Below are 57,671 nucleotides of genomic sequence, written 5' to 3'. Positions count from 1 at the left end.
GCGCGTGGATGATGCTCCAGCGGAACCTGCTGTACACGGCGGTCACGCGGGCGAAGAGACTCGTCGTCCTCGTCGGTTCCCGCAAGGCGATCGGGCAGGCGGTGCGCACGGTCTCGGCAGGGCGGCGCCGCACGGCCCTGGATCACCGGCTGAGGGCGTCCTGACGGTCACGCAAGGACCTTCCCTCTCGCATTCCCGGCCATTTCGCCCGCCCGGCGCAGGGGAGTGGAAAAATGATCGATCACATGAGTCGCAAAGGTCACAGGGCACTTCCGGAACCGGGCGGGCAGCGGGCAGGATGGACAAGTTGGCGGCACTCAGTGCCGCCAATAGGCCCGATGGTCGACCCCGAGTGCACTCTCCTGAGCCAAGTGGGGGATGGTAGAGACAGTCAGGGCACCTCGAAGATGAGGCACTAGGTCGGTGAGGGAAGACGTGAGCGACAACTCTGTAGTACTGCGGTACGGCGACGGCGAGTACACCTACCCGGTGATCAACAGCACCGTCGGCGACGAGGGCTTCGACATCGGGAAGCTCCGAGCCCAGACCGGTCTGGTGACACTGGACAGCGGCTACGGCAACACGGCCGCGTACAAATCCGCCATCACGTATCTGGACGGCGAGGCCGGCATCCTCCGGTACCGCGGTTACCCGATCGAGCAGCTGGCGGAGCGTTCCACCTTCCTGGAGGTGGCGTACCTGCTGATCAACGGCGAGCTGCCGACCGTCGACGAACTCACCTCGTTCAAGAACGAGATCACGCAGCACACCCTGCTGCACGAGGACGTCAAGAACTTCTACCGCGGCTTCCCCCGCGACGCGCACCCGATGGCCATGCTGTCGTCCGTGGTGTCCGCGCTGTCGACGTTCTACCAGGACAGCCACAACCCGTTCGACGAGCAGCAGCGCAACCTCTCCACCATCCGGCTGCTCGCCAAGCTCCCGACGATCGCGGCCTACGCGTACAAGAAGTCCGTCGGCCACCCGTTCGTCTACCCGCGCAACGACCTCGGCTACGTCGAGAACTTCCTGCGGATGACCTTCTCGGTCCCGGCGCAGGAGTTCGACCTGGACCCGGTCGTGGTGTCCGCCCTGGACAAGCTGCTGATCCTGCACGCGGACCACGAGCAGAACTGCTCGACCTCCACGGTCCGCCTGGTCGGCTCCTCGCAGGCGAACATGTTCGCCTCGATCTCCGCCGGCATCAATGCGCTCTGGGGCCCGCTGCACGGCGGCGCCAACCAGTCCGTGCTGGAGATGCTCGAGGGCATCCGCGACGCGGGCGGCGACGTCGACTCCTTCATCCGCAAGGTGAAGAACAAGGAGGACGGCGTCCGCCTGATGGGCTTCGGCCACCGGGTCTACAAGAACTTCGACCCGCGCGCCAAGATCATCAAGGCCGCCGCGCACGACGTGCTGTCCGCCCTCGGCAAGTCCGACGAGCTGCTGGACATCGCGCTGAAGCTGGAGGAGCACGCGCTCTCCGACGACTACTTCGTCTCGCGCAGCCTCTACCCGAACGTGGACTTCTACACCGGCCTGATCTACCGGGCCATGGGTTTCCCGACCGAGATGTTCACGGTCCTGTTCGCCCTCGGCCGGCTGCCGGGCTGGATCGCGCAGTGGCACGAGATGATCAAGGAGCCGGGTTCCCGCATCGGCCGCCCGCGCCAGATCTACACGGGCATCGTGGAGCGCGACTTCGTTCCCGTCGAGGAGCGCTGAGCCACCGCGTCGCGCGGCGCCACGGCGCCGCGCCTCTTCCACGCCTCCGGGCCCCGCATCCGTTCTCGGGTGCGGGGCCCGCCGCGTACAGGGGGCTTTGCCCGCATCCGGTCCGGCCGGCGCGGTGCGTCATGAGTGAGGAGCGCCGGGCGGAAGCCTGCCTGTCCGGCCGTACAGCGCAGAAGGCGCCCCGGCGGCGGTCCCCCCACGGGCCGACGTCCGGGGCGCCTTCCCATGTCCCGGTGCGGATTCCCCCCACGGGATCCGGCCGGGCGCTTGAAGACAGCGCCTGAATCGCTGTTGTACGCGGCGGGCGGACCCGACGTGCACGGGATGGTGCTGGTGGTGCGCTCTGCCGGGACAGCGCACGACCGGGTGGGCCGCTCAAAGCTTCCCGGTGTTCGTGCCCCGGCAACGCATCGTGCGGGGAAGGTCCCCCAAGACAATCCCCAGATGTCGGGAAGCGCCCCCCAAGACGCTCCCGACATCGACAACTTAGACTTTCGAACCCCTTCGATGGTTACCTTCGGATGACTGTGATCTGCGTCTCCCGCACATGGTCATCCAGGCGCGCAAAAGCCCCGAAAAGCGAGGCACATCCCAGCGTAAGGAAGATGCGTGAGCCTTGTGAAGAGGATATGTGAGTCTGGGGCCGGACTCCAAGGGCTCCGGGAACCTGTCCTCAGGAAAATCGCCTGAGGCGCAGGCTGTTCGTCACCACGAAGACCGACGAGAACGCCATCGCGGCCCCCGCGATCATCGGATTCAGCAGCCCGGCGGCGGCCAGGGGCAGCGCGGCCACGTTGTATCCGAAGGCCCACACGAGGTTCCCCTTGATGGTGGACAGCGTCCGCCGAGACAGCCGGATCGCGGCGGCGGCCACCCTCAGGTCTCCGCGCACCAGCGTCAGATCCCCCGCCTCGATCGCCGCGTCGGTCCCGGTGCCCATCGCGAGACCCAGGTCGGCGGCGGCGAGCGCGGCGGCGTCGTTGACCCCGTCACCCACCATCGCCACAGTCCGCCCCTCGGCCTGCAGCCGCCGTACGACGTCGACCTTGTCCTCGGGCAGCACCTCGGCGATCACCTCGTCGATGCCCACCGCACGGGCGACGGACTCGGCGACCGGACGGTTGTCCCCGGTCAGCAGCACCGGCGTGAGCCCGAGGGCGCGCAGCTCCCGCACCGCCTGCGCGCTGGTCTCCTTCACGGCGTCCGCGACGGCCAGCACGCCGTGCGCCGCGCCGTCCCAGCCGACGACGACCGCCGTACGGCCACCGCGCTCGGCCGCGGCACGCGCGCGTGCCAGCTCGTCGGGGAGTTTCCCGTCGGTGCGGGCCTCGCGGCGGGCCTGGGGGAGCCGCGCGGGGTCAGGGCCGTCGTCCGCCCCGTCGTGCGCTCCGTAGAGGCGGCCGACCGCCACGTCGTGGCCCTCCACGCGTGCGCGCACGCCCCTGCCGGGGACGTTCTCGAAGCGCTCGGCCGCGGGCAGCCGGCCGCCGAGCCGCTCGCGGGCGCCGGCGGCGACGGCGCGGGCGACGGGATGCTCGGAGGCGTCCTCGACGGCGCCCGCGAGCCGCAGAACCTGCTCCTCGTCGGCGCCGTCCACGACGTACACCTCCTGGAGGGTCATGCGGCCGGTGGTGACCGTGCCCGTCTTGTCCAGGACGACCGTGTCGACGCGGCGCGTGGACTCCAGGACCTCGGGGCCCTTGATCAGGATGCCGAGCTGCGCGCCGCGGCCGGTGCCGACCATCAGCGCGGTCGGTGTGGCCAGGCCCAGCGCGCACGGGCAGGCGATGATCAGGACAGCGACAGCCGCGGTGAACGCCGCGACGGTGTCGCCGGTGACGCCGAGCCACCCGCCGAAGGTGGCCGCGGCGAGCAGCAGCACCACGGGCACGAAGACGGCGGAGATCCGGTCGGCGAGCCGCTGCACCTGGGCCTTGCCGTTCTGCGCGTCCTCGACCAGCTTCGCCATCCGCGCGAGCTGCGTGTCGGCGCCGACACGGGTGGCCGCCACGATCAGCCGCCCGCCCGCGTTGACGGTGGCCCCGGCGACCGTGTCGCCCACGGTGACGTCCACCGGCACCGACTCGCCGGTCAGCATCGAGGCGTCCACGGCCGAGCTGCCCTCGACGACCGTGCCGTCGGTGGCGATCTTCTCGCCCGGCCGGACGACGAACCGGTCGCCCACGGCCAGCCGCCCGACCGGGACGCGGACCTCGGAGCCGTCCCGCAGCACGGCCACGTCCTTGGCGCCGAGCTCCATCAGCGCCCTGAGCGCCGCTCCCGCGCGCCGCTTGGAGCGGGCCTCCAGGTAGCGGCCGAGCAGGATGAACGTGGTGACCCCGGCGGCGACCTCCAGGTAGATCGCGGAGGTGCCGTGCGTGCGCGAGACGGTGAGGGAGAAGCCGTCGCGCATGCCGGCCATGCCCGCGTCGCCGAGGAACAGCGCCCACAGGGACCAGCCGAACGCGGCGGACGTGCCGACCGAGACCAGCGTGTCCATGGTGGCCGCGCCGTGCCGGAGGTTCGTCCAGGCGGCGCGGTGGAACGGCAGGCCGCCCCAGACGACCACGGGCGCGGCGAGTGTGAGCGTGAGCCACTGCCAGTCGTCGAACTGGAGGGCCGGAATCATCGACAGCGCGACGACGGGGACGGCGAGGGCGGCGCAGACGGTGAGGCGCGTGCGGAGCGCGGCTGTCCCGGGGTCCTCGCCGGAGGCCGGCGTGACCCGCGATTCGGCTTCCGGTTCCCGGTGCGGCGGGGGCGGTTCCTCGGCGGTGTAGCCGGTTTTGACGACCGTGGCGATCAGGTCGGCGACCTCGACGCCGGGCGCGTGGGCGACCTTGGCCTTCTCCGTCGCGTAGTTCACCGTGGCCGTCACGCCGTCCATGCGGTTGAGCTTCTTCTCGACGCGGGCCGCGCAGGAGGCGCAGGTCATCCCGCCGATGCGCAGCTCGACCTCGGAGTGTCCGGGGCTCTGGGATGCCTCGGAGGGGGGCGTGCCGAGGTTCGCGGGGGTGCTCGGGTCTCCTGCGATGGTGCTGGTCATGTCCGGACTCCAGACGACGGACCGGGCCGTGCGGGGCCGGTGCGAACTGCCCGGCGCGGCCCGGACCGGGAGGGTGGTGCCGCCTGCCTCGGCGGGAGGCGATGTCTGCTTGCGCAGCGGGCCGCTCAGGCCTTGCCGGCGAGCTCGAAGCCCGCCTCGTCCACGGCGGCGCGGACCGCCTCGTCGTCCAGCGGGGACTCGGAGACGACGGTGACCTCGCCGGTGGTGGCGACGGCCTTCACCGACCGGACCCCGGGGATCTCGCCGATCTCGGCCGAGACGGAGCCCTCGCAGTGTCCACAGCTCATCCCGGTCACCTTGTAGACGGCGGTGACGGAACCGGGGGTGTCGGTCTGGGCGGTCATGTCGTTACTCCTCGTGGAGACGTGTGGGACGCGTGGGGTCGACGGGGCCCGTGCGGGCCAGGTGTCCCCACGGGAACCCACTTTATACCCCTAGGGGGTATCGGGCAACGTCTGGCCCCGGCCGTCGACCATCGGCTGCAGGTAGCGCAGCAGAACCTTCTTCACCTCCCGTACGTACGCCTCCCGCTCCGGGCCCTCGTGGCCGAGGATCAGCTCCAGGCCGGCCTTGTAGATCCCCAGGCAGACGTGCGCGGTGCGCGCCACGTCGGCGGCGGGCGCGTCGGGCAGGAACGAGGAGAGCAGCGTCTCGACGCGGGACACCAGCGTCACGTGCAGGGCGTCGTGCTCCTCGGCGATGCGGCCCGGGATGTCGGGGCCGTGCATCAGCGCGAAGAACACCGGATGGCGGCAGTTGAACTCGATGAACCGGTCCACCGCGGCGCCGACGGCCTCCTCCAGGGGTGTCGCCGGGCCGACGGGGGCGAGCGCCTCGCCGTACGTCTCCCGCATCTGGTGCATGAGCCGCTCGCCCAGCTCGATCGCGATGGCTTCCTTGTTCGGGAAGAACTGGTAGAGCGTGCCCGGCGAGACGCCCGCCTCGCGGGCGATGGCGTTGGTGCTCGCGGCCGTGTAGCCGCTCGCGCAGAAGACGGACGCGGCGGCCTCGAGCAGCTGGGCGACACGGCGCTCGCCGCGGGCCTGGCGGCGGCGCGGCCTCGTGGCGGCCGGCTCCTCCGCGCCTGGCCTCTCGGTGGTTTCGGGGTTCTCGGGCACGCGTCATCCCCAGCCTCTTCGAACGCGATTGACAAACGCGAGTGCTCGCTCGCATTCTAGAGAAACGCGAGCGATCTCTCGTGTTTGCCAGTCTATGGCAATGGCAGATCCATGCCTCCATGCCGTCTGCCTGCGTAAAGACGTCGGGCGCGGCCCGGATTCACGATGGATCTCACGGTGAAGGGGACACCGCAGGATGACCGAAGTCAACAAGCCGCCGCGCGCAGGAGGCTGGACCCGGCTCGTGACCGCCCGCCCACGCCTGTCGCTGCTCGCGGCCCTCGTGCTCACGGTGCTCGCCGTGCTGGCCGGCAGCGGCGTCGCCGACCGCCTCGGCAGCGGCGGCTGGGAGGACCCGGCCGCCGAGTCCACATACGCGACGCGGGCGCTGGAGCGCGAGTTCCCCGCCTCCCAGCCCAACCTCCTGCTCCTCGTCGACGCGGGCGGCGCCCCGGTCGACGACCCGGCCGTCGCCGCCGAGGCGAAGCGGCTCGCCGCCCGCCTCGCCGACGAGAAGGGCGTCACGGGCGTCGGCTCCTACTGGCAGACCGGCACACCCACCCTGCGCGCCAAGGACGGACACGAGGCGCTGATAGCCGCCCGCATCACCGGCGACGAGAGCACGATGGGCGACACCGTCGACCGCATCGCACCCCACTACCGGGGCACGCACGGCACGATCGACGTGACCATCGGCGGCCCGGTCGCCGTACGGCACGAGATGCAGACGATCATCCAGCAGGACCTGACCCGCGCCGAGCTCATCGCCCTGCCGGTCACACTCGTCCTGCTGGTCATGGTCTTCGGCAGCGCCGTCGCCGCCCTGCTGCCGCTCGGCATCGGCATCGTCGCCATCCTCGGGACCAACGCCCTGCTGCGGGGCCTCACCGAACTCACCGAGGTGTCGGTCTTCGCCCTGAACCTGACGACGGCCCTCGGTCTGGGCCTCGCCATCGACTACGCCCTCTTCATCGTCCGACGCTTCCGCGAGGAACTGTCCGGCGGGGCCGAGCCGCTGACGGCCGTCGGCACCACGCTGCGCACGGCGGGGCGCACCGTCCTGTTCTCCTCCCTCACGGTCGCGGTGTCGCTGGCGGCCATGCTGCTCTTCCCGCAGTACTTCCTGCGCTCCTTCGCCTACGCCGGGATCGCCGTCGTGCTCCTGGCCGCCGCCGCTGCCCTGACCCTCCTGCCGGCCGCGCTGATCCTGCTCGGCCACCGCGTCAACTCCGCGGACCTGCGCCGCCTGTTCCGCCGAGGCCGGCCCCAGCCCTCCGACAGCGCCGAGGAGGGCCGGGCCTGGGCACGCACGGCGACGCTGGTCATGCGCCGCGCCCCGTTCTTCGCGCTGGGCACCATGGCCGTCCTCGTCCTGCTCGGGCTGCCCTTCCTGAGCGTGAAGTTCGGCACCGCGGACGACCGCCAACTCCCGTCGAGCGCCGAGTCCCGCGTCGTCCAGCAGCACATCCGCGACGACTTCCCGGGCAACCCCGGCGGCAGCCTCGACATCCTCGCCGAGGGCCGCGCCACCGAGGCGCAGTACACGGCCTACAAGGAGCGGACAGCCGCCCTGCCCGACGTCCTGAGCGTGGCGGGCCCGCTGGTGAAGGGCGACTCGGCGTACTTCACGGTGCTGCCGAAGGGCGAGGCCGTCGACGAACGCGCCCAGGACCTGGTGGGTGACCTGCGCGCCACACCGGCCCCCTTCGACACGAAGGTGACGGGGGCGGCGGCCGTACTGGTCGACTCCAAGGACGCGATAGGCGAACGCCTCCCGTGGGCGGCCCTCTTCATCACGGTCGTCACCCTGTTCCTGGTCTTCCTCCTCACCGGCAGCGTGCTCATACCCCTCCAGGCGGTGCTGCTCAACGCGCTCAGCCTCACGGCGATGTTCGGCGCGGTCGTCTGGGTCTTCCAGGACGGCCACCTCTCCGGTCTGCTCGGCTTCACCAGCCCCGGCTCCATAGAGACCACCCTGCCGGTCCTGATGTTCTGCGTGGCCTTCGGCCTCTCCATGGACTACGGCGTGTTCCTGCTGTCCCGCATCAAGGAGGAGTACGACCACAGCGGCGACCACGAGCAGGCCGTCCGGCACGGGGTGCAGCGCACCGGCGGACTGATCACCGCGGCGGCCGTCATCCTCGCGGTGGTGATGGTCGCGATAGGCACCTCCCGCGTGACCAACACCAAGATGCTCGGCCTGGGCATCGCGCTGGCGGTGCTCATGGACGCGATGATCGTGCGCAGCCTTCTCGTCCCGGCGGGGATGCGCCTGACCGGGCGGGCCACCTGGTGGGCCCCCGCCCCGCTGCGCCGCTTCCACCGGCGCTTCGGCCTGAGCGAGGGCGAGGCGGCGGCCCAGACGCCCGCCCGGGTGGAGCCGGAGACCGGGATCGAGCCGGAGGCCGAGACGGAGACGGCGACCCGGGACACGGTGGGGGCGCGTGGTTAGTGCCGCCACCCGCGGGTGATGATCGCCGGAGTGGGGCGGGACACGCCGGCCCCGGCGGGAAGGCCCGCTGAACGGAGCCCGCGGGGCGGCTCCGGTGACGACGGAAGGCGAGGCGGGCAGCGATGCGTGCGGTGGTGTTCGAACGGTTCGGCGGACCGGTCGACGTGCGGAACGTCGACGACCCCGCCCCCGCCGGGCACGGGGTGGTCGTGCGGGTCGAGGCCACCGGACTGTGCCGCAGCGACTGGCACGGATGGCAGGGACACGACCCGGACATCACGCTGCCGCACGTGCCCGGGCACGAACTCGCCGGTGTCGTCGAGGCGGTGGGGCCCCGGGTGACCGGCTGGCGGCCCGGTGACCGGGTCACCGTCCCCTTCGTCTGCGCCTGCGGGACCTGCCCCGCCTGCGCGGCCGGGGACCAGCAGGTGTGCGAGCGGCAGACCCAGCCCGGCTTCACCCACTGGGGCTCCTTCGCGCAGTACGTGGCGCTCGACCGGGCCGACGTCAACCTCGTCGCCGTACCCGACGGCATGTCCTTCGCGACGGCGGCCGGGCTCGGCTGCCGGTTCGCCACGGCGTTCCGTGCGGTCGTCCAGCGGGGCCGGGTCGCGGCGGGGGAGTGGGTCGCGGTGCACGGCTGTGGGGGCGTCGGCCTGTCCGCCGTGATGATCGCGGCGTCAGCCGGCGCGCGCGTCGTCGCCGTCGACGTGGCACCGGGCGCCCTCGCACTGGCGCGGGAATTGGGTGCTGCCGCCTGTGTGGACGCCTCCCGCACCGAGGACACCGCCTCCGCGGTACGGGAACTGACCGGTGGCGGCGCCCACCTGTCCCTCGACGCCCTCGGCTCGCCCGTCACCTGCGCCGCCTCCGTCAACGGCCTGCGCCGCCGCGGCCGGCACATCCAGGTCGGCCTGCTGCCGTCCCCGAGCGGCACGACCCCCGTGCCCATGGCCCGCGCGGTCGCCCTGGAACTGGAAATCCTCGGCAGCCACGGCATGGCCGCGCACACCTACCCGCCGATGCTGGAACTGGTCGCGGCCGGAGTGCTGCGCCCCGACCTGCTGGTGACCTCGGCCATCCCCCTGGAGGCGGCCCCGGCCGCCCTGACCGCGATGGGGGCGGCCGAGAGGGCCGGGGCCGGGGCAGGGGTGACGGTCGTCGAGCCGTGGAGCTGAGCGCCCCGCCCGCGGCGACGGCGTCAGGTCTCGCCGCCGCCACGGCAGCGGTTGCGTGGCCGGGACGCCACCCATGCCCGCACGGTGTCCGCGTACCAGAAGGGCTTCCCGCCCTCGGCCACATCGGGCGGTGGCAGCAGCCCGTGTTTGCGGTACGAGCGGACGGTGTCCGGCTGGACGCGGATGTGCGCGGCGATCTCCTTGTAGGACCAGAGCTGTCGGTCCGTCATGTGGCACCTTCCCGCGCAGACCACGGCGGCGGTCGGGGACGACCGCCAGGAGAGCCGGGTGCTGCGCCGGCGACAGAGTCTTTACCCGGTGAACGACACAGAGTGACGGTTGGTGGTGTTCTGTGCGCCTGTGTGACGGAAGACGGGTAGAAGCGCGACATACGTCACACAAGGTGGGTGTTCGTGACGCAAATGAAATAAAAGGGGGTAGGTCGGTCTTTCGGAGCATCGCGCTGACTTGCGGGCGCGGGCGCGGGCGCGGGCGCGGACGCGGACGCGGGCACGGACGCGGACGCGGACGCGGATGCTCGGTTGCGCTGGTTTCGCTGGTTGGGTGGTCGCGCTGGTTGCTCGGGCTGCCGGCGTGCGAGGGGGCGCGGTGGGGCCCGGGTCTGGGCGGGGCGCGCCGGGGCACGGGTCTGGACTGGGCACGGGTCCGGACGGGGCCCGTGCCTGAGACAGGCGTGGCCGTGAGGCGCGGATCGCGGTGCGGGTGCCGGTATGCGCGGGCGATGGACGCCGCGGAACCTGCCGGGCGCGGCACGGCAGCCGAGCCGGGGCTGGTGCTGTGCACGGCTGCGGCGGGACGGGGCGGGCCCGGTGTTCCGCTGTCGACTGCGCTCGACGCGGAGAGACAGGAGTCTGCGAGAACCCCTGTTGACGTCACCGGGCCCGGCCCGCCGGCCCCCCCGCATTCCCCGGCACAAGGCCGAAGACTTGCGCCTCCCCGGGTTCAGTGGCCGGATGATCAGACTGCCGCGCGCCCGTCCCGTCGGTCTTGGAAAAATCCGCACTCGGTGAACTCTTGGCAGGAGACGGTCCGACGACACTGGCCGACATGGTCGTACGAGTCGACGACCCTCGCCGACCTGGTCGAATCGATGGGCACGACCGACGGAGCCGCTCCCCACCGCCACCTGTGCTGATGGTCCGGGCTGCGCCGTCGGCCGCGGCGCGGGGCGCGCCGTCGGTTTCGGGACGCGCCCTCGGTCACGTCCGAGCCGAGGCCGGGTCACGGTCCGGGGCGCCGCCTGCGTTCACGGTCCAAGCCGCTCTCTCGCACATGGTCCGCCTTCTCGGTCACGGTCCGGGCCGCGCTCTCGGTGACGGCTCGGGACGCCGCCCGCGTTCATGGCCCGGGGCGCCCGCTCCGAGCCATGACCGCGAGAGCCTCGGGACGCCCACTCGCTCACGGCTCGGGCTGCCGCCGGCGGTCACGGCGTCCGCTCTCCTGTTCACGATCCGGGACGCCCCCTCGGTCACGGCGCGGGCCGCCCCTCATCCGCGGCGCGGGCGCAGCCCCCATCATCGCCCTCGGGCCCCGTGCACCCTTCGGCGCGGGCGGTGCCCGACGCGTGCACGCCGGGCCCAGAACCCGTCTCCAGCGGTGAGGTCATGCGCCGCACCGTCGACACCTCGCCGCTGTAGCGGTGACGGGCGGACCCGTGCTTGCCCTACCGCGTGCCCTGCGCAGGGGCGAGTACCAGGCTCGTGGCCTCACCCGGGACGCGGTCGGGGCCCGGTGCGTCGGGCGGTTGCCGGCGCGCGGCCGTGAACTCGCGGGGGGTGAAGCCGGTCATCGCCTTGAACTCGCTGCTCAGGTGCGACTGGTCGTAGAAGCCGCAGAGCGCCGCGGTCTCGGCCTGGCTCCGGCCCGCCGCCAGCAGCTTGCGTGCGCGGGCCAGCCGCAGGACCCGGGCCGCCACCTTGGGGCCGAGGCCGATCTGCTCCCGGAAGCGGTTCTCCAGTTGCCGTACGCTCCAGCCGACGTGCTCGGCGAGCCGCGCCACCGGTAACGCGCCCCGCGACCGCACCAGCTCCGCCCAGGCGTTCACGACCCGCGCGGAACTCGGCGTACCGGCCGCCGACCACCAGGTGAAGACGTCGTCGAGGAGCCGGAAGCGTTCCGTCCACGTCGGTAGCGCGGCCAGCGCGGCACTCAGCTCGCCGACGCTGCCCCACCGGCCGCCTGCCCTGCCGCCCGTCCGGTTGCCGCCGAGGGTGTGCGGCAGCTCGTCGGGGTCCAGGACGCGGTCGGTGAGTTCGTACTGCGGGGTGCCGAACAGGGTGAACGCCGCCCACGGCATCAGCGTCACCTCGACACCGGACAGCCGGCCGGTGTGCTCGGCGAGGAACGCGGTGGTCGTCGGCCCGGAGTAGACGGACACCAGCGAGGTCGGGGCGAGGCCCGAGCGGGAGATGCGGAGCGGCTCGTCGAAACCGAACATCAGGGTCGCCGCCCCGATCGGCGCCTCCAGCCTGCGGCGGGGCGTTTCCAGGTCGAGCCGGATCCCGCGATAGCCCATCACGCCGGGCCGCAGCCGGGGGTGGGGGGCGGCGACGGCGATCTCCCAGGAGCCGTCGGGCCCGTGACCCGCCTTGATGTCCACCCGGCCGTCCGCCGTCGTGATGCTGGTCAGGCCATTCGTCATCGTCCGCCCCCGGTCTCTCCGCGTCCCCATCGCTCGGAGGGCCTCATGGTGCTACGCGGTGCGCCACGGCCGGAGGGGAACAGGCAACGCAGGGAAGCAGAACTGCATGAACACGCAACGAACCCCCGTCTCGTCCGAATGTCCGGACAAAACATTGACAGTGCTGCGGGTACGGGACTAGAAACCGGTTGACAGCCGTACGACACCGGCGGCCGACAGCCGTACGAGACGAGTCGGCGGCCGTGCGATGCCGGCCGACAGCCGTACGGCCGCACAGAACGCCTCCGGCGCGGGAGCCCACTTTCGCCCTGGCAGGAGCGAACCGCGAGCGACGACTCCCCGCCCGCCGCGGCCCCGCGCCGGAGGTTTCCGCCGACCGGACGAATCCGGCCGCCCGGACCACGCCGCCGACCCCCACATGTGTCTACGCGGGGCCCGAAACGGCAGACACTGTGTCGGGCGCGCCTCCGGTTCGGGCCTGGTGGGATGGGTCCGTGGCCGTGACCACGGCGCGGGCGTCGGCGGTCGGGGCTCGTGAGGTGTACGAACGGCATGTCTGTACCCGACGCCGCCATCTGTGAAGGAGTTCCCGGCATGACGAAGATCGTCAACCACTGGATCGGCGGCAAGACCGTCGAAGGTGCCTCGGGCAGCCACGGGCCGGTGACGAATCCGGCGACCGGCGAGGTCACCACGAAGGTCGCGTTCGCGTCGGCCGAGGAGGTGGACGCGGCGGTCGCGGCAGCCAAGGAGGCCTTCGTGACGTGGGGTCAGTCGTCGCTGGCGCAGCGGACCTCGGTCCTGTTCGCGTTCCGCGCGCTGCTCGACTCCCACCGCGACGAGCTCGCCGAGCTGATCACCGCCGAGCACGGCAAGGTGCACTCCGACGCGCTCGGCGAGGTCGCGCGCGGCCTGGAGATCGTCGACCTGGCCTGCGGCATCAATGTCCAGCTGAAGGGCGAGCTGTCCACGCAGGTCGCCAGCCGCGTGGACGTGGCCTCGATCCGGCAGCCGCTGGGCGTCGTCGCGGGCATCACCCCGTTCAACTTCCCGGCCATGGTGCCGATGTGGATGTTCCCCCTCGCCATCGCCTGCGGCAACACGTTCGTGCTGAAGCCCAGCGAGAAGGACCCCTCGGTGTCCCTGAAGCTCGCCGAGCTGCTCGCCGAGGCGGGTCTGCCGGACGGCGTCTTCAACGTCGTCCAGGGTGACAAGGTGGCCGTCGACCGCCTCCTGGAGCACCCGGACGTCAAGGCCGTGTCCTTCGTCGGCTCCACCCCGATCGCCCGCCACATCCACACCACCGCCTCCGCGAACGGCAAGCGCGTGCAGGCGCTCGGCGGCGCCAAGAACCACATGCTGGTCCTGCCGGACGCCGACCTGGACGCGGCGGCCGACGCGGCCGTGAGCGCCGCCTACGGCTCGGCGGGCGAGCGCTGCATGGCCATCTCGGCCGTGGTGGCCGTGGGCGCGATCGGCGACACCCTGGTGGAGAAGATCCGCGAGCGCGCCGAGAAGATCAAGATCGGTCCCGGCACCGACCCGGCGTCCGAGATGGGCCCGCTGATCACGAAGGCCCACCGCGACAAGGTGGCGTCGTACGTGACGGGCGCGGCGGCGGAGGGCGCCGAGGTCGTCCTGGACGGCACCGGCCACACCGTCGAGGGCCACGAGGACGGCCACTGGATCGGCATTTCGCTGCTCGACAAGGTGCCGACCACGGCGAAGGCGTACCAGGACGAGATCTTCGGTCCCGTGCTGTGCGTGCTGCGCGCCGAGACCTACGAGGAGGGCGTGGCGCTCATCAACGCCTCGCCGTTCGGCAACGGCACCGCGATCTTCACCCGTGACGGCGGCGCCGCCCGCCGCTTCCAGCTGGAGATCGAGGCGGGCATGGTCGGCGTGAACGTGCCCATCCCGGTGCCCGTCGGCTACCACTCCTTCGGTGGCTGGAAGGACTCCCTCTTCGGCGACCACCACATCTACGGCAACGACGGCACGCGCTTCTACACCCGCGGCAAGGTCGTCACGACCCGCTGGCCGGACCCGGCCGACGCCCCGACGGGCGTGGACCTGGGCTTCCCGCGCAACCACTGAGCCCGCTGCCCACGCCGTGTGGCGCCCCGCCCTCTCCCGGTCCCTTCCGGCAGGGCGGGGCGCCGCCGCGCTCGGCCCGTGCGTCCTCGCCCTTCGTGGCCTTCGCGACCTCGCCGGTGGGGCCGCCGGTCCCGCCGGCGGGCGGGGCCCCGCCGCCCCGGATGGCGCCGCACCGGTCGACGTGCTCACCGCGTGGCGCCGAACCCCCGCAGGACACGCCCGGCGCGGGTCTCCGCGGGCACACACGGGGCGACGGCCCGCCGCGTACCACGGACGCGGTACGGGGCGGCCGGCCGTACTCCACGGGGAGGGCCGCGGGCTCCGTCCACAGGCTGCCCCGGCTGTCGGAGGCGGACCGTACTGTTGACGCATGGATCTTCGACCGCCCGCGCTCCGAGGGCTGCTTCGGGGGCCCCGCCGGCTGCTGGCCGCCGGGGCCGCCGTCGTCGTGCTCGCCGGCGCCGGCACCTGGACGGCCGTCGCCTCCGACGACGCGCCGCCGGTGCACCGCGCCGACCGGATCATGAGCGTGGGCGACGGAGTGCGCGTCGACACCTCCTACTTCACCTCCGGCCCGGCCGGGCGGCGCCCCGCCGTGCTGCTGGGGCACGGCTTCGGCGGCAGCAAGGCCGACGTCAGGACCCAGGCCGAGCAACTCGCCCGCGACGGGTACGCGGTGCTGACGTGGTCGGCGCGCGGCTTCGGCAGGTCCACGGGGAAGATCGGGCTGAACGACCCGAAGGGCGAGGTCGCCGACGTCTCGCGGCTCCTCGACTGGCTGGCACGGCAGCCCCAGGTCGAGCTCGACGCGCCGGGCGACCCCCGGGTCGGCATGGCAGGCGGCTCCTACGGCGGCGCCATCGCCCTGCTCGCCGCCGGGCACGACGCCCGGGTGGACGCCCTCGCCCCGGCGATCACCTACTGGAACCTCGCGGACGCCCTCTTCCCGAACGGCGTCTTCAAGAAGCTGTGGGCCGGTCTCTTCGTCACCACCGGGGGCGGCTGCGACAGGTTCGAGCCCCGGCTGTGCCGGATGTACGAGAGGGTCGCCGAGTCCGGCACTCCCGACGCGAAGGCGCGTGCCCTGCTCGAGCAGCGGTCGCCGTCCGCCGTGGGCGACCGCATCAAGGTGCCCACGCTGCTGGTGCAGGGCCAGACCGACTCCCTGTTCCCGCTCGGGCAGGCCGATGCCGCCGCGGCGGCGATCCGCGCCAACGGCGCACCCGTCGACGTCGACTGGATCGCCGGCGGGCACGACGGGGGCGACCCGGAGACGGACCGCGTGCGCTCACGTGTGCGTGCCTGGTTCGACCGTCATCTCAAGGGCGACGAGAGCGCCGGTACGGGGCCCGCGTTCCGCGTCACCCGTACCGGAGGCGTCGACTCCACCGACGGCGCCGCCCTGCTCAGGGGCGCGAGCGCCGACACCTACCCGGGCCTGGACGCCGGGCGGCGGCCGGTCGCCCTGAGCGGCGGCGAGCAGACCTTCGCCAACCCTCCCGGCGGCGGCCCGCCCGCCGTCTCCGCGCTGCCCGGCCTCACCGGCACCGGCGGCCTCGCCCAGCTGTCCTCCCTCGGCGTCGGCATCTCCCTGGACTTCCCCGGCCAGTACGCGCGCTTCGAGTCCGCTCCCATGACGAGCGACCTGCGCATCACCGGTTCCGCCACGGCCACGGTCCGCGTGACCTCGACCGCCGGGGACGCGGTGCTCTTCGCCAAGGTCTACGACGTCGGCCCCGACGGCACCCGGCCGGTGCTGCCCTCCCAGCTGGTCACGCCCCTGCGCGTCGAGGACGCCGGGTCCGGCAGGGACGTCACCGTCACCCTGCCCGCCGTCGACCACGAGGTGCGAAAGGGCCACCGCCTCCGCCTGGTCCTCGCCTCCACCGACCTCGGCTACGCGTCTCCTGCGGCGCCCGCCACGTACACCGTCGCCCTGCGCAGCGCGCTGAGCGTGCCGACGGCGCCCGGGGTGGAGACGGCCGCGGCACCGCTGCCCGGCTGGGTGTGGTGGCTGCCGCTCGCCGGGGCGGCCGTCGCCCTGGCCCTGCTGCTGACCGCCCGCCGCCGGACGGCCGCCCTGGCACCCGACCCCGAGTCGGCCGAGGTCCCGCTGCAGATCACCGACCTGAGCAAGCGGTACGCGAAGTCCGCCGACCGGTACGCCGTACGGGACCTGTCGTTCCGCGTGGAACGCGGCCAGGTGCTGGGGCTGCTCGGCCCCAACGGCGCGGGCAAGACCACGACCCTGCGGATGCTGATGGGGCTCATCACCCCGGACGCGGGGGAGATCCGGGTCTTCGGCCACGCCGTGCGCCCCGGCGTCCCCGTGCTGTCCCGGGTCGGCGCCTTCGTCGAGGGCGCCGGATTCCTGCCGCACCTGTCGGGCCGGGAGAACCTGGAGCTGTACTGGCGGGCGACCGGCCGCCCGCCCGAGCACGCCCACCTGGACGAGGCGCTGAAGATCGCCGGACTCGGCGACGCGCTCGCCCGCGCGGTGCGCACCTACTCGCAGGGCATGCGCCAGCGCCTCGCCATCGCGCAGGCCATGCTCGGCCTGCCGGACCTGCTCATCCTGGACGAGCCGACCAACGGCCTCGACCCGCCGCAGATCCGCGAGATGCGCGAGGTGATGATCCGCTACGCGGCGGGCGGCCGCACGGTGATCGTCTCCAGCCACCTGCTCGCGGAGGTCGAGCAGTCCTGCACCCACCTCGTGGTCATGGACCGGGGCCGGCTCGTCCAGGCCGGCCCGGTCGCCGACATCATCGGTTCCGGCGACACCCTCCTCGTCGGCACCGGCACCCCGGTGGACGAGCCGGTCGCCGAGAAGGTCGCCGCCCTGCCGGGTGTGGCCTCCGCCGTGCGCACCGACCACGGGCTGCTCGTCCGCCTCGACACCGGCGGCAGCGCCCGGCGGCTCGTCGCCGAACTGGTCCGCCTCGAGGTGCCCGTCGAGTCGGTGGGCCCGCACCGCCGCCTCGAAGACGCCTTCCTCACCCTGATCGGGGGCTCCGCATGAGCACGCTCACCGACACGCTCACCGAGCGGACCGGACCCCGGCCCCAGGACGACGCCGCCTCCGGCTACCGCCCCGGCCGGACCCTGCCACCGCGGGTGGAGCTGGTCCGCCAGCTCAAGAGGCGGCGCACGCTGGTGATGGGCACGATCCTCGCCGTCCTGCCGTTCGTGCTGGTCCTGGCCTTCGCGATCGGCGGCGACCCGGAGGGACGCGGCGAGCGCATCACCCTCATGGACACCGCGACGGCGTCCGGCGTCAACTTCGCCGCCGTGAACCTCTTCGTGTCCGCGGGTTATCTGCTGGTCGTCCCGGTCGCGCTGTTCTGCGGGGACACGGTCGCCTCGGAGGCGAGCTGGTCCTCCCTGCGCTACCTGCTGGCCGCCCCCGTGCCGCGCACCCGGCTGCTGGCGTCCAAGCTCGCCGTCGCGCTCGGCCTCAGCCTGGCCGCGATGGTCCTGCTGCCCCTCGTGGCGCTCGCCGTCGGCACCGCCGCCTACGGCTGGGGCCCGCTGCACATCCCGGCCGGCGGCGCACTCGCCCCGGGCGCCGCGGCCCAGCGCCTCGTGGTGGTCGTGGCGTACATCTTCGTGTCCCAGCTGGTCACCGCCGGACTGGCGTTCTGGCTGTCCACGAAGACGGACGCCCCGCTCGGCGCGGTGGGCGGCGCGGTCGGCCTGACCATCGTCGGCAACGTCCTGGACGCGGTGACGGCTCTCGGCCACTGGCGCGACTTCCTGCCTGCGCACTGGCAGTTCGCGTGGGCCGACGCCGTGCAGCCCCGCCCCGAGTGGTCCGGCATGATCCAGGGCACCGCGATTTCCCTCACGTACGCGCTCGTACTGTTCGCCCTGGCCTTCCGGGGTTTCGCGCGCAAGGACATCGTCTCCTAGGCCCCGTCCGATGGGTCGTGGTACGCGTGGTGAGCCCGAGTTCAGTGCGAGCCCGGCGTGATCAGCAGTGCCGGCGGGCGGCATCCCCTGGCGTTCCGGCTCGTCGGCCACACAACCGGCCGTCGGCGATCAGGACGTGCGCGCCGACCGCGTGGACGCGACGACCGGCCCACCGGATCGCCGGGCCGCTGGTCGGCTGCTCCGAGGGCCGACGGCCGTCGTCGGGTGTGCGTCACCCATTGACCTTTTCTTACGCGTGAGTAAGTTGACTGGCCAGTAAGTGTGGGTGGGGTGCGAGTGGTCAGGCACGACCACGGCACGCCGGCTCGAGCCGAGACCGGGAGCCGTCATGGGCGTACGCAGGGATCTGAAACGGGCGAAACGGCGCACCGACCTGGTGCAACGCGGCCGGGTCGAGGTGATCACGGACGACACCGGCACGGTCCGCGAGGCGGTCGCGGCCACGCTGGCGCCGCGCCCCGCCACGGGCAGCACCGCCGACCTCCCGTACACCAACGCGGCGGAGGCGCCGGACGCCGTGGTCCTGCGGCGCGAGCGGGACGGCGGCTGGCAACCCGTGACGGCGGCGGCCTTCGCCCGTGAGGTGACCGCCGCCGCCAAGGGGCTGATCGCCGCCGGTCTGCGGCCCGGCGGCCGCGTCGCGGTGATGTCCCGCACCCGCTACGAGTGGACGGTCCTGGACTTCGCGATCTGGGCGGCCGGCGGTCAGACCGTCCCCGTCTACGCCACCTCGTCCGCCGAGCAGGTGGACTGGATCGTGCGCGACTCGGGCGCCCGGTACGTCGTCGTTGAGACCGCCGGCAACGTGGCCACCGTCCTGACCGGCACCGCCGGCCACCCCGAGCCGCCGCGCGTCTGGCAGCTCGACGCGGCCACCCCCGGCGACACCGCAGCCCCCAGTGACACCGCAGCTCCCGGTGACCCCGCAGCTCCCGGTGACCCCGCAGTCTCCGGTGACCCCGACGCCTCTCACGGCCCCGACGCCTCCCACGCCCGCGACGCCTCCCACGCCCCCGCAGTCCTTGGTGCCCTCGCAGCCCCCGCTGATACCGCCGTCTCCCACGACCCCACCGCCCCCGGTGATGTCGCGGGCCTCGACGCGCTCGTCGCCCTCGGCGCGGACGTACCCGACGAGGAGGTGACCAGGCGCCGTACGGCCCTGACGCCCGACACCGTGGCAACCGTCTGCTACACCTCCGGCACCACGGGCCGCCCCAAGGGCTGCGTCCTCACCCACGCGAACCTGCACGCCGAGGCCGCCAACACGGTCGAGCTGCTGCACCCCATCTTCAAGGAGGTCACGAGCCGGGCCGCGTCCACTCTCCTGTTCCTGCCGCTCGCGCACATCCTCGGCCGCACCCTCCAGATCGCCTGCCTCACGGCCCGTATCGAGATCGGTCACTGCCCCGGCATCAAGCCCGACGAACTCCGCCCGGCGCTCAGGGGATTCCGTCCCACCTTCCTGGTGGGCGTGCCGTACCTCTTCGAGAAGATCCACGAGACCGGGCGCGCGACCGCCGAGAAGATCGGCCGCGGTGCCTCCTTCGACCGCGCGCACCGCATCGGCGTCCGCTTCGGCGAGGCGAGTCTGAACAAGATCCTGGGGCGCGGCAAGGGCCCGGGGCCCGGTCTGTACGCGGCATGGGCGCTGTACGACCTGCTGGTCTACCGGCGCATCCGCAAGGAGATCGGCGGCCGGGTCCGCTACGCCATCAGTGGCGGATCACCCCTGGACCGCGACCTCAACCTGTTCTTCTTCGCCGCGGGGATCGTCGTCTACGAGGGCTACGGCCTGACCGAGACGACCGCCGCCGCCACCATCGTCCCGCCCCTGCGGCCCCGCCCCGGCACCGTCGGACGCCCGGTTCCCGGCACGTCCGTCCGCATCGCCGCCGACGGCGAGATCCTCGTCAAGGGCGGCATCGTCTTCGGCTCGTACTGGAACGATCCCGAGGCCACGGACGCCGTGCTCGACGACGGCTGGTTCGCGACCGGCGACCTCGGCGCCCTCGACCAGGACGGCTACCTCACCATCACCGGCCGCAAGAAGGACATCATCGTCACCTCGGGCGGCAAGAACGTCTCCCCGGCCGTCCTTGAGGACCGGCTGCGCAGCCGCCCCCTGGTCGGGCAGTGCGTGGTCGTCGGGGACAGGCGGCCCTTCGTCGCCGCCCTGATCGCGCTCGACCCGGAGGCCGTCGCCCACTGGCTGTCCGTCCGCAAGCGGCCCGTGGACACCCCGCTGTCGGAGCTCGTCCACGACGAAGGGCTGCGCGCCGACATCCAGCGGGCCGTCGACCACGCCAACGCGGCCGTCTCCCGGGCCGAGTCGATCCGCGCCTTCACTCTGGTCGAGGGTGAGTTCACCGAGGACAACGGCCTGCTCACCCCGTCCCTGAAGGTCAAGCGGCACGCGGCGACGACGGTGTACGCGGCACAGGTCGAGGCGCTGTACGGGCCTGCGTAGACGGCCTGTACGGTTCACGACGCTCTCCGGGCGGGCCGCGCCACGCCCCCGGGGGGAGCCAGGCACTGCCCCGCACGTGCGTCGGCGGGCCGCCGGAGTGACCGGTGACCCGCCGGTGCGCGGGGAGGCGTGCCGTCAGCGGTTTCCGGCGGCGCCGTCGCCCGCGAGGACCGGGGTGTCGCCGAGGATGTGCGACGGGGCTTCGTCGCGCCTGGCCCGGGTGGAGGTCCCGACGCACTGCCGGTTCTGTGAGGACAGCGAGGTCTCCTGGACGGAGGACGGGGCGACACCCAGGAGGGAACCGGCGTTGGCCTTGGCCGGCAGGCCGAGGCAGGGCCTGTGGAGGGCGCCCTTGATGAGCGCCGTCTGCGGGCTCAGGGTGCCGTACGTCGCCGAGTCGCCGAACGACTGCGAGGCGCCGCTGCCGCGGGCGGACGTGGTGCCGCCGTCGTCGCCGACGGCGAGCGCCCGCGGCGCGGCGGCGGCGGAGGCACCGACGACGGACGCGGCGACCGCGGTGGAGGCCACAACCTTCTTGATCACTTGCTGTCCCTTCTGAAAGACCCCGTCCACCGGAGCGCTCTGGTCAACTCGCGTGCGGCCGTTTGGTTGTTCCCGTTCACTCCGACGGAGCACAGCCGCCCGCCACCCTGCCGGGTGAACCCGACCCCGGGGATTCCGGGAATTCCGTGCCCCGACACGCGGCCGATCGGGTGACCTCACTCCGGCGCCCCGCAACCATTCCCCGTGACCGTGGTTGATGAGAGGGCAGGAACATCCGTCTGGTCGGCTCCGTCCTGGCCAGTTCCCTCTCGGTCACCGGCCGGGAAAGGAAAGCGAAATGCTGAAGAAGGCAATGGCCGCGGCGGCGATCGCCGTGTCCGTCGTCGGCGTGTCCGCCGCAGCGGCCCCGCAGGCCCTCGCCCTCGGCGACGACTCGGGCACCACGTCCGCCGGCGGCGACGGCGCCCATTCGGCGTTCGGCGACCAGGTGACCAGGAGCGGCATGAGCCCGCGGGCCGCGTTGGTGCATAGCGCGCGCAACAAGCCGTGCGTCGGCCTGCCGGCCAAGGCCAACGCCGGCCCGCTCGCCGGCCTGCTGGCGCCGGTTGCCGCCCAGGACGGCACCGTCCTGGCGTCGCCGCAGACCGAGGAGTGCGCGGAGTACTCCACACAGGCCAGGGGTGACGCAGCGCTGTCACGCATCCTCAGTGACATCTCGGCCCTGTCCCGAAACGACGCCGTCAACGGCTGACACGCATATCGCCGGACGATGGTGAACAACGCCGCATGGTGTCGGCCGACGTACCTCGATTGATCGTCGGCGGTCGTCCTTCGGTGTTGCTTCGCACGGTCGTACGTCGTTTCGCGCGCGGGGCGGATGCGTGGGTTCCTGTGCTGGCATTCGGGTGAATTCGTCCGCGTGCGGGCTATCCGGAGTTTCTTCGCCGTGCCATTCCTCGTTATTGACTGCGCGCAGGTCGTGGAGCATGGCCGCTCCGGTTGACCGGCGACGTGTTCACGAAGGACTGACGGCGTGACGCATGGACCGCCCCGGCGGTGCAGCACGGGCGGCCCCGGACAGCTCAGCGCTGGCTCCGGGGCCGGCCCTCCCATCTCTTCAAGCAGGAAGACCATGAGAATGCGACAGACCCTGAGCAGGGGAATGGTCGCGGCCGCCGCCGCGACGGGCGTTCTGTCCCTGTGCGGCAGCCCCGCCTTCGCCGATGCGGACGCGCTCCAGTCGTCCGGACCCGGCGCGTCGGCACAGGACTCACCGGACGCCGCGTCGAGCGAGGCCCTCACACCAGCGGAGGACCTGTACGGGGACTCCGGCGGCACGGGCTACGGCGACGACGGCGGCTATGGCGACGACAGCTCCGATGACGGCTATGGCCATGACGGCTATGGCGACAGCGGCTATGGCGACGACGGCTCCGGCGACAGCGGCTACGGCGACGACGGCTACGGGACCGGCTCCTCCGGTGGTTCCGGCGGTGCCTCCGCCGAGGCCGTCACCGAGGGTTCGCCCGGCGTCGTCTCCGGCAACAGCGTGCAGGTGCCGGTGGACGTGCCGGTGAACGTGTGCGGCAACAGCGTCGACGTCGTCGGCCTCCTCAACCCGGCCTTCGGCAACCACTGCGAGACGGGCTACGGCGAGACCACGCCGCCCACGCCGATGCCGCCCACGACCCCGACGACCCCGACGACTCCGACGACGCCTTCGGGCCCCACGCCGCTGACTCCGCCGGCCCCGACGCCCGCGGGCGGCCACACGCCGCCGGCGCTCGCCGAGACGGGAAGCGGTGCCCTGCTGGGCGCCTCGGCCTCGAGCGCCGCGCTGATCCTGGCCGGCGCCGTCCTCTACCGCCGCTCCCGCAGCGCGTAGTCCTCGTGTACCGCCGCTCCCGCAGGGGGCAGCCCCCGCAGCCCCCGTAGGCCGTGCCGGGTGCCGGACCCACCGTCCGGCACCCGGTTCTGTCGTCACCGGTGCGGGTGAGCCGGGCGGGGGAAGACGGAACGGTGGTGGCGTGAGGCCTCACCTGTGACCGAGTGTCGGCAGGGACGTCTGGGACGAGGAACGGGCAGGAACCGCATCGCCATGACGTCACGTCGGCGTGAGTGCGATGCGGCATGACGTCACGTCAGCGGAGGGGGAGGGGCTCGGACCCGGCGGACGGGTGTGTCGCGGTGACGGCCGCAGCGTCGGCCGTGCCGGTCTCCGGCCCCCGGTGAGCTGTTCGCCGCCGATCCTCGGCTCGCGGACCGGGTACGGGCTCGGCGGGAAGCCGTGCCCGCGCCTCGACTGGTGGCCCCGCACCCGGTAGCCCGCCCTCGTGGTCGTGACGCTCCCGCGGGCGGTCAGGAGGAAGCGGCAGCACCTCGGCGCTCCCGGTAGTGGCGCAGCACGTCCTTGCCGCGGTGCCGGGCGGCCACGTCGCACAGCACCGCGGCCATCAGTGGCGCCGTACGGCGCCGGGCCAGCAGCAGGCGCTGGTTGACGACCCGTTCGGGGCGCCAGTGGTGCTTGTACGGCTCGTCGCCGCGCAACAGGCTCAGCGTGTCGTACGTGCCGTCCTTGACGTGCGTGGTGCACGCGTCGAGCAGCATCACCGCCACGTCCGCCTTGTGTTCCCGCAGCACCGGGTGGGCGCCGTAGAGGTAACCGCCCGCGAGCCGCGGCGACAGCAGGGTCACGTCCACGGCCACCACCTCCCCGGCCGCGTCGTCCAGGCCGGCCGTACCGGTCGTGGCGTACACGGAGGGCATACGGAACTCGGTGACCACCGCGTCCCCGGACCGTGCCATCGCCCCCACCGACCGCAGCAGATGAGCGTGGAACCGGTCCCGCACATGCTCGGGCGTCACATTCCGGCCCCGCCACTGCAGCCGGTGCAGCGCCAGCAGCCGCTCCAGTGCCGCGTCGACCGCGTCCGGGCTCACCACGTGCCGCTGCACACCCAGCGCGTCCAGTCTGCGCAGCTTGGCCCACACCCGCTGCTGGGCCTTGGCCGAGGGCAACCGGGCGACCAACTTCCGCATCGGCACGGCCGGGAGTTCCAGGCACAGTGAATCGGCCACCCGGTGGCGGGGTCCGCGCCAGCACGCGTAGACGCGTTCGGCCGCCCCGCCCGGCCGTACCTCGCGCAGGTCGATCAGCGCGGTGCGGGCCGCCGCGGACAGGGCGTCGGTGAGCGCGGCGACCGCGGTCTCGCCCCGCTCGTCGTCCACGAGGACGTCACCGTAGTCGGAGATCGCGCCCCCGAGCGGCACCAGCGCCGGGACCGGCCGCCGCACCCGCATCAGGGGCGCCGCCGCCACGAGGTCGCCGCCCGGTCCGCCGTCGTACACCAGCAGCAGTCGCAGCCGGCCGCGCGCCCCGTACGACAGCCACCAGGAGTGCAGCCAGGCATGGCACTGGAAGGGGGTGGCGGCCGGGCAACGCCGGTACAGCCGCCCCCAGTCGGAGGCGAGCGCGGCGAAGTCGGCCTCCTCGGTGACGAGCCGGGTCGTGTACGTCACAGCTGTCCGTGCACGTCGGCGGCGCCTGCCGGGCCCGGCACCGGGGCGGAGCGCCCCGCCTCGTAACGCCCCGCCTCCGAGGCCGTACGACGCGGCCGGACCAGCAGCGCGAGGGCGCCCAGCAGGCCGCCCGCGCTCGCCCCCACCAGGCCCGTGACCCCGGCGGACGCCGACGACGGCTCGACGGGCGCGATGGCACGGGCGAACTGCCGCAGCACCACACCGGAGTCCGGGGCGTAGACGGCGTGCCGGGTCAGGGCGCGGGAGACGGCGTTGGCCATGTCGGCCGCGATGTCGGGCCGGGAGTGGGTGGCGGTGACGGCGACCATCGGCGCGTCCGGCGAGGTCGACGTGCGCACGCTGTCCCGCAGGGTGCGCACCGGTACGCCCGCCCACACCTGGGCGTCGCCGAGCACCGCGAGCTGGGTGGCTACCCGGCCGTAGGCCTGTGCGAAGCCCAGTGCCGTGGGCGGGTCGGACTTCCCGGTGGGTACGGCGACGACGTAACTGGTGGCCGTGTAGGCGGGCGGTGTGAGCAGTCCGTACCCGCCGCCGAGCAGTCCCCCGGCGAGGACGCCGGCCGCGAGCAGGAACCAGGGCGGCAGCGCCCGCGCACGGGCCGGGACGCGGGCCGGGACGCCTGCCAGGACTCCGGCCAGGATTCGGGCCGGGACGCTCATGGGGCGGTGGGGGTGTGCGGTGGTGTGGAGGCTGCCGGTGGTGCCGGTGGTGCCGGTGGTGTCGGTCATGAGGTGCTGGCTTCCTGACGGGAGCGGGATCGGGAGCGGAAGGAGAGGGAGGGGGAGAGGGGCGGAGGGGCGGAGAGGGCCTTCGCGTACACGTCCATGAGCCGGTCGGCGCTGCGGGTGATGCAGTACTGGCGGGCGGCCTCGGGCACGTCGCGCGGGCGCGGGCCCTGCCGTCGCACGTCGGCCAGGGCGCGGGCGAAGGCGGCGGGGCCGCCGGTGACGCGCCGGGCGGCGGGCGCCGCGTGCGGGGGCAGGTCCTCCAGCGCGGGGCAGGACGCGTACAGGACGGGCAGTCCGGACGCCAGCGCCTCGACGACGGCGAGGCCGAAGGCCTCCTCCGGGGACGGCGAGACGAGGGCGTCCATCGCGCAGGCGAGCGCGGGCAGGCCGGGCCCGCGGGAGCCGTCGGGCAGGCCGGGGCGTTCACCGGTCAGCAGCACCCGGTCGGCGACGCCGGCCTGCTGGGCGGCGCGGCGCAGGACGTGCTCCTGGGGCCCGCCGCCCACCAGAAGCAGCCAGCAGTCGCCCGGCAGCAGGGCGAGGGCGCGTACGGCGGTGTCGAAGCGTTTGCCCGTGATGAGCCGTCCGATGCCGCCGACGACGTACGCGCCCTCGGGCAGGCCGAGTCGGCGGCGGGTGCGGTGCCGTACGGCCGGATCGAAGCGGAAGCGGTCCACGTCGATGCCGTTGGGGACGACCGTGATGCGCCGCGCGGGTACGCCCCAGCGGGTGAGGCGGGTGGCGACCGTGGGGGAGACGGCGACCGTGGTGCGGCCCAGGCGCTCGCCCGCGAGATAGAGCGCGCGGACGCCCGCCGACAGGGGGCGGCCCTCCATCTGGGAGTCGCCGAGGGAGTGTTCGGTGGCGACGACCGCGCGGACGCCCGCGATCCGGGCCGCGACCCGGCCGTACAGACAGGCCCGGTAGAGATGGGTGTGGACGAGGTCGTAGCCGCCGGAGCGGATGATGCGGACCAGGCGGGGGAGAGCGGCCAAATCGCGGTTGCCCGCCATGCCGGCGTGGGCGACCCGCACGCCGTCCGCGCGCAGGCCCTCGGCGACGGCGCCCGGGTTGGTGAGCGTGACGACGTCGCAGTCGACGGGCAGATGCCGCAGCAGCAGCCGCAGTTGCTGTTCGGCGCCGCCGACGCCGAGACCGGTGATGACGTGCAGGGCCCTCACCGCGGGGTCTCCGAGGGCAGGTCCCGCACGGGCAGGTGCGGCACGGGCGGAGACGGGTCCCGTACGGGCGCGGGGAGGTCACGCACCGGAAGGTCCTCCCCGACGGGCAGGTCGCGCACGGGGCGGCGGCGCAGCCGGTGGAGCCGGTGCTTGAGGAACAGGCGTACCGCCGTGTCGTTCTGCCCGATGTGCACGCGGGGCAGCGCGTACCGTCCGCCCAGGGGGCCGGGATCGATCGCGCACGCGTACGCGTACCCGGCGTCCCGTACGGCCTCGGCGGCGCGCCGGTCGACCGTGCCGTACGGGTAGCAGAACCCGGCGACCGGCCCGCCCGTCACCTCCTCGAGCCGTGCCCTGCTGTCGGCGACCTCGGCGCGCAGCACCGCGGCGTCGGCCCGGGTGAGGTCCACGTGGCTCAGCCCGTGCGAGCCGATCTCGATGCCCTCGGCCGCCGCCTCCCGGATGCCGTCGGCGGTGAGCAGGGGGCGGCGCGGGCCCAGCGGGTCCCAGGCGTTGTCGCCGCCGAGCCGGCCCGGCAGGACGAACAGGGTGGCGCCGCAACCCCGGCGGCGCAGCACGGGAAGCGCGTGGTCGAGGAAGTCGGCGTACCCGTCGTCGAAGGTCAGCCCCACCAGGCCGCGGCCCTCTCCCCGGGTCCGCGCGGCGAGCAGCTCGGCCACGGACACGCCCCGCAGCCCCCACCGCCCGAGCCGGGCGAGCTGTTCGTCCAGCCGCTCGGGCGTGACGGCGATGCGGTACGGATCGTCCGTGCAGTCGCCCACGGAGTGGTACATCGCCACCCAGGGGACGGCGGGGGCGGGGCGGGAATCAGCGGAAACGGCCATGGACGAGCCTCCCGATCACGGATCGGACGAAGGGGCGGACGCGGGAGCGGACGAAGGGGCGGACGCGGGACCGGAAGAGCAAGCGGATGAGGGAGCGGGCAGGTAGGAGGGCAGGCAGGCGGGCGCGGGGACGGACGCAGCGGAGCGCGGGGGCGAAGCCCCGGACGCCGAGCACCCGGGCCGCCAGGACGAAGACGACGGCGACGGCACCCACCCCGGCGGCGAGCCCCGGCAGCGCGGCGGTGGCGGCGTGCCGCGCGGCGAACGCCCCGGCGACCGTCGCGGCCACCGCGGCGAGCAGCGCCCTGCCCAGCTCGGTGAGGACCCGTCGGGTGCGGACGGGGACGCTGCGCGGTCCCATGCCGTGCAGCAGGAGGACGGCGGTGACGGTGATGCCGGCGGCGTTGGCGGCGGCGATCCCGGCGACGCCCCACCGGCCGACCGCCCAGCCGCCCGCACCCGCGGTCACCACGATGCCCGCGGCCATCGCGCCCAGTGGGTACCAACTGGGGCGGCCCGCCGAGAAGTACGAGCGGACCAGCGCGCCGACCAGGGTCTGCGCGAGCAGCCCGAGCGCGTACACCCGCATGACACCCGCCGTCGCGGCCGTGTCGCGAGCCGTGAACGCGCCGCGCTGGAAGAGGAGCGCGATGATCTGCGGCGCGCACGAGACGACCGTGGCCGCGCCGAGCAGCACCACGCAGGCGGCCAGCGCCACGTCCCGCTCCACGCGCGCGCGTGCCCGTTCGGTGTCGCCGTCGGCCACGGCCCGCGCGACCAGCGGGTAGGTGACCGTGCACAGCATCAGCGACAGGGTCATGGGAATCTGGGCGACCTTCTGCGCGTAGTTCAGGTGCGAGATGGCGCCGGCCGGGAGGGACGAGGCGAGGAAGCGTTCGACGAGGATCTGGGACTGCCGGCACAGCGCGAACAGCAGCACGGCCGCCACCAGCGCGACCCCCATCGGTGTGCCGCCCGCATCGCCGACCACGCCCGGCGGCACCGCCCGGCGCCTCAACTGCCGCCACAGCTGCGGCAGTTGGACGGACACCATCAGGAAGCCGCCCGCCGCGACCCCGGCCGCCGCTGCCCGTACCCCCCACCGGCCGCCGAGGGTGACCATGCTCGCGATGATTCCGGTGTTGTACGCGATGTAGATGGCGGCCGGCGCGAAGAAGCGGCGGTGCGCGCGCAGGGCGGCGCTGCAGAACCCGGCGAGTCCGAAGCTCAGTACGCAGGTCGCGGTGAGCCGGGTGCAGTCGACGGCGAGCCCCGGGTCGGACAGGCCCGGCGCGAGGGCGGCGACGAGCTGCGGCGCGATGAGGACGATCAGCGCGGCGACGGCGGCGAACGCCAGCGCCAGCCGGGGCAGGGTGACGGCGACCAGGGCGCGCACCGGGTCGCCGGGCGCCCCCCGCGCGCGGCGGGCCAGGGCCAGGCTGAACACCGGGATCAGCGCGAGCGCCAGCCCGTCCTCGATGAGCAGCGTGGCCGCGAACTCCGGCACGGTCCAGGCCACGAGGAAGGCGTCCGTGGCGCCCCCGGCCCCGAACAACCGTGCCAGTGCCTGATCCCGTCCCAGCCCCAGCACGGCCCCGCCCACGGACAGGGCGGCGGTGAGAAGGGCGGCACGGGCGAGGAACCTGCCGGTGGCGGGGGCGAGTTCCTCACCCACGTACGCGTCACCGCCCACGTGCGCGTCACTGCGCACGTGCGCGTCACTGCGCACGTGCGCGTCATCGCCCACGTACGCGTCACCGCCCACGTACGCGTCACTGCTCACGTGCGCGTCATCGCCCACGTGCGCGTCACTGCTCACGTGCGCGTCATCGCCCACGTACGCCTCAGTGCCCACGTGCGCCTCGGCCGCCCCACCCCCACGACGTCCCCGGCCCGCATCACGGCCGTCTCCGCCCCCTCCGTGCACCTCGGCACCCGCGGACGCATCCGTCCGCCGGCCGGCCTTCACCCTCACCGGGCCCCCGCCCCCGCCCGCGTCCCCTCCGCCGTGCACGCCGCCCGGTCCGCACCCCGCGCCGTCACCTCGGCCGCGTCCCCGGCCATCGCCCACCGGGCCGCCAGGCCGAGGCACACCGCCGTGAGCACGGTCGTCGGCCCGCCGATGTCGGCGTAGGCGAAGTCGACGAGCAGCCAGACCAGCAGCCCGCAGGCGACCAGCGCGCAGTCCAGGCCGCCGACCGGCCGGCCGTCCTCCTCGCGGTGCACGTGACCAACCGGGCCGCCGCTTTGGCCGTTGGCAGGCCCCCGGTGCAGCCCGCGGTCCAGGTCACCGCCCCGACCGCCGACCGGCCGGCCGTCCCCCTCGCCGTGCGTGTGGCCGGCCGGGCGGTCGTCCGGACTGTGGGCCGGCCCGCGGTCCGGCCCCCACTCCTCCCGCCGTACCCGCCGTACCCGCCCTGTCCGCCCCGCGCGCACCGCCCCCCGCAGTCTCCGCACCCCGCACGCCAGCAGCGCCAGCCAGCCGCCCGCCAGGGCCAGCAACCCCAGAAGGCCCTGTTCGGCGAGGACGAGCAGGTACATGTTGTGCGGCGACAGCAGCGGCTGTCTGCGGTACGCGGCACCCGCACCCGCCGTGTCGCTGCCCGAGGACAGCGCCAGCGAGGCGTGCGAGTCGCGGTACTCCGGGAAACCCTTCAGGCCCACCCCGGTCAGCGGATGCTGGCGCCACATTCCGACGGCCGCCGCCCACATCGTGTACCGGTCGGTGACCGACTGGTCGGGGGCGGCGGTGACCTGCGTGATGCTGGTGATCCGCTCCTGCAGCATCGCCGTACCGACCCCGAACCCGCCCACCAGCACCCCGCACGCCGCGACCACGACCGCGCCCACCTTCAGCGCCCTCCGCAGCCCGGCCAGCAGCAGTTGGACCGCGCACGTCAGGGCGGTCGCGATCCACGCCCCGCGGCTGAACGACACCGCGAGCGGCACCACCAGCAGCGACGCGCAGCCGATGGCCACCGCCCGGTGCCGTACGGAGTCCCGGCCCAGCGCCAGGCCCACCGCGCACACCAGCCCGAGGGAGACGACGGTCGCCATCCCCATCACGTCCTGCGCCCCGAACGTGCCGACGGCCCGGATGTCCTCGCCCCGGTACGAGGCGCCGGTCCCGGTGACGTACTGGTGCACGCCCACCGCTCCCTGCCACCCGGCCAGCGCCACGAAGGTCCAGGCCAGCAGCCGGAAGTCGCGCCGGTCGCGGACCAGCAGCAGTACCGCGGCCGGCACCAGCACGAAGACCTGCGTATACCGGCCGAGCCCGGTCAGCGCGGCTTCCGGGGACACCGCGCCCAGCGCCGCCAGGGACACCCCGGCCACGGGCAGTCCGAACACCACGGCCGCCGTACGCGGCAGGGGGCGCCGCCGCTCCCGGACGAGACGGACCGCGCAGTACAGCACCACCAGCGCGGACGCCGCGTCGGCGGGCCCCGCGCCCGCACCTCGCCCGCCGCCCGCGCCGACCGGCAGGGCGAGCAGCGCGATCACCGCCGCCACCGGCAGGACCGGCAGCACCGCCCCGGCGCGGCGCGGTACGGAGCGCATCCGGTCCGTCCGGTTCATCCGGTCAGCTCCCCGTGGGCCGCAGGAGTGTCAGGGCCGTGCGCAGCAGGATGCAGACGTCCAGCCACGGCGACCAGTTGTCGATGTACGCGTTGTCGAACCGGGCCCGGTCCTCGATGGAGGTGTCCCCGCGCAACCCGTTGACCTGGGCGAGGCCCGTGATGCCGGCCCGCAGGCGGTGCCGGGCGGCGTAGCCGGGGTAGGTCCGGCTGAACTTCGTGACGAAGTGGGGGCGTTCGGGACGCGGGCCGACCAGGCTCATGTCGCCCCGGAAGACGTTCCACAGCTGGAGCAGTTCGTCCAGCGAGGTGCGGCGCATGAAGCGGCAGAACCAGGGCATCTGGCGCTCGTTCGCGACGCTCCACCGGGTCGCCGCCTCGCCTGCGTCGGCCGGGCGGTGGGTGCGGAACTTCAGCAGCGTGAAGGACCGGCCGTCCCTGCCGACGCGTTCCTGACGGAACACCACCCCCGGTCCGTCACCGAGGCGCAGCACCGCCGCGCACACCAGCAGCAGCGGACTGACGACGACCAGCAGCACTCCCGACACCGTCACGTCCAGCAGCCGCTTGCCGGCCCCGCCGCCCCGCCCGCCGCCCAGGTCCAGCCACCGGCAGGAGAACCCGGCGATCCGGTCCCGGCTCTCGTACGACGGCGAGTCCGCGTCCACCTCCCACACCGCGCAGCCCGACCGGGCGAGCGCCCGCAGTAGCGGCCCCTGCCGGGTGCGCACCGCCGGATGGACGGTGAGTACTTCGCGCACCCCGTTCTGGATGAGTGCCCGCTCCACCTCCTCACCCGTCGTCAGGACGGGCAGCGCGGGCGCGCGGAACTCGTGCGCCGGCACGTCGTGCGCGGGCAACCCGTCGGTGCCGCCGGGACGTTCGGCGACGACGCCGACCGGCCGCACTCCGCACCGGGGGTGACGCAGCAGCGCGGCGGCCACGCGCTGCGCGGTCGCGGCCGGTCCGACGACGAGAGCGGCGCGCGGCCGGCGCAGCAGGGCCGCGCGCCGCCGCCAGTGGACGACGCCGCGGCCCGCGCAGCCCGCCGCCGCCTGCACGGCGAAGCCGAGCAGCAGGGTGCGGGCGGACAGCGCGTGGTGCGGCGCGTACGCGGCGACGGCACTCGCCGCGGTCAGCCAGGCCACGGCGGTCCGGCCGCACAGGGCGGGCAGTTCGTCCAGCACGCCCGGCGGCCGGCGGCTGACGTGCGGTCTCAGCAGCAGTGACGCCGCCACCAGCGACGCGACGAGCAGCGGGCGGTGCTGGGCACCGGCCGGCACCAGGGCACCCAGCAGGGCGGCCACCCCGTCGGCGGTGAGCAGCGGAAGCGGAGTCGCGGCGCGCGCCGACGGCCGGGCGGCCGGAAACCGGAACCCGGCGTCGCCGCGCCGCGGCAGCAGCGCGCGGGACCCGGATCCGAGCCCCCGTGGCTGTCCCGGGCCGTGCGGTTGACCGAAGTCCCGTGCCGGTCCGAGCTCTGGTGACTGTCCGGGGTCCCGTGGCTGCCCGGCGGGGATGGGGAGGGCGCTTTCCGCGGTCACGTGTGCATGAACTCCCTGTACGGGCAGGGCGCGTGGCGCTCTGCCGGCCGGTCCGGCGCGGTGTGCCCGCCGGCGAGGAGGTCGCGGTAGACGCCGGCGAGGGCGGTGGCCGTGCGCCGTACGTCGTGCGCGGACAGGACGTGCCTGCGTCCCCGGCGCCCCAGCGACGTGCGCAGCGGCGGGTCGAGGAGCAGCGCGGCGAGGGTGCGGGCCAGTGCGCCGGGGTCCTCCGGCGGCACCAGGCAGGACGCCGCGAGTGCGTCCGGCAGGCTCTCCCCGGCGCCGTCCACGTCCGTCACGACCACGGGCCGTTCGCAGGCCATCGCCTCCAGCGGGGCCAGCGCCATGCCCTCCCAGCGGGACGGCGCGACGACCAGGTCGGCGGCCCGGTACCAGGGGGCCGGATCGGTGACCGGCCCGGCGAACAGCACGGACCCGGCCGGCGCCCGCGCCGTCAGCCGGGCCCGGTCGGGCCCGTCGCCGACCAGCACCAGCCGTGCCCCCGGCACCTGTCCGAGCACCGCGGGCCAGGCCCGCAGCAGCACGTCCTGGCCCTTCTGCCGGCACAGCCGCCCCACGCACACCACGAGCGGTGCCCGCGGGCCGAGCCCCGCGACCAGCGGCAGCCGCCCGCGCGCCGACTCCGCCGGCTCGGGCCAGAAACCCGCGGGATCGATGCCGTTCGGTACGACGCTCCAGCGGGCCCGGACCCCGGCGCGCACCCCGCGCCGGCGCTCGGCCTCGCTCACGCACACCACTCGCCCGGCCCAGCGCGCGCCCCACCTCTCCCAGCCCGCCGCGAGCGCGGCCACGGCCCCGTCGACCGCCTCGAACGACCAGGCGTGCGGCTGGAACACCGTCGGAATCCTGCCCCGCACCACGAGCCGCCCCGCCAGGCCGGCCTTCGCGCTGTGCGCGTGCACCAGGTCGGGCCGTACGTCCCGGACGATCCGGGCGAGCCGCCGTACTTCACCGGCCAGCGCGGGACCCGGCGAACGCGTCGCCTCCCACGTGCTTACGTCCGCGCCCAGCGCCCGCAGTGCGGTGGCCCGCGGCCCGTCGGGGCAGGCCACGGCGACGCGCAGCCCGGCTGCCAGCTGTGCCCGCGTCAGGTCCGTCACGACGCGGGCGACACCGCCGTCCACGGGCTGGGTGAGGTGCAGGACCTGTGGCGGGAGGTCGGTGGGTGACGGGTGCATGCGCGGTTTCCTCGCTCACGGATGGCGCTCGGGAGGTGGACCTGGGCAGTGGCCTGCGCACGGGACCCGGGCGGTGACGGGGGCCGTCATCGGGGCGTTCCGGGGGCGCGTGCCGTCGGGTGTCAAGTGATCCGTAGGTAATCCGCACACTAGTCGTCAAGCAGACTAATTCGGACATATCGCTCACGTGTGTCGAGATGGTGAAGGGGGGTGAAGTGGGGTGGAGGGGAGTGAATAGGTGCGAAGCGGGATGAAGAGAACTGAAGGGGGTTATTTGCTCGGTATCACCCGTTCGGCGCACAACCTGAGGGCGGGCCACGCGTTGACACAGCGCCGGGCATCCGCCCGGGTGTTTGCGTCAACCCCAAGGAGCACCTCTCCATGTCGCGTATCGCGAAGGGCCTGGTCCTGACCTCCGTCGCCGCCGCCGCGGTTGCGGGCACCGCCGGCATCGCCGCCGCCGACAGCGGCGCCCAGGCCGTTGCCGCCCACTCGCCGGGCGTCCTGTCCGGCAACGTCATCCAGGTCCCGATTCACGTTCCGATCAACGTTTGTGGCAACACCATCAACGTCATCGGTCTGCTGAACCCGGCGTTCGGCAACACCTGCGTCAACGACTGACGTAGGTCCGCAGTCCTGTCACCGGCCGTCCTCCCGTGGTTCCCCCGCGGGAGGACGGCCGGTTTTCGCTGCCCGTACCCGGCCCCGTGTCCGGCCCCGAATGGGGGCCGGACACGCCGGCCCGGCCGACGGACGGGTGCGTACGCCCTCACCTGGTACGACGCGGAGACGGGCGGGCACGGCCCGCGCGACGGGAGTAGGCGTCCGGTTGCAGAGAGCGACGGCCGGTTTCACGGTGGACTCAAGAATCCCGACGCCCATCGAAAGGAACACCCATGCGTCTGCCCGTACGGCGACTCGCGTCCACCACCCTCAGTGCCTTCCTCCTGCTCGGTGTCACCGGGCCCGTCGCCCTGGCGGCCGGCAGTGACACGCACGGAGAGCAGGCCGCCGCGGTGGCCCAGGAACCCGTCGCCGACGCCGAGGTACTCCTCGCCCAGAGCCGGAGCCTGGGCGACCTCAGCGGAGTGCTGAAGCCGACCACTGAACTGCTGAACGCCGTGCTGAGGGCCGACGGCGGCAGGCTCACGCCGCGGGAGTCCGCCCGGCACGCCCGCGCCGTCAGGGGCGCCATCGCCAGGATCGGCGCCGCCACCATGCCCGCCCCCGCCTCCGCCGCGTCGGCCACGACCCTGCCGGCCCCCGTGTCCGCGCAGGCGGCAACCGGGTCCGACACGGCGTCCGACGCGCTCGCCGCGCTCCAGAAGTCCGTGGACATACTGCTCGAGGCCTCCACCGCCGGCGACGCCGCGGAGGTCCGGCCCGCCGCGGGCAACGTGGTGGCCGACCTCGTCAACGTCGTCGCGGTGACGCTCGCCAAGGGCGGGATGCCCTCGCCGGACCTGGCCGCCCCACCGGCCTCGCAGCAGCAGCCGACCTCCCGGCAGCCGACCTCCCAGCAGTCGGCAGCCCAGGAGTCGACGGTCCAGGAGTCGACGGTCCAGCAGCCAGCCTCTCAGCAGGCGGCGTCCGAGGCGTCGGCGTCCGAGCAGCAGGCGGCTCGGCAGCCTGCCGCCGAGACGCCCGCGCAGTGATGCCGGACCAGCAGGCCCCGGCGGAGGAGTCGGCCGCCCACCTGCCCGTCTCGTGACGCCTGACGCCTGACGCCTGACGCCACACACCTGTCGCCCGGGGCGTGGCGGTCGGGCGACACCGTCCGCATGTCCCGGGTGCCGTTGCGCCGGTCACTCCGACCGGCGCAACGGCATTTCATATGCCCGCAGAAACTCGTGCACGCCAGAGTTTCCGCACCGCGCGGGAATCGTTGTGCACGGCGTCAGGCATTCCTTCGGAAACCTCCGGAATCCCGGAACCTTCCGCAAACCCCGAATACCCGCATCCCGGAACACCGGAATTTCCCGGAGCCCGGATCTCCTCCGGCGGCCGAAGTCGCCGAAGAAAGGACCCCGATGAAGTCCCTGAAGGCTGCCGCTGTCGTCGCCGGTTCCCTGGTCCTCGCCGGTGCCGCCGCACCCGCGTTCGCCGCCGACGCCCCCCACCTTCCGCCCACCAGCCTCAGCGGTGGCGTCAAGACGCTGCTCACCGAGGGCCCCGACAACCTGATGCCGCTGCAGAACCAGGACAACTCCCTCGACACGGAGAACGAGAATTCCGTGCTCCACACCGTCAACGGCGCCACCGAGAAGCTGAACTCGAACGGCGGGCTGCTCGGCGGACTTCCCATGCGGGGCTGAGACGGGCCGGGCCGATACGGGAATCCGGTACGCCATTCCGCCTCCGCCGGGGGCACTGTTCGAGGACTGTCCCTCGTTCGTGTGGACGCAACGAGGGCCTTCCTCCGGTCGGGTGATGACACGGCCGGGTGTGTTCACGTACGCCGATAAGGTCGCGCGGTGACCTCATCCACTAGCGCAACGCGTCCGTCCCGGCCCGCCGACCTCGGCACGCTCGTCGTGATGGCCTGGAGCGGCGAGGCCCCCGGCGGCGACATGCCCTACCTGCTCGCCTACACCCTCGGGGACGCCCCGGCCGGCCCCGAGGCCGCGTCCGCCGCGCTGCGGAACATGCTGGAGAGCAACGGTCTGCCCGTCGGCGGCGACCTCGTCGACGGCAACGCCCGGCCGAACCTCCCCGTCAGCATGCTCGTCCAGGCGGAACAGGCCGTCGTCAGCATGCCGGGCTTCAACGCCCAGTGCATCCCGCCGCCGGAGTGGCTCGCGGCGGTGGAGGCCCGTGGCTACGCCTACTTCGTGTTCACCACGCGGCCCTGGCCCGAGGCACTGCCCGGCCGGCCGCTCACCCCCGAGGCCCTGGCCGCGTTCGTCGGCACCGACGAGACCCTGAACTCCGCGGCGCACATCGTCCTGCCGGCCCGCACTCTGCGCGGCTGATGACCGGGTCCTCGGCTCAGCACGCACGCCGCACCCACCGCGTCGCGGGCGCCGGACGCGGACTCGCCCTGCTGCTGGTGGTCACCGGCGCGGCGGGCCTGCTGGCCTCCTGGGTCATCACCCTCGACAAGTTCCACCTGCTCGAGGACCCGGACTTCGAGCCCGGGTGCAGCCTGAACCCGGTGGTGTCCTGCGGCAGCGTCATGGAGAGCGACCAGGCGGCCGCCTTCGGCTTCCCCAACCCGATGCTCGGCCTGGTCGCCTACGGCATCGTGATCTGCGTCGGCGTCAGCCTGCTGACCGGCGCCCGCTTCCCCGGCTGGTACTGGCTGACGTTCGCCGCCGGCTGCCTCTTCGGCGTGGGCTTCGTGTCCTGGCTGCAGTTCGAGTCGCTGTACCGGATCAACGCCCTGTGCCTGTGGTGCTGCCTCGCCTGGGCCGCCACCATCCTCCTCTTCTGGTACGTCACGTCCTTCGGCGTGCTGCACGGCCTCCTGCCCGCGCCCCGTTGGCTGGCCGCGTTCTTCGGCGAGTTCACCTGGCTGCCCCCGGTCCTGCACCTCGGAATCGTCGGGATGCTGATCCTGACCCGCTGGTGGGACTTCTGGACGAGCTGAGCGCCGTACGGACGGGAGAACCGACGGGACGGGGCCGACGGGACAGGCCGACGGGACGGTGGTTCGGTTGCCGACGGGGCGGGCCGGAGGGCCGGTGGCCCACGGTCCGGGCCGCGGTACGTCCGTCGTACTACTGGCGCAGCCGGGGGAATCTTCCGCCGGGTCCCGGTCCCGGCTCGTTACGCGGTACGGAGACCCCCGACTCCTGAAAGGGACAGTGCTGCAATGAAGTCGACCACCCGAGGAACCCTTGCCGCCGTCATCACCGGCATCGCTGCCGCCGTCGGCGCCACAACCCCCGCTGCGGCGGCCGGCACGCTCCCCGCGCCCGTACCGCTGGAGGGCGCCGAGCAGTCACTCGGCGTGGAACTCCCCGAGATCGACGCCGAGGTGCCCTTCCAGGCGGCGGGTGTGCCCGAGGCGCCCCGTTACGTCGCGGGCAGCGTCATGCCCGACCGCGCCGTCCCGCGGCTGCCGCTCGGCGGCACCCTGCCCGGCCTGAGCGTGCGCGCGCCGCTGCCGCACCTGGTCGGCGACGGTTTCGACCACGTGGGCGCCGACCTTCCCGCCTCCGACCTGCACGCCCTGTCGCCCGGACTCGACATGGACGCCCCGCTCACCCCGCCGGACCCCGACAACTTCGGCATGCCCGGCACCCGGCTGCCCGAGGCGGGTGTACTGGCCCCCGTCGTCGAGGCGGTGCCGGAAGCGAACCTCGGCGTCGGCCCCGGGCTGTAACCGGCCGCGGCGCCACCCGGGCCCCCTGCCCCGTACACCCCGTAGCGTCCGCGTGCGGGAGGTGCGGGGCCGCCATGTGCGGCACGCGTCCCTAGGCCGTCCGGGGCACGTCTCTCACCGCTTCGGCTCCCTCACGGTGACCGTGCGGCCCCGCGCCGCGTTGACCACTGACGACAGCAGAACCGGACGAGGGAGCACACCATGGTCGTCAGCATCGGCGGCGCGGCCGAAGGCGCGGAGCGTGAGACGGGAGACCACGGCAGACCGGGGCCGCGGCCGGAGTCGGGGCGGAGCGGAGGCGGCACCCGCAGGGGTGTGATGCGCGGGCTGTTCGCCTCCGCGGTCACCGTGGCACTGACCCCGCTCGTCACCGCCACCCGCCCGCTCCGCGGGGCGGCGGCGCCCACCGACGACGGTCCGCCGGACACGTCGTTCGACGAGACGTACCGCGGGCACCGCATCTGCGGCGTCCGCACCACCGAGGGCGGGACCGACGGGGCCGGCGAGTGGTACGTCACCGTGGACGGCCGGCCGCTGCACGTGATGCGGCGCGCCGACGGCACCTGGCTGACCATGGTCGACCACTACCGCTCGTACGCGACCCCGCTGGAGGCCGCCCGCGCGGCGGTCGACGAGATGGGGCCGGGTAGCCGGCTGCGCGACACGGGGCACGGCCCCGGTCACCGTCACGATCGCAGTCCCGGGCAGGGACAGGGGCGTGGGCAGGACTCCGGATCCGGGCACGAGGGGGGTCACCATGGCCTACACCCGTAAAGACGTCACCACGCTCACGAGCGGCGAGCGGCGCCGGTTCGTGAACGCGTTGCTGGAGGTGAAACGGCGCGGCGAGTACGACGAGTTCGTGCGCACGCACATCGCGTACTACACCTCCGACGGCGAAGCGGGCCTGCGAACGGCCCACATGGCGCCGTCCTTCCTGCCCTGGCACCGCCAGTTCCTGCTGGACCTGGAGCGCGCCCTGCGCCGGGTGGACCCGTCGGTGACCGTGCCGTACTGGGACTGGACCAAGGACCGCGACGCCACCTCGGCGCCCTGGACCGACGATCTGCTCGGCGGCACCGGACGGCGCTCCGACCGCCGGGTGACGACCGGGCCGTTCGCGCATTCCGAGGGGAACTGGCCCCTCAGGGAGAACGTCACCGACGAGGAGTTCCTCACGCGGGACCTCGGCCGGCGGAAGGACCCGCTCGCCCTGCCCACCCGCGGCGACCTCGAGGAGGCGCTGGACGACCCGGTCTACGACGCCTCGCCCTGGAACTCCACGTCCCGCACCGGCTTCCGCAACCGCCTGGAGGGCTGGGGATCCGGCCGCGGCAGCACCTCATGGCGCAACCACAACCGGGTGCACCGCTGGGTCGGCGGCGTCATGGTCGGCGGCGCCTCCGTCAACGACCCGGTCTTCTGGATGGTGCACGCCTTCATCGACCTGCAGTGGACCCGCTGGCAGCTCCGGCACCCGGACGCCCGCTACCTCCCGGCCACGCCACCCGCCCTCGGCGACGCGCAGCACGGCCGGATCGTCGCGCGGCACCAGAAGCTGCCGCCGTGGGACGTCACGCCGGACGAACTGGAGGACGTGAGCCGGATCTACCGCTACGCCTGATCCGGCGGGGTGTCCGTCGCCGACGCCGGGCATGAGGGGCGTACGGCCGTATGCGGACAGGGGAGAGCCCCGGTGCTCGTTGCCGAGTGCCGGGGCCCTCTACGCGCCGGGCGTGCGGATCGCTCCGCGTACGGGGCGCGAGCGGTCAGCGGCCGTAGCCGTTGTCGCTGTCGTCCGTGCCGTAGCCGTCGTCGTCGTGACCGTTGCCGTGGCCGCCGTGGCCGCCGTGCTCGTCGTCATCGTGGTCGATGCCGCCGTTGTTGATGCAGGTGTTGCCGAACGCCGGGTTCAGCACGCCGATCACGTTGATCGTGTTGCCGCACACGTTCACCGGGATGTGGATCGGGACCTGGATGACGTTGCCGGACAGAACGCCCGGGGAGTGGGCGGCGACGGCCTCGGCGCCCGCGTCCGCCATGGCCAGACCGGCGCCGCTGAACACCACGGCGCTCGTGCCGAGGACGACTCCAGCAGCCTTCGCGATGCGAGACATCACGTTCTCCTTTGACTCGGGGAGCGCGACAGCAGGACGAGCCGTCGCACGTCCCCTTCAACGCCGCACCTAAGGACGGGTCACGGCAATACCCCATGGATTACCCCAAATGGACACCCGTCCGGCGTACTCGGGTGTTCCCGCGCCCCCGCACGCTCACGCCGGCACCCGTCAGCCCCGCCGGGCCCGTGTGTCGCCGCCGTCGAGGCAGCCGGCGCACGGGGGAGCCGCCGAGGAACGCGCGGATGTCCTCGACCGCCTGCCCGTAGTACGTCGCGTAGTTGGCGCGCGAGACGTAGCACGCGGTCGGTCGGAGGAGCGCCAGTTCGGCGGCGCCGATCGCGGAAGGTCACCACCTCGACGTCGTCCGCGACGGGCGACCAGTCGGCGACGGACGTCGCCACGCCCAGGAAGTCGTCGAGCACGGCACAGCGCAGCGGCACGGTGATTCCCTTCCCGACGTCCCCACACCGATGTCGTGTTCGTCTCACGACCGGGCACCGACTCGACGAGATCACCGGCTGTCCCCGGTCAGCGGCAGTCCCCGATCACCGGAAGGCTCCCGATCACCGGCAGGTCACCGTTCCCCGGCATGCTCCCGGCCGGAGGGCGCGCGGCGGCCGGGACGCGTTCGAGCACGCCGCCCGCGAACACGTCGTACAGCGGCAGCGTCTCCAGGTGGACGTAGCCGATGTGGCAGTCGCAGACGGCGAGCGGGCAGGGGCGCGGGCGCAGCGCCCGCCGGTAGGAGCCGTCGTAGAGGTTGCCCAGCTCCGCACGGACGAAGTGGCAGCGGCGGACCGTGCCCTCCCCGTCCACCGAGACGACGGACTCCCCGGTCCGGCAGGGCAGTCCGGCGCTGCGGTGCGGGTGGCGGCTGTACGGGAACAGCGGGTCTAGGGCGGTCCATTCGTCGGCCTCGGCGTCCGTGTACGTGTGGCCCTCGGCGGCGTTGATCCACACATACACGGGGGACGGCAGGTCGGCGCGCAGACGGCGGGCCTGCTCCAGGTGCTCGGGGAGGCCGACGACGCCCACGCTGTGGCGGATGCCCCGGTCCGCCAGCTCGTGGCACTTGGCGAGGAACCGCTCGTACGGCGTCTGGCCCGGATGGAACGTGCACCACAGGGCGAGCGTGTCCGGGTCGGCGTCGGCCGTCCAGTCGGTGCGGCAGCTGAGGTTGGTCTGGATGGCGACCCGGCGGATGTGCGGCAGGCGGCTCAGCTCGGTGAGCGTGCGCCGGTACCAGGAGCGCACCAGGCCCTCGCCCCACGGTGTGAACAGCAGCGAGAGCCGGTCCTCCCGCTGCGTGGCGGCCCAGCCGGCGAAGCGCTCCAGCGCCGCCCGGTCCGCGGTCAGTTGGGCACGGGTGTCGCGGCGCTTGGCGAAGGGGCAGTACGGGCAGTCGTAGTCGCACGACGCCAGCGGGCCGCGGTACAGAATCGTCAGGTCCATGTCGTCAGGTCCATCGGGACTCCGCTCACTTGGGCTCGTACGCGGCCATGCGCGCCCGCACGGCGTGGGAGAACAGCTCGGGGCCCAGCGCGTCGGAGTGCGCGAGCCCTTCGGGGGAGAGCCGCAGCAGCTCGGGACCGGTGGAATCGTCCAGCCAGCCGCGCCCGGCGAACCGGTCCAGCTCGGCGCGGAAGTCGTCGCCGGGCGTCGTGCCGAAGCGGGCCCGGTAGTCCGCGACGGGCAGGCCCGCCGCCTGCAGCAGGGACTGGAGCAGATGGCGGCGCCGGGTCTCCTCGCCGTCCATCCGCCAGCCGAAGTCGGCGCGGCCGAACTCCTCGGTGGTGCGGGCCGCGTAGTCGTCGATGATCCCGCGGATCCGGCGCATGTCCACGGCGTAGTCGAACGAGTAGTGCAGACCGGAGGTGTACGAGCGGGCGCCGCAGCCGAGTCCGACCATGCCGTCGGTCTGGCACGCGTAGTCCTCGCCGCCGGTGGCGGGGGCGTCCGGGCGGCGGAACATGCGCATCGACACCTGCTCGTAGCCGTGGCCGAGGAGGTGGTCGCGGCCGTGGCGGTACAGCCGCAGCCGCTGGGCGTCCCACGCGGCGTCGCCGGTGTCCTCGTCCCAGCCGGGGTCCCCGGCGTGCCCGGCGTCGCCGGCCGCCCGCCCGCGGTGCCGGTCCGCCGGTCCGCGGTGGAGACCGGTGAGGGGGCGCTTGTACAGCGGGTAGAGGTACAGCTCCTCCGGCCGCCAGGCGAGCGCGGCGTCGAGGGAGCGGCGCCAGGACGCCTCGGTCTGGCCGTCGATGCCGTAGATCAGGTCGATGTTCAGGACGGGGATGCCCGCGTCGCGGATGCGGGCGAGGGACGCCTCGACGTCCGCACGGCGCTGGGGGCGAACGGCGGCGCGGGCCTCGGCGTCGTCGAAGCTCTGCACGCCGAGGCTCAGCCGTGTCGTGCCGCGCGCCGCGAGCACGGCCAGCCGGTCGGCGGTCGCCGTGGCGGGCGACGCCTCCACGGACAGCGGTACGGCGGCCAGGTCCGCACCGAGCCCCTGCTCGGCGATGTCGCACAGCCGCTCCAGTTCGGCGGCCTCCAAGAACGTCGGGGTGCCGCCGCCGAAGGCCGCGTTCGCGAACCGCGCGCCGTCGCCCAGGGCCTCGCGGACCGCTGCCGCCTGGCGCTCCAACGCGTCCAGGTAGGCCGTCGTCAGGTCGCCCGGCGCACCGATCCGCGTGAAGAGGTTGCAGAAGCCGCAGCGCACCTCGCAGAACGGAATGTGGAAGTACAGCGAGAGGGCGTCCTTCGGCTCGCCCGCCCACAGCGCGCGCAGGGCCGCCGCCTCGGGGGGAAGCGGGCGGTACGCCGTCTTGTGGGGGTACGCGTAGACGTAGTGCTGGTAGGGGCGTACGGCGGGCGGGGCCGCCGCCGCGGTGCTGGTCGTCGGGCTCATCGGGCGCATGGGGCCTCGTCGCTGTTCATCGGGGTTCGGGCCTCGCCGGACCTGTCGCCGCCGTCGAGGAAGAAGTGGGCGTAGGGAACCGTCCAGACGACGTCGTGGCCGATGCGATGACCGGTGTGGCCGTCCTCGCCGTAGGCGGTGCCGTGGTCGGAGCAGACGATGGCGAAGCAGGGCCGGCGGCTCGCGGCGGCGGCGAACAGCCGCCCGATGTGCCGGTCCACGTACTCCAGGGCGGCGGCGTGGCTGGCCCGGGTGTCGCCCGCCTCTCGGGTCGCGCCCGGCAGATGGAACCAGTTGGGCTGGTGCAGGGCCGACACGTTCAGGAAGAGGAACAGCCGCTGCCCGGGCGGCAGTCCCGCGACGACCTCCTCGGCGCACGCCACCTGCGCCTCGAACGACCTCGGCGACGGAACTCCGAATTCCGGCTCCCAGTGGCTCTCCTGGAACAGTCCCGGCAGCACCGAGCCCAGCGGCCCCCGCTTGGTGAAGAAGCCGACCCCGCCGATGCAGACGGTGCGGTATCCGACGGCGGCCAGTCCGGACACCAGGTCGGGTGTGTCGTAGACGAAGGTGCCGTCCGCGGTGGTCTCGCTGCCGGCGAACCGTGCCGCGAACAGCCGGGGGTGCGGGCCCGGCGCGGCCGGCGTGGGCAGGAAACCCGCGAACATCGCCTGATGGGAGGCGTACGTGAAGCTGCCGGGTGCGTGCCGGCGTTCCCAGCCGCCGCCGGGCAGATGCCGGGCGAGGTTCGGGATGCGTCCGGCCGCCGCCAGCTCCCGCGCCACGTCGAAGCGCAGCGTGTCGAGCGTGACCATCAACAGGTCGTGGCTGCCCACCACCTGGGTCATGTCGACCGGCGGCGCCACCGTCTCGGGAGGTGACGTCACCGGGCCGGGCGACGGCGTCGTCGCGTCACGCGGTGGGCCCGCGGTGCGGGGCGGTGGAGTCGTGTCAGGCGGTGGCGTCATGGTGCTCCTCGCGTTGTCGCTCTGCGGCGGCGGCCACCTGCGCGGCGTACGTGTCCCGCCCTTCGGCGCCGCTGCCGGGCAGGCCGGTCAGGCGGGGCAGCAGGTCCCCGAAGGCGTTCACCTCGCCGACGGCGAAGCGGCGCCATCCGCTCGCGGGCAGGACGTCCACGCCGACGCACAGCGTGTCCGGGAAGCGGGCCGCCGCCCGCTCGGCGATCTCCAGCACGTCGCCGAAGCCGCCGCCCGCGGCCAGCATCGCCGCGCGGGCCGCTCCCAGGTCGCCGCGGACCCCGCCGAGGTGCAGATTCGTCATGGGGTGCCGGCTGGTCCGTACCACGGCATGCGTGGCGCGTCCGGCGACCACCACCACCCGCAGGTCGGCGGCCCGGCCGTGCTGCGAGGCCTTGGGCAGCCACCGCTCGACGTGCAGCCCGTCGGGGGCGAGCGCGTCGATCAGGGCGCCGACTTCCCGCTCCGACGTGTACTGGCGCACCCGGAGGGAGTTGTACAGGCGGCCGTCGGGTGCGGTCTCCACGGACGTCGTCGCCTTCACCCGGCCGGGACCCGCCAGCGCGAGGGCCACGACACCGGAGGCCGACGAACCGTGCGCCGGTTTCACGAACGCGCGCGGGAAACGCGCGTCCGCCAGCCCGCGCCTGAGCTCCTCCCAGCCGCCGACCGGCCCCGGCAGCGCGGGAGGGACCGGGACGCCCGCGGCGGCCAGCCGGGCGTGGCAGCGCCGCTTGTCGAACAGCACGGCGACGTCCTCCGCGCCGGTGGACGCAACCGCCCCGGCCCGGCGCGCCGCGTCCGTCAGGTCCCGGACCGCGGCCGTGAACCGGTCGTACCAGCGGGCCGTGCCCTCGACCCGGGTGGGCTCGTCGGTGTCCCGCAGCAGCCGGTCCACCTCGGCGTTCTCCCCGGGGGAGTCGATCCGTACGTACGCGCCGGGCGTGAAGGCGTACGGGGCGCCGCGCAGCACGTCGGCCCACGCGAGCACACGCGGCCCGGGGCGGCCGGCCGCGCGGACGGCGTCGGTGAACATCGCCGTCCGGCGGTTCTCCGGATTGCCGACGACGACGAACGGGAGACCGGCACGGACGCGAAGGGAACGACGGGGCCGAAGGCCCGTACCGGAACGAGGGCCTTCACCCGACGGGGGGCCCGCGTCGGGCACCGGGGCTCCGGGGACGGGCCGGGCGGCGTCACTCCGAGACAGCGACAAAGCGCCACTCCTCGTCCCGCCGGCGGTGCGGCGTCTGCGCGTCCGACAGGTCCACGTCGGTCCCGGCGGAGGCGAAGGCCGCACGGACCCGGTCGGCCACGGCCTCGCTCAGGAAATGGTGGCCGAGGTCCAGCCGCCGGAGATGCGTCAGGGGCTGGCCGCCCAGCAGGGCTTCCGCGCCGGTGTCGGTGAGCGTGCCCATGGACAGGCTCAGCGATTCCAGCTGGGCGACGACCGGCGCCGAGGCGACCGCCGCCGCGATCTCGTCCTGCAACTCGCTGTTGCGCAGTGCCAGATGGCGCAGCGCGGCGAAACGCCCGCCGGCCAGCAGCGGCGCGAGGTCGGCGAGCGTCGCGTCGCCGCCGTACTGGGACACGCCGAGCCACAGCTCCAGCCGTTCCAGGGCGGGCAGTTCGCACGCGCTGACCGCCCGCACCACCTGCCCGGGCAGCCCGCCCGACTCGAAGCGCAGCACCCGCAGCGCCTCGTGCCGTACCGGGCGCAGCGACAGGGGTTCCTCGCCGAGGCCCTGCGAGTCGCCGCCGCGGACGCCGAACTCCTCCAGCAGCGGGAAGGTCTCCAGCACGGGCGTGACGTCGGTGAGCTGCAGCCAGGAGATCTCGCACTCCTCGCCCGTGACGTCGGCGAGGAACAGCGCGCGCAGCGCCGGGAACCGCCCGGCGTCGGCCAGGATCCGCTCAAGCGCCGGGCGCAGGTCGGCGTATTCGTCCTCCCACCAGGGGCCGACGACCAGTGCGCGCACGTCCTTGCTCGGCACCCGGTCGAGGAAGCTCTGCCACAGGTCGGCGAACGGCACTTCCCCGCCCGCGTAGCAGTCCAGGCGCCAGGCGACACCGGCGGTGTCCGGGAGCTCCTCCGCCACCGTGCCGTCCTCGGGCGGCTCGGGGAGGGTGAAGACGGGTAGTCCGTGGAAGGTGCCAAGATGTTGGTTGACGGTCATGTCGCGCTCCGTTCATTCCGCGACGGCGGTGAAGCGGTGGACGGTGCCGTCGTCGTCCCACTCCTCGCCCCGCTCGGAGAGGTCGACTTCCACGCCGGAGGGCTCCAGAGCCGCGCGGAGCCGCTCGGCCACCGGCTCGCTGAAGAAGTTGTGGCGGAGGTCGAGCCAGGTCAGGTGGGTGAGCGGCTGGCCGCCCAGCAGGGCTTCGGCACCGGCGTCGGTGAGCACGCCGAGGGACAGGTCGAGCGACTTCAGCTGGGCGACCACGGGCGCCGCGGCGACCGCAGCCGCGATCTCGTCCTGGATCTCGCTGTTGCACAGGCCGAGATGGTGCAGCGCGGGGAGGCGTCCTCCGGCCAGCAGCGGCGCGAGGTCGGCGACGGTCGCGTCACCGCCGTAGTTCTCGACGCCGAGCCAGATCTCCAGGTACTCCAGGGCGGGAAAGTCGCTCGCGGCGACACCGCGCACGACCTCGCCGGGCAACCCCCCGGCCTCGAAGCTGAGCGTGCGCAGGTGCGTGTGCCGGACCGCGGGGAAGCGCAGCTTGGTGCCGCCGCGGACGCCGAGTTCCTCCAGCAGGGGGTAGGCGTCGAGGACCGGGGTGACGTCGGACTGCTCGATCCAGGAGATCTCCGCCTCCTCCGCCTCCAGGTCCCCGAGGAACACCGCCCGCAGCGAGGTCAGCCGGTCCCGGGCGTCCACCAGGTGCTTCACGACCCCGCTGGAGTCGTTGTCGTACGGCTCGCCCCACTGGCCGACGACGATCGCCCGCACGTCCGCGGGGTCCACGGTGTCGAGGAAACGGGCCCACAGGCCGTCGAACCCTTCCTCGGAGTGGTCGCCGTAGGGGTCGACGGCCAGCCGCCAGGCCACGGAGTCCGCGGCGGGCAGCTTCCGGTCCGAGCCGGGCTCGGGGAAGTCGAAGGCCGGAAGGCCGTGCAGTTCCTGCAGATGGTCGACGCACATGTCGCGGTTCTCCGGTCTCCTGGTCGGACGGCGCTGCTCGTTCGGAGATTTGTACCAAGCGCCACTGACATCGGCGCCGACGGGCTGTGCGTGCGAGTGCCGCCGGGCCGGGCACGGGAGTTGGAGGGCGGGGCGTTGTCAGACCCCCCGCGTAGCGTCGTGGACATCGGTTGGCGGCGCGGTGCCGGCTGCCGAGGGCGAGGGGAGACGCATGTACCGGCAAGGGGATGTCCTGATCGTGCCCGTGGCGGAAGCCGCCGTGCCTGCGGGTACGGACGGACTGCCGAGGCAGCGCAGGGACGCGCGGGGAAGGCTCGTGCTGGCACTCGGGGAAGTCACCGGGCATGCCCACGCGGTGGTCGGCCCGGGGACGCTGGTCCGCGAGCCGGGCCCGTTCGGCGCCTCCTGGCTGCACCTCCCGGACGGCGGGCGCGTGGTGCACGAGGAGCACGCGGCGATACCGCTGCCCAAGGGCTGGTACCGCGTGGTCCGCCAGCGCGAGTACGCGCCGGGTGCGGTACGCGTCGTGGCGGACTGAGGAGGGGGCCATGACGAACGGGGCGACGCCGAGCGCGGCAGTCACGGGGACCACGGGGACCACGGGGACCACGGGGATCAAGGGGGAGCGGCTGATGACGGAGACGGGCCCGCAGACGGGGACGGGGACGGCAACCGGGGACGGGACCGGGGACTGGGTGGACGTGACGGCGACGTGGCGCGAGGTGGCCGCCGCGACCGGCCCGGCGGACCGCACGGCGGCCGAGGACGGCGTGCGCCTGGCCTACCGCCTGGCTGGCCTGCCCGAGCCCGGCCGCATTCTCTGGGCGGGCTCGCCCCGCGAGGGCGCGGAGCTGGCGGCGCGGCTCACCGCGGACGGCACGACGGGCGACAGCGTCCGAGACGCGGTGCGTACCCGGCCGTGGGCCCTCGCACGGGAGAGCCTGGCCGGCCGGCTGGGACCGGCGGGCTGGGCCGAGCACTGGTCCCTGACGGGCGCTCAGCTGTGGGACACGACGGTCATGCTGACCGAACGCCTGCGGGCCGGCGTGGTCGAGGGCACGGCCGGGGAGACGGCCGGCGAGCAGGAAGTGCGGCTCGTACTGCTCGACGCGGTCCTGGGACAGCACGACGCGGCCTGGCTGGCGGCCTTCGACGGCCGGGCCGGTTCGGAGACCCTGGCGGGCGTGGCGGCGGTGGCCCGGGCCGCGGGGTGGTGGTGGCCGTACGAGAGGACCGCGATCGTCTGCGAACGCCCCGTGGAACTGCACCGGGACGAGGCGGGCCGGCTCGACCGCGGGGACGGTCCGGCGCTTGCCTTCCCGGACGGTTTCGCCCTGCACGCCTGGCGGGGCATGCCGGTACCCGCCGCATTCCTCGACGGCCTCGCCGGGCTGACTCCGCAGCGCATACGCGAGGAGGAGAACGCCGAGCTGCGCCGCGTGATGCTGGAGCACTACGGCTACGACCGCTACCTCGAGGAGTCCGGCGCCGAGCCGGTGCAGCGCGACGAGGCAGGCGTGCTCTGGCGGATCGACCTGGAGGGGGACGAACCCCTGGTGATGGTCGAGGTGATCAACTCCACCCCGGAACCCGACGGCACCCACCGCACGTACTGGCTCCGGGTACCGCCGCGCACGAGAACGGCGCGAGAGGGCGTGGCCTGGACCTTCGGCCTGGAAGAGGCGGACTACACACCGCAGAAGCAGACCTGACGGCCCGCGCCCGGCCGGACCACGGGAGGCACCGGGGCACGGCAAGGTTGCCTCGGGTCTCCGCCCCGCCGGCCGCGCCGCCGGTCGATCAGGCCCCGGCGGGACACCCGGCGGCCCGCCGGGTTCGGGTTCGGGGAAGGGAGTCGTCGACGCCACGACGAGGGGCGTAGGTGTCCACGGGCATGGATACGCGAAGCCTGCCGTAGAGCCATGTGCATCAGACCTGGAAGAGCCCCTCACGCGAACCGCAGGTGAGAGGCTGTTGCGCCCCCGGCAGGACTCGAACCTGCGGCCAAGCGCTTAGAAGGCGCCTGCTCTATCCACTGAGCTACGGGGGCCCGGGTGTGATGGCCTCTGTCGTGCTGTCCCGGCCGTGACCGGAACCCGACGTTGCCGGGATCAAGGATAGGGCTCCCGCATCCCTGCCCTTGATGCTTCGCCTCCGCCCCTCAATGTGGAGGTTCGGTGAAGTGGTCCCGATAATCGCAGGCGGGTGCGAATCGTGCACTGTTTTTGGCCTCACGAACGCCGGGTGTTGTGCACTCGTTATGCCTGGCGCGCGCCTGCTCCCTGCTTGCCCCTTCCGCTCCTTGTGTCCGGTCGGCGCGCAGACATGCTCATATGCTTCAGAATTCCCCTAAAATTGGGCATTCTTCGCATGTGGTGACCTTGGACGTACGGCCTCAGCTGCTCGACGCACTCTCCGCGCTGCGCGACCGTGTCGCGGCCGCACGCTTCCCGCTCCCCCTGGCGGGGGCCCCACGCGCGCGTGCCAACCGCGACGAACTGCTCGCCCAGCTCGACGACTACCTCGTGCCCCGCCTCAGAGAACCCGAGGCGCCCCTGCTGGCCGTCGTGGGCGGCTCCACAGGGGCCGGGAAGTCGACGCTTGTGAACTCGCTCGTGGGACGGAAGGTCAGCGAGGCCGGCGTGCTGCGGCCCACGACCCGGACACCGGTGCTGGTCTGCCATCCGGAGGACCAGCACTGGTTCAGCGGCATGCGCATGCTGCCCGACCTCCCGCGCGTGTGGACACCCCGGCGCGCCCCGGACCCGGACGACGACCTGTCCCTCCCCGGCGAGGACCCCACGCGCGTGCTGCGCATCGAGACCGCCGACACCCTGCCGCGCGGACTCGCCCTCCTCGACGCCCCCGACATCGACTCGCTGATCTCCGACAACCGGGTGCTCGCCGCCGAGCTGCTGTGCGCCGCCGACATCTGGGTGATGGTCACGACGGCGTCCCGCTACGCCGATGCGGTGCCCTGGCACCTGCTGCGCACCGCCAAGGAGTACGACGTCACCCTCGTCACCGTCCTGGACCGCGTGCCCCACCAGGTCGTGTCCGAGGTGTCCCGCCAGTACGGCGCCCTGCTCAACAAGGCCGGGCTCGGCGACGTACCCCGCTTCACAGTCCCCGAACTGCCCGAGTCGGCCTGGGGCGGCGGTCTGCTCCCCGGCACCGCCGTGGCCGCGCTGCGGAACTGGCTCGTCCACCAGGCACAGGATCCGACGGCCCGCGGCCACGCCGTGACCCGCACCGCGTACGGCGTCCTCGCCTCCCTCAGGACCCGCATGCCCGAGCTGGCGAGCGCCGCCGCCGCGCAGTACGCCGCCGCCCTGCGGCTCGTCTCCGCGGTCGATGCGGCGTACGACAGCGAACACGCGCGTGTGCGGAGCCGGCTGCAGGCCGGGGCCGTGCTCGCCGGGGACGCCCTGAAGCGCTGGCGGGCCTTCCCCCTCGACTGCACGGCGAGGGAGCTCCTGGACGCCCTCGTGGAGAGCCTCGGCGCGCTCCTGCTGTGCGCCGTCACCGCCGCCGACGAGCGCGTGGCCGACGCCTGGCGCCGCGAACCCGCCGCCGACGGGCTGACCGGGCATGACCCCGACGCGGAGAGAGCCGAGCACCGCATCGGCCTGGCCGTACGGCGCTGGCGGCGCGAGCTGGAGGAGTACGCCGAGGAGGAGGTCGCCGAGCTCGACCGGCACGCCGTCCCCGACCCCGACGTGGTCGCCGCCCTCGCCGCCACCGTGCTGCTCGGCGGACGCCGGGCCCGGTCCGCCGGCGAGGCCATGGCCGAACGGATCGGCGTGCGCGGGGCGCTGCGGCTGCGCGACCGGGGCGGGCGGCTGCTCGTCGAGCACGTGGACCGCGTCGTCAACGCCGAACGCGAGCGCCGGCTCGCCCCGCTCGACGCCCTGGACGTCCGGTCCGAGTCACAGGCCGAACTCATCGCCGCGCTGTCCGTACTGCAGAAGGAGAGGTGACCGGTGACCGCCACCACTGATCAGGACCATACCGATCACACCGACCGCCCGGAGGGCACCGTGACCGGATCCGACGACGGCAACGGGCCCGGCGACGGCAACGGGTCCCGTACCGGTGCCGGCAACGGATCCGACGCCGACAACGCGTCCGGCACCGACGCCGACACCGACGGCGGTTCCGGCAGCGGCACCGACTCCGGCAACGACCGGCCGGTCGATCGCCGGGCCCGCGGCGGGCTCGACGAGGACGACGAGGACGAAGAGAACGACGGCGGGGAGGCCCCCGGTACCGGCGAGGAAGGACCCGAGCCCGCCCGCCGCGACGGCCCTCCCCCCGAAGCCGATCACCGGCGGGACCCCGAAGAGGACACCACGGATCCGACGGACCCCCCGGACCCCGAGGCCCCCACCGGCCTCGAAGACGCCTGGGACGACGGACTGATCGCCCGACGGGTGAACGAGGAGACCGCCGCACAGCAGTACTACACGCCCGCCGAGAGCCGGGCGTCCACCGCGCAGACCGCGGCACCCCTGATGTACGACCGGCCGCTGCGGGCGCGGCTGGATGCGCTGCGGGAACTCGTCGGAATCTCCCGCGCGCGGCTCGACAACCGGACGCTGAAGGAGGCGGGCCGGGTCCTGGAGGAGGCCGCCGCGCGGCGCAAACTGTCCGGGGAGCACACCGTCGTCGCCATCGCGGGCGCCACCGGCAGCGGCAAGTCGCAGCTGTTCAACGCGCTCGCCGGCGTGACGATCTCCGAGACCGGCGTGCGCCGGCCGACCACCGCCGCGCCCCTCGCGTGCGCCTGGAGCGACGGCACGTCCACCCTCGTCGACCGTCTCGGCATCCCCGGCCGGCTGCGGCGCCGCCCGCTGCACGGCGGAGACGCCGATCCGCAGCTGCGCGGGCTCGTCCTGATCGACCTGCCGGACCACGACTCGGCCGCCGTGCAGCACCGCGAACAGGTCGACCGCATCCTCGATCTGGTGGACGCGGTCGTGTGGGTAGTGGACCCGGAGAAGTACGCCGACGCGATGCTCCACGAGCGGTATCTGCGGCCCATGGCGGGGCACGCGGAGGTGATGTTCGTCGTCCTCAACCAGGTCGACCGGCTGCCCGGCGAGGCCGCCGAACAGGTCCTCGACGACCTGCGCCGACTCCTCGACGAGGACGGCATCGCCCTGGGGGAGTACGGCGAACCCGGCGCGACCGTGCTCGCGCTGTCCGCGCTGACCGGGGACGGCGTCGCCGAACTGAAGGAGGCGCTCGGACAGTTCGTGATGGAGCGCGGCGCACCCGGGCGCCGTATCGCGGCCGACGTGAACGCGGCGGCGGGGCGGCTGCGGCCCGTCTACGTCACCGGGCAGCGGACGGGGCTCAGCGAGGAGGCCCGCGAGGAGTTCTCGGCCCGGCTCGCGAACGCGGTCGGCGCGACGGCGGCGGGCGAGGCCGCCGAACGCGCGTGGCTGCGCAACGCCAACCGCGCGTGCGGGACGCCCTGGCTGCGGTTGTGGCGCTGGTACAGCGACCGGCGTGAACCTCCCACCGGCCGGCTGCCCCTGCGTTCCCAGGCCGACGCGGAGGCCACGGCGCGTCAGCGCGTCGAGCACGCGGTGCGCACGCTGTCCGAACAGGCCTCGGCCGGGCTGCCCGCCCCGTGGGCGCACGCGGTGCGCGAGGCGGCCGTCCGCGGCGCGCAGGGACTGCCGGAGGCGCTGGACAAGCTCACGGCCCGGATCGGGCTGCCGTCCGGTCGGCCGCCCCGCCCGGGTTGGTGGCCGGTGGCCGTCCTCGTGCAGGCGTCCATGACGGTCCTGCAGGCCGTCGGCGGACTGTGGCTGCTCGGGCAGATCCTCGGCTTCATGACGCCGAACCTCGGCGTGCCGGTGCTGCTCATGGCGGCGGGCATCGTCGGCGGTCCGCTCGTCGAGTGGAGCTGCCGGATGGCGGCGCGGGGACCGGCCCGGCGGTACGGGCAGGAGGCGGAACGCCGGTTGCGGGAGGCCGCGGCCGGATGCGGCAGAGCACGGGTGCTGGACCCGGTGGCTGCGGAACTGCTGCGCTACCGGGAGGTGCGGGAGCAGTACGGCAAGGTCACGGGCGTCGGGGCCGGCGTGGGCTGACCCCTCACCGGGCTGCATCACCCGGACGGGTGACGGAGTTTTCCACAGGCCGGACGGCCGTCCACAGCGCCCGGCGGCCTCGGTCCGACGGCGGCAGTCTGGACATCGCGGCGACCGGGCCCCGTGGACGGGGCGAGGCCGTCGCGTCGCGGCAGGCGGCCGAGGGTGCGACCGCCGGCGCGACAGACGCAGCCGTACGGGAAGGGCCCGTACGCGCAACCGTCCGGCGCTCGACGGCCGGACCAGGGAGGGGTTTGCTGTGCACGAGACGATGCTTTGCGCGGTGGGGAACGTGGCGACGCAGCCGGTGTACCGGGAGCTGGCGTCCGGCCCGTCGGCCCGGTTCCGGCTGGCGGTCACCTCGCGCTACTGGGACCGCGAGAAGGGCACGTGGGCGGACGGGCACACCAACTTCTTCACGGTGTGGGCCAACCGGCAGCTCGCCACGAACACGGCGGCGTCGCTGGCGGTGGGCGAGCCCGTCATCGTGCAGGGCCGGCTGAAGGTGCGGTCGGAGGTGCGCGACGGGCAGAGCCGTACGTCGGCGGACATCGACGCGGTGGCGATCGGCCACGACCTCGCCCGGGGCACGTCGGCCTTCCGGCGGGGCGGCAGGCCCGAACCGGCCGCCGCGTCACCGCGACCCGAACCCGAATGGGAGACCCCACCGACGACCGAACCGTCCGAACCCGCCGAACCGACCGCCACGGCCCCGCGGCCTTCGCGGACATCGGCCCCGGACACCCGGCCCAGGCATCCGGAACCGGCGTTGATGACGTGACGCGCACGATGACGCGCACGATGAAGAACCACACCGCCACCGAGACCACGAGGCCACCGCCCCGACCGAACTGCGGCTCATCGGCGAATGCACGCCGAACAGCCCACGGGATGTGTCCATAAGCCCTGCCCAGAAGGGGTGCGCGCGATAACGATTCCGATTCGGATCGGTCGTCCGGCGGTACCGCCGCGAAGCGCGGCCCACGGCCTCCCTAGGATGCCGGACGTAGCTCCCGGGGCTTTCTGATTTCTGCTGGTGGGACCGTTGCCCCGCGCCAACAGGTCCCGCTCGAAGGGGAATTTGCGTGTTTGCTTCGTTCTCTGCGCTGTCCACGCGGCAGCGAGGGGCGGCCCGTCTCGCCGCCGCCACGCTGCTGTCCGGGCTGGTCGCCGCCGGTTCGCTGACCGCGGCCGGCCCGGCTGCCGCCGGTGGCGAGACGGCACAGAACCCGGGCGGGGCGACCGCCTTCATCAACGGGCTGAAGACCTACGGCGCCGCCGTGATCCACGGCGACAACGGCGACCGGCAGGTGTCGGCGGGCCTGTTCGAGATGTCCGTCGAGGGCGGCGGGACGCTGCAGACGTACTGCGTCGACGTCCACAACCCCACGCAGAACGATGCCAAGTACCACGAGACGCCGTGGAGCGGCACCTCGCTCGGCGCCAACAAGGACGCGGGCCGCATCCACTGGATCCTGCAGAACTCCTACCCACAGGTGAACGACCTCGCCGCGCTCGCCGCGAAGGCCGGCGTCACGGGCGGCCTCTCCGAGCAGGACGCCGCGGCCGGCACGCAGGTGGCCATCTGGCGCTACTCGGACGGCGCGGACGTCGACGCCGTCGACCCGCAGGCCGAGAAGCTCGCGGACTACCTGCAGAAGAACGCGCGCGCCCTGCCGGAACCGACGGCCTCGCTGACCCTCGACCCGCCCGCCGTCTCCGGTCACCCCGGCGAGCGGCTCGGGCCGGTCACCGTACGGACCGACGCCCGCGGCGTGACGGTGGCGCCGCCCGCGGACGCCGCCGTGAGCGGAGTGCGCGTCGTCGGCAGGGACGGCAAGGAGATCACGTCCGCGGCTGACGGCAGCCAGGTCTTCTTCGAGGTGCCCGAGGACGCCGCCGACGGCACGGCCACACTGACCGTGCAGGCCTCGACGACCGTGCCGGTCGGCCGGGCCCTCACCTCGGAGAGCCGCAGCCAGACACAGATCCTGGCAGGCTCCAGCGAGTCGACGGTCTCCGCGGCGGCGAGCGCCACCTGGGCCGGGAGCGGCGCGATCCCCGCGCTGTCCGCGGCCAAGGACTGCGCCAAGGACGGCGTGGTCATCACCGCGGGCAACGAGGGCGACGAGGCGTTCACCTTCGCGCTGATGGGCGTCCAGTACACGATCCCGGCGGGCGAGTCGCGGACGGTGACGATCCCGCTCCGCGAGGACCAGGTGTACGACTTCACGATCGAGGGGCCGGGCGGCTTCGCCAAGCGGTTCACCGGCGTGCTGGACTGCCTGACCCAGGGCAGCGGGACCGGGATCACCGTCCAGTCCGGTGCCGAGCCGAGCCCGGCGACGGTCGGCGGCACAGCCGCCGACACCAACCTCGCCGAAACCGGTTCGTCCGACATGACCCCGCTGATCGCGGGCCTGGCGGTGGCCCTGGTGGTGCTGGGCGGCGCGGCCCTGCTGATCACCCGCCGCCGGAACGACCGGCCGAAGGACTGACCGGGACCGGGCCCCGCACACGCCCCGGGGCCCGGCTCTCACCTTCGTGGCGGTTGCCCCGCCCCGCCCCGCCACGCCGATCGCGCGAGACGAGAGAGACCCGAGGCGGGCCACGGAGGGCAGACACGCGCCGGGCCGCACGCGCGAGGCTCAGGCCCGAGGACCCGTACGCACAACATCACCCCGTTTTCATCCGGCGATGGGAGGTACTCGACGGCGCGGGGGTGAAACCATGAAACGTGCTCCGAAACGCACGCTCTGGCGCCTGATGTTCGCCAATCCCGCCTCGGCGGTCTACCTCGGTGTGGTCGGCCTCGCCGTCGGCGTCGCCACGATCCAGCCGCTCTTCGTGGACCACGGGATGGAATCGCTGATCTGGGTGTGGCCGGCACTGCTCACGTTCCCGACGTTCGCCCTGGTCGCGGCGGCGGGGGACGCGCTCTTCGGCGCCGACTCGGCAACCTGGTACCTGCTCACCGGGGTGGTCGTCGCCGCGCTGATCCAGTCTCTGGCACTGGGCGCCATCTGGAACGCCCTGCGCCGCCCGCGCCGCCGCCTGGACCCGACACGGGGCTGACCCCGAACCCGTCGCGCGGCTGACGGGCGCCACGGGGCCGACGGGTCCCACGGGACGGACCGGACGGGTCCCACAGGACCGGCGGGGCTGATGCAGACCGGCGGAAAAACCCCAGGTCCCTGCCCCCGCAGCCAACGGGTTACCACCCAACGGCGACGGTCAGGCAAGATGGGGTGTATCTGCCCACTGCCTGATCAAGCTGCCGGACGGTTTCTCTTGGCTGAGTACATTTACACCATGCGCAAGGCGCGCAAGGCGCACGGCGACAAGGTGATTCTCGACGACGTCACTTTGAACTTCCTGCCCGGTGCCAAGATCGGTGTGGTCGGGCCGAACGGTGCCGGTAAGTCGACTGTTCTGAAGATCATGGCGGGGCTGGAACAGCCGTCGAACGGGGACGCGTTCCTGGCGCCCGGCTACACGGCGGGCATCCTGCTCCAGGAGCCCCCGCTGAACGAGGAGAAGACCGTCCTGGAGAACGTCCAGGAGGGTGTCTCCGAGGTCAAGGGCAAGCTCGACCGGTTCAACGAGATCGCCGAGCTGATGGCGACCGACTACTCGGACGCGCTCCTGGAGGAGATGGGCAAGCTCCAGGAGGAGCTCGACCACGCGAACGCCTGGGACCTCGACGCCCAGCTCGAGCAGGCCATGGACGCGCTGGGCTGCCCGCCCGGCGACTGGCCCGTCACCAACCTCTCCGGTGGTGAGCGCCGCCGCGTCGCCCTGTGCAAGCTGCTGCTCGAGCAGCCCGACCTGCTGCTGCTCGACGAGCCGACGAACCACCTCGACGCCGAGTCGGTGAACTGGCTGGAGCAGCACCTCGCCAAGTACGAGGGCACCGTCGTGGCCGTGACCCACGACCGGTACTTCCTGGACAACGTCGCGGGCTGGATCTGCGAGGTCGACCGCGGCCGGCTGCACGGCTACGAGGGCAACTACTCCAAGTACCTGGAGACCAAGGCCACCCGCCTCAAGGTCGAGGGCGCGAAGGACGCCAAGCGTCAGAAGCGCCTCAAGGACGAGCTGGAGTGGGTGCGGTCGAACGCCAAGGGGCGCCAGGCCAAGTCCAAGGCGCGTCTGGCCCGCTACGAGGAGATGGCGGCCGAGGCCGACAAGATGCGGAAGCTGGACTTCGAGGAGATCCAGATCCCGCCGGGCCCGCGCCTGGGCAGCGTGGTCGTGGA

At 73.5% G+C, this 57,671-nt stretch carries 48 protein-coding genes, 1 tRNA gene and 1 pseudogene (2 of these 50 cut by a window edge); 27 read left to right on the top strand and 23 right to left on the bottom strand.

What is annotated here, in order from left to right; genetic code table 11:
* Positions 1–164, top strand: partial view of an ATP-dependent RecD-like DNA helicase gene (locus tag ABZ354_RS05775; RefSeq protein WP_358653336.1) — the final stretch only. The gene continues 2,107 nt to the left of window position 1, outside the view; the window shows 164 of its 2,271 coding nt (coding positions 2,108–2,271); its start codon lies beyond the left edge, outside the window; its stop codon occupies positions 162–164.
* Between the two features lie 271 nt (positions 165–435).
* A complete protein-coding gene (locus ABZ354_RS05770) occupies positions 436–1,725 on the top strand; it encodes a citrate synthase (protein WP_358653334.1) in 1,290 nt (429 codons plus the stop codon).
* A 682-nt stretch (positions 1,726–2,407) separates the two neighbouring features.
* On the opposite strand, the gene ABZ354_RS05765 is transcribed toward ABZ354_RS05770, so the two are convergent.
* From ABZ354_RS05765 to ABZ354_RS05755, 3 genes are all read right to left on the bottom strand, one after another.
* A complete protein-coding gene (locus ABZ354_RS05765) occupies positions 2,408–4,669 on the bottom strand; it encodes a heavy metal translocating P-type ATPase (protein WP_358653740.1) in 2,262 nt (753 codons plus the stop codon).
* 236 nt (positions 4,670–4,905) lie between these two features.
* A complete protein-coding gene (locus ABZ354_RS05760) occupies positions 4,906–5,145 on the bottom strand; it encodes a heavy-metal-associated domain-containing protein (RefSeq protein WP_358653333.1) in 240 nt (79 codons plus the stop codon).
* Positions 5,146–5,235: 90 nt separating this feature from the next.
* Positions 5,236–5,919 (bottom strand): TetR family transcriptional regulator, encoded by a 684-nt coding sequence (locus ABZ354_RS05755; RefSeq protein ID WP_358653332.1) that lies wholly within the window; start codon positions 5,917–5,919, stop codon positions 5,236–5,238.
* A gap of 196 nt (positions 5,920–6,115) precedes the next feature.
* On the opposite strand from ABZ354_RS05755, the gene ABZ354_RS05750 reads away from it, so the two are divergent.
* Together ABZ354_RS05750 and ABZ354_RS05745 are read left to right on the top strand one after the other, a co-directional pair.
* Positions 6,116–8,371, top strand: a complete 2,256-nt coding sequence (locus ABZ354_RS05750; protein ID WP_358653331.1) for an MMPL family transporter — start codon at positions 6,116–6,118, stop codon at positions 8,369–8,371.
* Positions 8,372–8,493: 122 nt separating this feature from the next.
* Positions 8,494–9,549 carry a zinc-dependent alcohol dehydrogenase family protein gene (locus ABZ354_RS05745; RefSeq protein WP_358653330.1) on the top strand — a complete coding sequence of 352 codons (1,056 nt, stop codon included), beginning with the start codon at positions 8,494–8,496 and terminating at the stop codon, positions 9,547–9,549.
* 23 nt (positions 9,550–9,572) lie between these two features.
* Here ABZ354_RS05745 and ABZ354_RS05740 read toward each other — a convergent pair whose 3' ends face one another.
* Entirely contained in the window at positions 9,573–9,779 is a 207-nt protein-coding gene (locus ABZ354_RS05740) for a MerR family transcriptional regulator (protein WP_358653329.1), read from the bottom strand.
* A 797-nt stretch (positions 9,780–10,576) separates the two neighbouring features.
* On the opposite strand from ABZ354_RS05740, the gene ABZ354_RS05735 reads away from it, so the two are divergent.
* On the top strand, positions 10,577–10,705 hold the full coding sequence (locus ABZ354_RS05735; protein ID WP_358653328.1) for a hypothetical protein: 129 nt from the start codon (positions 10,577–10,579) through the stop codon (positions 10,703–10,705).
* Positions 10,706–11,233: 528 nt separating this feature from the next.
* Here the strand turns inward: ABZ354_RS05735 and ABZ354_RS05730 are convergent.
* On the bottom strand, positions 11,234–12,211 hold the full coding sequence (locus ABZ354_RS05730; protein ID WP_358653327.1) for a helix-turn-helix transcriptional regulator: 978 nt from the start codon (positions 12,209–12,211) through the stop codon (positions 11,234–11,236).
* Between the two features lie 594 nt (positions 12,212–12,805).
* Here ABZ354_RS05730 and mmsA point away from each other — a divergent pair.
* The 4 genes from mmsA to ABZ354_RS05710 all read left to right on the top strand — a co-directional run bounded on the left by mmsA (position 12,806) and on the right by ABZ354_RS05710 (position 20,708).
* Complete coding sequence (gene mmsA / locus ABZ354_RS05725; protein WP_358653325.1) at positions 12,806–14,308, top strand: CoA-acylating methylmalonate-semialdehyde dehydrogenase; 1,503 nt, start codon at positions 12,806–12,808, stop codon at positions 14,306–14,308.
* A 370-nt stretch (positions 14,309–14,678) separates the two neighbouring features.
* Complete coding sequence (locus ABZ354_RS05720; protein ID WP_358653323.1) at positions 14,679–17,330, top strand: CocE/NonD family hydrolase; 2,652 nt, start codon at positions 14,679–14,681, stop codon at positions 17,328–17,330.
* A complete protein-coding gene (locus ABZ354_RS05715; protein WP_358653321.1) occupies positions 17,327–18,220 on the top strand; it encodes an ABC transporter permease in 894 nt (297 codons plus the stop codon). The genes ABZ354_RS05720 and ABZ354_RS05715 overlap by 4 nt, the downstream gene beginning before the upstream one ends.
* A 349-nt stretch (positions 18,221–18,569) precedes the next feature.
* Entirely contained in the window at positions 18,570–20,708 is a 2,139-nt protein-coding gene (locus tag ABZ354_RS05710; RefSeq protein WP_358653319.1) for an AMP-binding protein, read from the top strand.
* Positions 20,709–20,843: 135 nt separating this feature from the next.
* Here the strand turns inward: ABZ354_RS05710 and ABZ354_RS05705 are convergent, their stop codons facing one another.
* A complete protein-coding gene (locus tag ABZ354_RS05705; RefSeq protein WP_358653317.1) occupies positions 20,844–21,251 on the bottom strand; it encodes a rodlin in 408 nt (135 codons plus the stop codon).
* A 298-nt stretch (positions 21,252–21,549) separates the two neighbouring features.
* Between ABZ354_RS05705 and ABZ354_RS05700 the strand changes: the two genes are divergently transcribed.
* Together ABZ354_RS05700 and ABZ354_RS05695 are read left to right on the top strand one after the other, a co-directional pair.
* Positions 21,550–21,963, top strand: a complete 414-nt coding sequence (locus tag ABZ354_RS05700; protein WP_358653315.1) for a rodlin — start codon at positions 21,550–21,552, stop codon at positions 21,961–21,963.
* A gap of 387 nt (positions 21,964–22,350) precedes the next feature.
* On the top strand, positions 22,351–23,097 hold the full coding sequence (locus tag ABZ354_RS05695) for a chaplin (RefSeq protein WP_358653313.1): 747 nt from the start codon (positions 22,351–22,353) through the stop codon (positions 23,095–23,097).
* Between the two features lie 473 nt (positions 23,098–23,570).
* On the opposite strand, the gene ABZ354_RS05690 is transcribed toward ABZ354_RS05695, so the two are convergent.
* From ABZ354_RS05690 to ABZ354_RS05655, 8 genes are all read right to left on the bottom strand, one after another.
* On the bottom strand, positions 23,571–24,731 hold the full coding sequence (locus ABZ354_RS05690) for a GNAT family N-acetyltransferase (RefSeq protein WP_358653311.1): 1,161 nt from the start codon (positions 24,729–24,731) through the stop codon (positions 23,571–23,573).
* On the bottom strand, positions 24,728–25,411 hold the full coding sequence (locus ABZ354_RS05685) for a lipopolysaccharide biosynthesis protein (RefSeq protein ID WP_358653738.1): 684 nt from the start codon (positions 25,409–25,411) through the stop codon (positions 24,728–24,730). The genes ABZ354_RS05690 and ABZ354_RS05685 overlap by 4 nt, the downstream gene beginning before the upstream one ends.
* Positions 25,412–25,476: 65 nt before the next feature.
* The gene (locus ABZ354_RS05680; protein ID WP_358653309.1) at positions 25,477–26,661 is read right to left on the bottom strand and encodes a glycosyltransferase; all 1,185 of its coding nucleotides are present in this window, start codon (positions 26,659–26,661) and stop codon (positions 25,477–25,479) included.
* Positions 26,658–27,506: a polysaccharide deacetylase family protein gene (locus tag ABZ354_RS05675; protein WP_358653307.1), complete on the bottom strand. Its 849-nt coding sequence runs from the start codon at positions 27,504–27,506 to the stop codon at positions 26,658–26,660. The genes ABZ354_RS05680 and ABZ354_RS05675 overlap by 4 nt, the downstream gene beginning before the upstream one ends.
* Positions 27,490–29,181, bottom strand: a complete 1,692-nt coding sequence (locus ABZ354_RS05670; RefSeq protein ID WP_358653736.1) for a lipid II flippase MurJ — start codon at positions 29,179–29,181, stop codon at positions 27,490–27,492. The genes ABZ354_RS05675 and ABZ354_RS05670 overlap by 17 nt, the downstream gene beginning before the upstream one ends.
* A gap of 296 nt (positions 29,182–29,477) precedes the next feature.
* A complete protein-coding gene (locus ABZ354_RS05665) occupies positions 29,478–31,067 on the bottom strand; it encodes an O-antigen ligase family protein (RefSeq protein ID WP_358653734.1) in 1,590 nt (529 codons plus the stop codon).
* Positions 31,068–31,089: 22 nt separating this feature from the next.
* Positions 31,090–32,628: an exopolysaccharide biosynthesis polyprenyl glycosylphosphotransferase gene (locus ABZ354_RS05660; protein ID WP_358653305.1), complete on the bottom strand. Its 1,539-nt coding sequence runs from the start codon at positions 32,626–32,628 to the stop codon at positions 31,090–31,092.
* Positions 32,625–33,827, bottom strand: a complete 1,203-nt coding sequence (locus ABZ354_RS05655; RefSeq protein ID WP_358653303.1) for a glycosyltransferase family 4 protein — start codon at positions 33,825–33,827, stop codon at positions 32,625–32,627. The genes ABZ354_RS05660 and ABZ354_RS05655 overlap by 4 nt, the downstream gene beginning before the upstream one ends.
* Positions 33,828–34,208: 381 nt before the next feature.
* Here ABZ354_RS05655 and chpG point away from each other — a divergent pair, with 381 nt between their 5' ends.
* From chpG to ABZ354_RS05615, 8 genes are all read left to right on the top strand, one after another.
* Positions 34,209–34,448: a chaplin ChpG gene (chpG, locus tag ABZ354_RS05650; RefSeq protein ID WP_358653301.1), complete on the top strand. Its 240-nt coding sequence runs from the start codon at positions 34,209–34,211 to the stop codon at positions 34,446–34,448.
* A gap of 275 nt (positions 34,449–34,723) precedes the next feature.
* Positions 34,724–35,482: a hypothetical protein gene (locus ABZ354_RS05645; RefSeq protein ID WP_358653299.1), complete on the top strand. Its 759-nt coding sequence runs from the start codon at positions 34,724–34,726 to the stop codon at positions 35,480–35,482.
* Between the two features lie 375 nt (positions 35,483–35,857).
* Positions 35,858–36,142 carry a hypothetical protein gene (locus ABZ354_RS05640; protein ID WP_358653298.1) on the top strand — a complete coding sequence of 95 codons (285 nt, stop codon included), beginning with the start codon at positions 35,858–35,860 and terminating at the stop codon, positions 36,140–36,142.
* A 159-nt stretch (positions 36,143–36,301) separates the two neighbouring features.
* Positions 36,302–36,799, top strand: a complete 498-nt coding sequence (locus ABZ354_RS05635) for a DUF5949 family protein (RefSeq protein ID WP_358653296.1) — start codon at positions 36,302–36,304, stop codon at positions 36,797–36,799.
* Positions 36,799–37,416 (top strand): vitamin K epoxide reductase family protein, encoded by a 618-nt coding sequence (locus tag ABZ354_RS05630; RefSeq protein WP_358653294.1) that lies wholly within the window; start codon positions 36,799–36,801, stop codon positions 37,414–37,416. The genes ABZ354_RS05635 and ABZ354_RS05630 overlap by 1 nt, the downstream gene beginning before the upstream one ends.
* A 225-nt stretch (positions 37,417–37,641) precedes the next feature.
* A complete protein-coding gene (locus tag ABZ354_RS05625; protein ID WP_358653292.1) occupies positions 37,642–38,154 on the top strand; it encodes a hypothetical protein in 513 nt (170 codons plus the stop codon).
* A 201-nt stretch (positions 38,155–38,355) separates the two neighbouring features.
* The gene (locus ABZ354_RS05620) at positions 38,356–38,928 is read left to right on the top strand and encodes a tyrosinase family oxidase copper chaperone (protein ID WP_358653290.1); all 573 of its coding nucleotides are present in this window, start codon (positions 38,356–38,358) and stop codon (positions 38,926–38,928) included.
* The gene (locus tag ABZ354_RS05615) at positions 38,912–39,778 is read left to right on the top strand and encodes a tyrosinase family protein (RefSeq protein WP_358653288.1); all 867 of its coding nucleotides are present in this window, start codon (positions 38,912–38,914) and stop codon (positions 39,776–39,778) included. Before ABZ354_RS05620 ends, ABZ354_RS05615 begins: the two co-directional genes overlap by 17 nt.
* 145 nt (positions 39,779–39,923) lie before the next feature.
* Here ABZ354_RS05615 and ABZ354_RS05610 read toward each other — a convergent pair whose 3' ends face one another.
* The 8 genes and pseudogenes from ABZ354_RS05610 to ABZ354_RS05575 form a co-directional block, all read right to left on the bottom strand.
* On the bottom strand, positions 39,924–40,271 hold the full coding sequence (locus tag ABZ354_RS05610; protein ID WP_358653286.1) for a chaplin: 348 nt from the start codon (positions 40,269–40,271) through the stop codon (positions 39,924–39,926).
* Between the two features lie 205 nt (positions 40,272–40,476).
* A pseudogene (locus ABZ354_RS05605) lies at positions 40,477–40,569 on the bottom strand (D-2-hydroxyacid dehydrogenase family protein); the annotation flags it as partial.
* Between the two features lie 233 nt (positions 40,570–40,802).
* On the bottom strand, positions 40,803–41,726 hold the full coding sequence (locus ABZ354_RS05600; RefSeq protein WP_358653284.1) for an STM4011 family radical SAM protein: 924 nt from the start codon (positions 41,724–41,726) through the stop codon (positions 40,803–40,805).
* A gap of 25 nt (positions 41,727–41,751) precedes the next feature.
* Positions 41,752–43,179, bottom strand: a complete 1,428-nt coding sequence (locus tag ABZ354_RS05595) for an STM4012 family radical SAM protein (RefSeq protein ID WP_358653282.1) — start codon at positions 43,177–43,179, stop codon at positions 41,752–41,754.
* Positions 43,176–44,036: an STM4013/SEN3800 family hydrolase gene (locus ABZ354_RS05590; RefSeq protein ID WP_358653732.1), complete on the bottom strand. Its 861-nt coding sequence runs from the start codon at positions 44,034–44,036 to the stop codon at positions 43,176–43,178. Before ABZ354_RS05590 ends, ABZ354_RS05595 begins: the two co-directional genes overlap by 4 nt.
* A gap of 103 nt (positions 44,037–44,139) precedes the next feature.
* A complete protein-coding gene (locus ABZ354_RS05585; RefSeq protein ID WP_358653280.1) occupies positions 44,140–45,201 on the bottom strand; it encodes an STM4014 family protein in 1,062 nt (353 codons plus the stop codon).
* Between the two features lie 160 nt (positions 45,202–45,361).
* Positions 45,362–46,342, bottom strand: a complete 981-nt coding sequence (locus tag ABZ354_RS05580; RefSeq protein WP_358653278.1) for an STM4015 family protein — start codon at positions 46,340–46,342, stop codon at positions 45,362–45,364.
* Positions 46,343–46,354: 12 nt separating this feature from the next.
* Complete coding sequence (locus ABZ354_RS05575; protein ID WP_358653276.1) at positions 46,355–47,308, bottom strand: STM4015 family protein; 954 nt, start codon at positions 47,306–47,308, stop codon at positions 46,355–46,357.
* Positions 47,309–47,519: 211 nt separating this feature from the next.
* Between ABZ354_RS05575 and ABZ354_RS05570 the strand changes: the two genes are divergently transcribed.
* Together ABZ354_RS05570 and ABZ354_RS05565 are read left to right on the top strand one after the other, a co-directional pair.
* Positions 47,520–47,846, top strand: a complete 327-nt coding sequence (locus tag ABZ354_RS05570; RefSeq protein ID WP_358653275.1) for a hypothetical protein — start codon at positions 47,520–47,522, stop codon at positions 47,844–47,846.
* 10 nt (positions 47,847–47,856) lie between these two features.
* Positions 47,857–49,020, top strand: coding sequence for a DUF6745 domain-containing protein (locus tag ABZ354_RS05565; RefSeq protein WP_358653273.1), 1,164 nt, complete (start codon positions 47,857–47,859; stop codon positions 49,018–49,020).
* 265 nt (positions 49,021–49,285) lie between these two features.
* Here the strand turns inward: ABZ354_RS05565 and ABZ354_RS05560 are convergent.
* Positions 49,286–49,358: transfer RNA gene (locus ABZ354_RS05560), tRNA-Arg, on the bottom strand.
* Positions 49,359–49,680: 322 nt separating this feature from the next.
* On the opposite strand from ABZ354_RS05560, the gene ABZ354_RS05555 reads away from it, so the two are divergent.
* The 6 genes from ABZ354_RS05555 to ettA all read left to right on the top strand — a co-directional run.
* A complete protein-coding gene (locus tag ABZ354_RS05555) occupies positions 49,681–51,288 on the top strand; it encodes a dynamin family protein (RefSeq protein ID WP_358653271.1) in 1,608 nt (535 codons plus the stop codon).
* A 3-nt stretch (positions 51,289–51,291) separates the two neighbouring features.
* Positions 51,292–53,412, top strand: a complete 2,121-nt coding sequence (locus tag ABZ354_RS05550) for a YfjP family GTPase (RefSeq protein ID WP_358653269.1) — start codon at positions 51,292–51,294, stop codon at positions 53,410–53,412.
* 259 nt (positions 53,413–53,671) lie between these two features.
* Positions 53,672–54,193 carry a single-stranded DNA-binding protein gene (locus ABZ354_RS05545; protein WP_358653267.1) on the top strand — a complete coding sequence of 174 codons (522 nt, stop codon included), beginning with the start codon at positions 53,672–53,674 and terminating at the stop codon, positions 54,191–54,193.
* A gap of 304 nt (positions 54,194–54,497) precedes the next feature.
* The gene (locus ABZ354_RS05540) at positions 54,498–55,910 is read left to right on the top strand and encodes a Cys-Gln thioester bond-forming surface protein (protein WP_358653265.1); all 1,413 of its coding nucleotides are present in this window, start codon (positions 54,498–54,500) and stop codon (positions 55,908–55,910) included.
* 232 nt (positions 55,911–56,142) lie between these two features.
* Positions 56,143–56,487, top strand: a complete 345-nt coding sequence (locus tag ABZ354_RS05535) for a hypothetical protein (RefSeq protein WP_358653263.1) — start codon at positions 56,143–56,145, stop codon at positions 56,485–56,487.
* Between the two features lie 216 nt (positions 56,488–56,703).
* A protein-coding gene (gene ettA / locus ABZ354_RS05530; RefSeq protein WP_358653261.1) for an energy-dependent translational throttle protein EttA crosses the window boundary here: on the top strand, positions 56,704–57,671 show its 5' portion. It continues 697 nt past the right edge of the window; the window shows 968 of its 1,665 coding nt (coding positions 1–968); the start codon lies at positions 56,704–56,706; its stop codon lies off the right edge, out of view.

The organism is Streptomyces sp. NPDC005925 (genome assembly GCF_040638805.1).
In the GTDB taxonomy this organism is placed as follows: Bacteria; Actinomycetota; Actinomycetes; order Streptomycetales; family Streptomycetaceae; genus Streptomyces.
This window is presented reverse-complemented; position numbering and strand designations above follow the sequence as displayed.

Excerpts from the sequence above, each read along its gene's own strand:
- ABZ354_RS05765 (WP_358653740.1), bottom strand. The coding sequence starts at position 4,669 with ATGACCTGCGCCTCCTGCGCGGCCCGCGTCGAGAAGAAGCTCAACCGC.
- ABZ354_RS05760 (WP_358653333.1), bottom strand. The coding sequence starts at position 5,145 with ATGACCGCCCAGACCGACACCCCCGGTTCCGTCACCGCCGTCTACAAG.
- ABZ354_RS05750 (WP_358653331.1), top strand. The coding sequence starts at position 6,116 with ATGACCGAAGTCAACAAGCCGCCGCGCGCAGGAGGCTGGACCCGGCTC.
- ABZ354_RS05745 (WP_358653330.1), top strand. The coding sequence starts at position 8,494 with ATGCGTGCGGTGGTGTTCGAACGGTTCGGCGGACCGGTCGACGTGCGG.
- ABZ354_RS05740 (WP_358653329.1), bottom strand. The coding sequence starts at position 9,779 with ATGACGGACCGACAGCTCTGGTCCTACAAGGAGATCGCCGCGCACATC.
- ABZ354_RS05730 (WP_358653327.1), bottom strand. The coding sequence starts at position 12,211 with ATGACGAATGGCCTGACCAGCATCACGACGGCGGACGGCCGGGTGGAC.
- mmsA (WP_358653325.1), top strand. The coding sequence starts at position 12,806 with ATGACGAAGATCGTCAACCACTGGATCGGCGGCAAGACCGTCGAAGGT.
- ABZ354_RS05720 (WP_358653323.1), top strand. The coding sequence starts at position 14,679 with ATGGATCTTCGACCGCCCGCGCTCCGAGGGCTGCTTCGGGGGCCCCGC.
- ABZ354_RS05715 (WP_358653321.1), top strand. The coding sequence starts at position 17,327 with ATGAGCACGCTCACCGACACGCTCACCGAGCGGACCGGACCCCGGCCC.
- ABZ354_RS05710 (WP_358653319.1), top strand. The coding sequence starts at position 18,570 with ATGGGCGTACGCAGGGATCTGAAACGGGCGAAACGGCGCACCGACCTG.
- ABZ354_RS05700 (WP_358653315.1), top strand. The coding sequence starts at position 21,550 with ATGCTGAAGAAGGCAATGGCCGCGGCGGCGATCGCCGTGTCCGTCGTC.
- ABZ354_RS05695 (WP_358653313.1), top strand. The coding sequence starts at position 22,351 with ATGCGACAGACCCTGAGCAGGGGAATGGTCGCGGCCGCCGCCGCGACG.
- ABZ354_RS05685 (WP_358653738.1), bottom strand. The coding sequence starts at position 25,411 with ATGAGCGTCCCGGCCCGAATCCTGGCCGGAGTCCTGGCAGGCGTCCCG.
- ABZ354_RS05675 (WP_358653307.1), bottom strand. The coding sequence starts at position 27,506 with ATGGCCGTTTCCGCTGATTCCCGCCCCGCCCCCGCCGTCCCCTGGGTG.
- ABZ354_RS05665 (WP_358653734.1), bottom strand. The coding sequence starts at position 31,067 with ATGCGCTCCGTACCGCGCCGCGCCGGGGCGGTGCTGCCGGTCCTGCCG.
- ABZ354_RS05655 (WP_358653303.1), bottom strand. The coding sequence starts at position 33,827 with ATGCACCCGTCACCCACCGACCTCCCGCCACAGGTCCTGCACCTCACC.
- chpG (WP_358653301.1), top strand. The coding sequence starts at position 34,209 with ATGTCGCGTATCGCGAAGGGCCTGGTCCTGACCTCCGTCGCCGCCGCC.
- ABZ354_RS05645 (WP_358653299.1), top strand. The coding sequence starts at position 34,724 with ATGCGTCTGCCCGTACGGCGACTCGCGTCCACCACCCTCAGTGCCTTC.
- ABZ354_RS05640 (WP_358653298.1), top strand. The coding sequence starts at position 35,858 with ATGAAGTCCCTGAAGGCTGCCGCTGTCGTCGCCGGTTCCCTGGTCCTC.
- ABZ354_RS05630 (WP_358653294.1), top strand. The coding sequence starts at position 36,799 with ATGACCGGGTCCTCGGCTCAGCACGCACGCCGCACCCACCGCGTCGCG.
- ABZ354_RS05625 (WP_358653292.1), top strand. The coding sequence starts at position 37,642 with ATGAAGTCGACCACCCGAGGAACCCTTGCCGCCGTCATCACCGGCATC.
- ABZ354_RS05620 (WP_358653290.1), top strand. The coding sequence starts at position 38,356 with ATGGTCGTCAGCATCGGCGGCGCGGCCGAAGGCGCGGAGCGTGAGACG.
- ABZ354_RS05615 (WP_358653288.1), top strand. The coding sequence starts at position 38,912 with ATGGCCTACACCCGTAAAGACGTCACCACGCTCACGAGCGGCGAGCGG.
- ABZ354_RS05610 (WP_358653286.1), bottom strand. The coding sequence starts at position 40,271 with ATGTCTCGCATCGCGAAGGCTGCTGGAGTCGTCCTCGGCACGAGCGCC.
- ABZ354_RS05600 (WP_358653284.1), bottom strand. The coding sequence starts at position 41,726 with ATGGACCTGACGATTCTGTACCGCGGCCCGCTGGCGTCGTGCGACTAC.
- ABZ354_RS05595 (WP_358653282.1), bottom strand. The coding sequence starts at position 43,179 with ATGAGCCCGACGACCAGCACCGCGGCGGCGGCCCCGCCCGCCGTACGC.
- ABZ354_RS05590 (WP_358653732.1), bottom strand. The coding sequence starts at position 44,036 with ATGACCCAGGTGGTGGGCAGCCACGACCTGTTGATGGTCACGCTCGAC.
- ABZ354_RS05585 (WP_358653280.1), bottom strand. The coding sequence starts at position 45,201 with ATGTTCACCGACGCCGTCCGCGCGGCCGGCCGCCCCGGGCCGCGTGTG.
- ABZ354_RS05580 (WP_358653278.1), bottom strand. The coding sequence starts at position 46,342 with ATGACCGTCAACCAACATCTTGGCACCTTCCACGGACTACCCGTCTTC.
- ABZ354_RS05575 (WP_358653276.1), bottom strand. The coding sequence starts at position 47,308 with ATGTGCGTCGACCATCTGCAGGAACTGCACGGCCTTCCGGCCTTCGAC.
- ABZ354_RS05570 (WP_358653275.1), top strand. The coding sequence starts at position 47,520 with ATGTACCGGCAAGGGGATGTCCTGATCGTGCCCGTGGCGGAAGCCGCC.
- ABZ354_RS05565 (WP_358653273.1), top strand. The coding sequence starts at position 47,857 with ATGACGAACGGGGCGACGCCGAGCGCGGCAGTCACGGGGACCACGGGG.
- ABZ354_RS05535 (WP_358653263.1), top strand. The coding sequence starts at position 56,143 with ATGAAACGTGCTCCGAAACGCACGCTCTGGCGCCTGATGTTCGCCAAT.